Origin of the sequence: Acidovorax sp. GBBC 1281 (assembly GCF_028473645.1) — a bacterium.
Lineage (GTDB): Bacteria > Pseudomonadota > Gammaproteobacteria > Burkholderiales > Burkholderiaceae_C > Paracidovorax.
In genome coordinates this window covers 1459271-1514655 of sequence record NZ_CP097269.1, presented here as the reverse complement: position 1 = coordinate 1514655, position 55385 = coordinate 1459271, and the positions used below count along the sequence as shown (strand labels likewise).

Sequence of the window (55385 nt, the reverse complement as noted above, 5' to 3'; positions counted from 1 at the left end):
GCGTCTCCCACACCTCGGTGGTGAGCGCCCCGCGCACGGCCCGGGCGTTCTCGCGCGCGGCGCGCAGGCACGACAGGATGGACGACGGGTTGTTGCCGTCGCGCACCATGAACTCCAGCACCCCTTCGCGCGTGACCTCGCCGTGCCGCGCGGTGTAGGCGGGGATCAGTTCGCTGATCGACAGCAGGCCCAGCCAGCTCTCCTGCGCCACGTCGGCCGACTGCGGGAGCAGCGAAGTCTCGTAGCTCACGTTGAGCATGCGGGCGGTGTTTTCTGCCCGCTCGGTATAGCGGGACATCCAGAACAAGTGATCGGCAGTGCGGCTCAGCATGCGGCCTCCCCGGGCAGAAAACCCCGCACGCGCTGTGTTGATGAAAGCCCGCCCGCAGCGGTCTTTTCTGCCCGCTCGGTGTAGCGGGACATCCAGAACAAGTGATCGGCAGTGCGGCTCAGCATGCGGTCTCCTCGGGCAGCAAACCCCGCACGCCTTGCGTGCCAAGGCCATGGGATGATGAAAAACGATCGTGGGCCAGCCGCTTCATGCAACGCTCCCTTCTTCTCCCAGCACCCAGGTATCCTTGGTGCCGCCGCCCTGCGATGAATTCACCACGAGCGAGCCCTCCTTGAGCGCGACGCGCGTCAGGCCGCCGGCGGCCATCTGCACCTTCTGGCCGCTCAGCACGAAGGGGCGCAGATCGATGTGGCGCGGGGCGATGCCCGATTCCACGTAGGTCGGGCAGCTGGAGAGCGACAGCGTGGGCTGGGCGATGTAGCCCGAGGGATTGGCCAGCACCGCGGCGCGGAACTCCTCGATCTCGGCTTTCGTCGCGGCCGGGCCGATCAGCATGCCGTAGCCCCCGGCGCCGTGCACTTCCTTCACGACCAGTTCGTGCAGGTGGTCCAGCACGTAGGCCAGGTCGTCGGGCTTGCGGCACACCCAGGTGGGCACGTTGGCGAGGATGGGCTCCTCGCCCAGGTAGAAGCGGATCATGTCGGGCACGTAGGGGTACACCGACTTGTCGTCGGCGATGCCCGTGCCTACGGCGTTGCAGATCGCCACGTTGCCCGCGCGGTAGGCGTTCATGAGGCCCGCGCAGCCCAGGGTGGAGGTGGGCCGGAAGACCTGGGGGTCGAGAAAATCGTCGTCCACGCGGCGGTAGATCACGTCCACCTGCTTGAGGCCGCGCGTGGTGCGCATGTACACGAAGTTGTCCTTGACCACGAGGTCCTGGCCCTCGACCAGTTCCACGCCCATCTGCTGCGCGAGGAAGGCATGCTCGAAGTACGCGCTGTTGTACATGCCGGGCGTGAGCACCACCACCGTCGGCTGCGCCGTGGCGGCGGGGGCGCTCGCCCGCAGGGTGTCCAGCAGCAGGTCGGGATAGTGGGCGACCGGCGCCACGCGGTGCGTGCGGAACAGCTCCGGGAAAAGCCGCATCATCATCTTGCGGTTTTCCAGCATGTACGACACGCCCGAGGGCACGCGCAGGTTGTCTTCCAGCACGTAGTAGATGCCGTTGCCGCTCGCGTCCGGGGCGCGCACGATGTCGATGCCGGCGATGTGCGCGTACAGGTCGCGCGGCACATCCACGCCGGCCATCTCGGGCCGGTACTGGGCGTTCTTGAGGATCAGGTCCGAGGGGATGATGCCGGCGTGCAGGATGTCCTGGCCGTGGTAGACGTCGTGGATGAAGCGGTTGAGCGCCGTGACGCGCTGCACCAGTCCCTGCTGCATGCGCGCCCACTCGTGCGCGGGAATGATGCGGGGGATCAGGTCGAAGGGAATGAGCCGCTCGGTGCCGGCGCCGTCCTCGTCCTTGGCGCCGTACACCGCGAAGGTGATGCCCACCCGGCGGAAGATCATCTCGGCCTCGGCGCGGCGCGCCTGCATGGCCTCGTCTGGCTGGCCCGACAACCATTGGCCGTAGCGCTTGTAGTGGGGGCGCACGTCGCTGCCGTCGAACGGCAGCATCGTGTACATCTCATCGAACTTCTGCATAACTGGTGCCTCCTGTAACCAGCATAGCAAGTTGTGAGCCGGGTTTTGACGACCGGCGGGCACGTGCGCGTTTTACCGCTGGCACGCCGGGGTGATGGCGCGCCGTCCTCACGGCAACGGGGCGGGTGCGTGGTGCCAGTAGCGCCGGCCCGCGTCGCGTTCGCACTGCCATTGGCCGGGCGACTCGGACGCCCAGGTGGCGGCGCCGCAGCGCGGCGAATCGAGCAGCACGGCGCCCCGCTCGCGGTACCGCGACACCACCTCCGGCGCGGGATGGCCGAAGCGGTTGCGGTAGCCGGCCTGCACCAGCGCGGTGCGGGGCCGGGCCGCATCCAGCAGCGCGGGCGTGGAAGACGTCTTGCTGCCGTGGTGCGGCACCAGCAGCACATCGACCGGCGCAATGGCGCCGCGCGCCACCAGGGCGGCCTCCTGCGCCTGCTCGATGTCGCCCACCAGCAGCGCGGACGGCGCGGCGCCCTGCCCCGAGGTGCCTTGCGGCGCCGGGGCGGCCGTGATCCGCAGCACGCAGCTCAGGGTGTTGGGCCGCACGGCAGGCCGGGGCCCGTCGGATGGCAGCGATGCCTGCGCCTCCAGCGGGTGCAGCACCTCGAACAGCACGCCGTCCCAGGCCCACCGCTGGCCCGCCAGGCACGGCGCCGCGGGGCGCAGTTGCTGCAGGGCATGCTCGTTCTCGATCGAACCCATGAGCCCCGCCTGCGGCTGCTGCGCCAGCACGGCGGAGGCCCCGCCGGTGTGGTCGGTGTCGCGGTGGCTCAGCATCAGCAGGTCGATGCGCTCGCCCATGCTGCGCAGCAGCGGCACCAGCACACGGTCGCCCGCATCGCTGTCCAGCCCATAGCGGGGCCCCGCGTCGTACAGCATGGCGTGGCGCGCGGTGCGCACCAGCACGGCCTGGCCCTGCCCCACGTCGGCGGCCAGCAGGTCGAACTGGCCCGGCGGCGGGCGGTGCGGCTGCCACCACAGCACGGGGATCAGCAGCGGCACGCCCAGGGCCCGCAACGGCCAGGGCCAGCGCAAGGCCAGCAGCGTGCCGCCCGCCACCCCGGCCACGCCCGCCCACACCGGAGCGGCGGGCAGCGACACCGCGGCCCACGGCAACGCGGCCAGCCACTGCAGCAGGCCGGCAAACGGCAGCACGCACCACGCGGCGGCCGTCCACAGCGGCGCCCACAGGGTGCCGGCCAAAGCCAGCGGGGTGACCAGCAGCGTGATCCAGGGAATCGCCACCAGGTTGGCCAGCAGGCCGACGACGGACACCTGCCCGAACAGCAGCAGCGTGAGCGGCGTGAGGGCGAGCGTGACCACCCACTGCTCGCGCAGCATGGATGCCAATCGGCCCGATGCCCTAGATTCATTTGCCTCTTTTGCTATTGAATCAGTAGCAAACAGCACTGCCACCGCAACGAAGCTCAGCCAGAAACCCGCCTGCAGCAGCGCCCAGGGATCGGCCAGCACGACCACCGCGCAGGCCAGCAGCCAGACCTGGGGCCAGGGCCAGCGCCGCCCGGATAACCGCAGCAGCGCCACGGTGGCCAGCATGCACACCGTGCGCTGCGCCGGCACGCCCCAGCCGCTGAACACGGCATAGGCCCAGGCCAGCAGCACGCCCCCGGCCAGCGCCGCCGTCGGCGCCGGCAGGGCCAGGCACCAGCGCGGCACGCGGCGCCACAGCGCGCCGACCCCCGCTGCGGCCAACCAGGCGAACAACGTGATGTGCAGGCCCGAGATGCTGACGAGGTGCGCCACGCCCGTGGCCCGGAACACGTCCCAATCGGCCCGGTCGATCGCGCGTTGGTCGCCGGTGACCAGCGCGGCCACCACGCCCGCGGCGCGGGTGCGTGCGGCATTGCCGCCATCGTCCAGGCCCGTGCCGGCATCGACCGGCGCCAGGTGGGCCAGGATGGCATCGCGCACCGCCTGGCGCGCCCGCTGCACCGGGTAGCGCCAGGTCGCCTCCAGCCGCCGGGGCGGTTCGTCCCGCGCGCCGGTGCGCACGTAGCCGGTGGCCTGCACGCCCTGCTCCCACCACGCCAGCTCGGCATCGAAACCGTGCGGGTTGCGCAGGCCGTGGGGTGCCTTCAGGCGCACGGTCATGCGCCAGCGCTCGCCAGCCTGCACCTGGGTGGACAGCCGCCGCACGTCCGCCGCGCCGGCGGCCTCGCCGAAGGTACCCACGTACCAGGCCACATCGATCACCGGCGGCACCGTGACCGCCTGGCCGTCCAGCACTGCCGATTCCACCGCCATGCGCAAGCGCACGCCGGAGTCGCCGGTCTGCGGCATGGCGGCCACCACGCCCACGATGGCGATGTCGCGGCCTTCCAGCGCCGGCGGCAAGGCCCCCTGCAGGAACAGCAGCGCCCGCAGCCCTGTCGCGCCCCCCATGAAGACCAGGCCGCAGGCCAGCATCCACCCGCGCGAGCCGCACCAGGCCGGCCGCCGCCCGCGGCCCGACGGCACCACCGCCGCCACGGCCCCCAGCAGCCCGCCCAGCGCCGCCGCCGCATAGGCGGCCAGCGGCCACAACGCCGCCTGCGTGAGCTGCAGCACCGCACCCGCCAGCACCCCAACCAGCCACCAGGGCCAGCGCCAGGGGCGCGCCATGGCAGGCGTGGCGAGGACGGCAGGGGCGGGAGACGGCTGCGGCATGCGCGGATGCTAATGGCGGTCGACGGCAGCGTTTCCTTTTAGCGACAGCCTGGCGCTTTCCGCCTATTGGCATAGCCCATCTTCATGGCCAACCTAGGGTCGATTCACCTTTACTTTTACAGAATGTTGCTTATCATTTGAACCATATTTATCAAATACCGCGTTTAGGAGTGCCATATGTCGCTGCGAAATCTCACCGTCAGAGCCCAGTTGACGCTTTCTTTCGGGGTGCTGGCCTTGCTGGTGCTGGTGGCCTCCAGCGTGGCGGTTTGGGGGCTCAATGGGGCCAAGGAGAACTTCAGCGACTACGTGAATGGCGTCGCCGCACGCGCCAAGCTATCCGAACAGATCCGCATGGCGGTGGATCGCCGGGCCATCGCGGCCCGCAATCTGGTACTGGTGAAGAGCGATGCCGACGTGGCGGTGGAGAAGGCGGCGGCGATCGAGGCGCACAAGGACGTGCAGGCCAACATGGCCAAGCTGAAAGACATGGTCAGCCACGGCGAGGCCCCCCCGGCCATCAGGACCCTGGTGGGTGAGATCGACAAAGTGGAGCAGGCCTACGGCACCGTGGCCCTGGACATCATCAACCTGGCCGTGTCGGGCCAGCGTGAGCAGGCCACCACCAAGATGAACGCGGAATGCCGCCCCCTGCTGGCCGCGCTGATCGCCAAGACGAACGAATACTCGCTCGCCACGGACCAGCGGGCGAACGCCCTGGTCAAGGAGGCGGAGGCTGAGTTCCGGTGGCAGCGGTCCCTGCTGCTGGGCGCCTGCCTGCTGGCCTTCGCCGCGGCGGCCATCGCCGGCGTGCTGATCACGCGCAGCCTCACCCGCTCGCTGGGTGCCGAGCCTTCCGAGCTGAGCTCCGCGGCCCAGCGCGTGGCGCAGGGCGACCTGTCCGACATGGCCGGCCTGGCCAACGCCCTGCCCGGCAGCGTGCTGGCCTCGCTGGGCACCATGCAGCAGAGCCTGGTGTCCATCGTGGCGGAGGTGCGCAACGCCAGCGACTCCATCGCCACCGGCTCGATGGAAATCTCCACCGGCAACACCGACCTGAGCCAGCGCACCGAAGAGCAGGCCAGCGCGCTGGAGCAGGTGGCATCGACCATGGAACAGTTCAGCACCACGGTGCGCAACAACGCGGACAACGCCAAGCAGGCCGATCAGTTGGCCCAGGACGCGACCACGGTGGCCACCCAGGGCGGCGGCGTGGTGACCCAGGTGGTCAAGACCATGAAGGACATCAACGACAGCTCGCGGCAGATCTCCGACATCATCGGCGTGATCGATGGCATCGCCTTCCAGACCAACATCCTCGCCTTGAACGCCGCCGTGGAAGCCGCCCGCGCCGGCGAACAGGGCCGGGGCTTCGCCGTGGTGGCCTCCGAGGTGCGCAGCCTGGCCGGCCGTTCGGCCGACGCCGCCAAGCAGATCAAGGGCCTGATCGGCACCAGCGTGGAGCGGGTGTCGCAGGGCTCCGAACTGGTGGACGAGGCCGGCCGCACGATGCAGGAAGTGGTCGGCGCGATCCAGCGCGTCACCGAAATGGTGGCGCAGATCCGCGGTGCCAGCGCCGAGCAGAGCGCCGGCGTCGGGCAGATCAGCCAGGCCATCAGCCAGATCGACCAGACCACGCAGCAGAACGCCGCGCTGGTGGAAGAAAGCGCCGCCGCCGCGCAGAGCCTGGAGCAGCAGACGCGCCGGCTGGTGGACGCGGTCGCCATCTTCAAGCTCGATGCCCAGGCCATCCTGTCCGCCTCCGGCCAGCCGGCCCTGCGCAGCCCCGCCAAGGCCGCCCTGCCCCCGGCCTTCCAGCCTCGCCGCCCCGCCCTGGCCTGAGCGAATGGGCGCCGCCGCCGCCCAGGGCGGCCGCGAGGAACGACGAACGCAGAGAACCGCCAGCCGGTTGTGCAACACTTGCGCGCTGCGCCGCAGGCCCCCGGGCTTGCGGCCTTTTTCTGCCTTCTCACTCCTCCCGTTGCCAAGGAACACCATGAGCGTTTACGACAAGCTGAAAGAACTCGACATCACCCTGCCCCCCGTCTCGGTCCCCGCCGCGGCCTACGTGCCCTATGTGCAGACCGGCAACCTGGTGTTCCTGAGCGGGCACATCGCGCGCAAGGACGGCAAGCCCTGGGCCGCGCAGTTCGGCCGCAGCATCACCACCGAAGAAGGCAAGGCGGCCGCGCGGGCCGTGGCCATCGACCTGCTGGGCACGCTGCATGCGGCCACCGGCGGCGACCTGAACCGGGTCAAGCGCATCGTCAAGGTGATGAGCCTGGTCAATTCGACGGGCGAGTTCACCGAACAGCATCTGGTGACCAACGGCGCGAGCGAACTGTTCGGCCAGGTGTTCGGCGACAAGGGCGTGCACGCCCGCAGCGCCTTCGGCGTGGCGCAGATCCCCATGGGCGCCTGCGTGGAAATCGAATTGATCGCCGAACTGGGCTGATCGCGCGCCCTCGTTCGCGCGAGGGGTGGCTGGCGCAGGCCTGGGCCTGGGCCTGGGGCGCCCACCCCGTCGAGACCGGGACCCGCTCGCGCTGCGGGTCACCCCTGCTTTCGACGGCCCCCCTCGCGGTGGCCCCACGGCCGGCAGCCCCCCTGATGCATCGGGGGCTTCGCAGCCGGTGCGTGTCAATGCTTCCCTAGAACGACGTCCAGTCGTCGTCCCCACCGCCCGCCGTCGCGCGCGCGGCGGCTGCGGGCTTCGGGGCGGGCGCGCTGCCCTTCGATGAGGGCGGGCTGGCAGGCGCGGGGCGGCCTCCCGCGGCCGCTGCGCTGACCGGTGCGCCTGCCGCCTGGAGCGCAGGCGCGGGCGTTGGCCTGGGCCCCTGGGTCGGCACTTTGGCCGGCGCCTTCGCCGGTGCGGCAACGGCACGCGGCGCCGGACGCGGTGGCGTGCTCGGTGCCGGACGCGGTGTCAGACGCGCTGTCGGCGCGGCCACCGGGGCCTGCGCCGCCGCGGCGCCCGGCGCAAAACCCGCCCCGTGATCCACCCGGAACACCGACACGGTGCGGGTCAACTGGTCCGCCTGCTCGCGCAGGCTCTGGGCGGCCGCGGCGCTTTCTTCCACCAGCGCCGCGTTCTGCTGGGTCATCTGGTCCAGGTGGCCCACGGCCTGGTTCACCTGCGAGATGCCGGCGCTTTGCTGCGACGTCGCGGCCGTGACCTCGCCGATCATGTCGGTCACGCGCTGCACGGACTGCACGATGTCCGCCATCGTGGCGCCCGCGTCCTGCACCAGGCGCGAGCCCGCATGCACCCGCTCCACGGAGGCGCCGATCAGGCCCTTGATCTCGCGCGCGGCCTCGGCGCTGCGCCCGGCCAGCAGGCGCACCTCGCCCGCCACCACGGCGAAGCCCCGGCCCTGCTCGCCCGCACGCGCCGCCTCCACGGCGGCGTTGAGCGCCAGGATGTTGGTCTGGAAGGCGATGCCGTCGATCACGCCGATGATGTCCTCGATCTTGCGGCTGCTTTGCTGGATCTCCTCCATCGTGGACACCACCTGCGCCACCACCTCGCCGCCACGCCGCGCAACGCCCGAAGCGCCTTCGGCCAGGCCGCTGGCCTCGCGGGCGCTGCCGGCGCTTTGCTGCAGGGTGCTGGAGAACTGCTCCATGGTCGCAGCGGTCTGCTGCAGGTTGCTGGACGTCTGCTCGGTGCGCGCGGACAGGTCCTGGTTGCCCGCGGCGATCTCCGCGCTCGCGATGGCGATGCTGTCGGTGCTGCGGCGCACCTGCTGCACCATGCGGCCCAGCGAGTCGCCCATGGTCTGCAGCGAACGCAGCAGATCGCCCAGCTCGTCGCCGCGCACCGAGGTCTGCGTGGCGCTCAGGTCGCCGCCCGCGATGCGCGCGGCCAGCGCGTTGGCCTCGGCCAGCGGCTGCTGGATGCTGCGGATCAGCACATAAGCACCCGCCACCATGCACGCCACCAGCAGCGCCACGGCCAGGGCACCCACGCGCACGGTCACCAGCCGCTCGGCCGCCACAGCCTGCTGCCCGGCCTGGGCGTTGCGCTGCTGCAGCTGCACGAAGTCGCGCAGGGTCTGCAGGTAGGCGGCCACCGCCGGGCTGTAGCTTTGCTTGACCAGCGCCGTCGCTTCGGCCTGCTGGCCGTCGGCCTTCAATTGCCGCGCCCGCGCACGCAGCTCGGTCATCGTCTTGCGGGCGGCGACGATGGCGGCCATCTGCGCCTTGTCGGCCTCCGAGAGCGGCAAGGCCTCCAGCGATTTCTGCACCTCGGTGATCTGCGCGGAGGTGGCGGCGATCAGGTCCTTGAACTCCGCCTCCATGGCCGGGTCGCTGCTCACGATGATGGCCTGCGTGCGCGCGGCGTTGGTCTCGGTGAGCCCGGCCCAGCGCAGGGCCGCCTCGACCCGCATGGCCATGTCGGCCGTGACCTGCGCGGAGCGCGCCTGCGTGGCGGCCGAGCGATAGGCCGAGGTACCGACCACGGCGGCCAGTGCGATCACGATCGCGACGACGGCCCCCCACAGCTTGTGGGAAATGCGCAGATTTTTCATGGCCGATCTCCGTTCGCTCCAGCAACCACCAGAGAGAGCTCCATGGTGCCAACGGTTGAGCCGCCTTGTGCAGCGCGAAAACCCTTGTGCGCTGCACAAGGCGGCAGGCGGGCGCCGGGGGCCCGCCGCAACAGGTTATTCGACCCGGAACACCGCCGACGGCTTGAAGCCCAGATCGGCGGCCTTGCCCTTGCGCCCGCGCGGCGAGCGGGCGTTGTTCAGCGAGCGGATCTCCAGCGTCTCCTCGCGCTCCTTGCCGCCGCGCCCCAGGCCTTCCAGGCGAATGCTGCGCGTGTACGCCACTGCGCCCGCCAACGTGTCCTTCGGCTCCAGGTCGATCAGCATCAGGCCACGGCCGCCGTTGGCCATGGTCTTGAGTTCGCCGATCTCGAACGTCAGGATGCGCCCGCCCGCCGATGCGCAGGCCACGTGCGTGGCCGGCGCCAGCAGTTGCGCACCACTGGTGCCCCAGGCATGGGACGGGCGGCACACGGTCTCGCCCTCGCCCAGCGAGAGGAAGGCCTTGCCGCCCCGCTGGCGCGCCGTCATGTTCTCGACCGAGGCGAGGAAGCCGTAGCCGCCCGACCCCGCCAGCAGCAGCGTGGCGACCGCCGGCCCGGCGAAGTAATGCAGCAGTTGCGTGCCCGACTCCAGCTCGATGAGCGTGGTGACCGGCTGGCCGTCGCCGCGCGCGCCGGGCAGCAGCGACACCGCCACCGAATACACCCGGCCGTTGCTGCCGAAGGCCAGCAGCGTGTCGACCGTGCGGCATTCGAAGGTGGCATACAGGCCGTCGCCCGCCTTGAAGGCGAAGCTGCCCGGCTCGTGCCCATGGCCGCTGCGCGCGCGCACCCAGCCCTTTTGCGAGACGACCACGGTCACGGGCTCGTCCACCACGCGCACCTCCGCGATGGCCTTCTTCTCGGCCTGGATGAGCGTGCGGCGCGCATCGGCGAAGGTCTTGGCGTCGGCCTCGATCTCCCGGATCATCAGGCGCCGCAGCGAACCAGGGTTGCCCAGGATGTCCTCCAGCTTGCCCTGCTCGGCGCGCAGCTCCTTCAGCTCCTGCTCGATCTTGATGGCCTCCAGCCGCGCCAGCTGGCGCAGGCGGATTTCCAGGATGTCCTCGGCCTGCCGGTCCGACAGCGCGAAGCGCGCGATCAGCGCCGCCTTGGGCTCGTCGCTCGCGCGGATGATGGCGATCACCTCGTCGATGTTGAGCAGCACGATCTGCCGCCCTTCGAGGATGTGGATGCGGTCCAGCACCTTGCCCAGGCGGTGCTGCGAGCGCCGCACGATGGTGCCCTGGCGGAAGGCGATCCATTCCTCCAGCATCTTGCGCAGCGACTTCTGCACCGGCTTGCCGTCCAGCCCCACCATGGTCAGGTTGATGGGCGAGGAGGTCTCCAGGCTGGTGTGCGCCAGCAGCGTGGTGATCAGTTCCTGCTGCGGCACCTTGCCGGTCTTGGGTTCGAACACCAGGCGCACCGGTGCGTCCTTGCTGGACTCGTCGCGCACGGCATCGAGCACGGCCAGCACGCTGCCTTTGAGCTGCACCTGGTCCTGCGACAGGGCCTTCTTGCCGGCCTTGACCTTGGGGTTGGTGATCTCCTCGATCTCCTCCAGCACCTTCTGCGTGCTGACGCCGGGCGGCAGCTCGGTCACGATGAGCTGCCACTGGCCGCGCGCGAGGTCTTCGATCTTCCAGCGCGCGCGCACCTTGAGGCTGCCGCGCCCCGTGCGGTAGGCGTCGGCGATGTCGCCCGCCGTGCTGATGATCTGGCCGCCGCCGGGGTAGTCCGGCCCGGGCACGATGGCCATCAGCTCCGCCTCGGACAGCTGCGGTGCCTTGATGAGCGCCACGCAGGCATCGGCGATCTCGCGCAGGTTGTGGCTCGGGATTTCGGTCGCCAGGCCCACTGCGATGCCGCTGGCGCCGTTGAGCAGCGCGAACGGCAGGCGCGCGGGCAGCTGGCGCGGCTCCTGCGTGCTGCCGTCGTAGTTGGGCATGAAATCGACCGTGCCCTCGTCGATCTCGTCGAGCAGCAGGCTGGTGATGCGCGACAGCCGCGCCTCGGTGTAGCGCATGGCCGCGGCGCCGTCGCCGTCGCGGCTACCGAAGTTGCCCTGCCCGTCGATCAGCGGGTAGCGCTGGTTGAAGTCCTGCGCCAGGCGCACCAGCGCGTCGTAGGCCGACTGGTCGCCGTGGGGGTGGAAACGGCCCAGCACGTCGCCCACCACGCGGGCGCTCTTGACCGGCTTGGCCGCCACGTTGCGGGTCGGGCCCGAATAGCCCAGGCCCATGCGGTCCATGGAATAGAGGATGCGGCGCTGCACGGGCTTGAGGCCGTCGCACACGTCGGGCAGCGCGCGGCCCTTGACCACGGACAGGGCGTATTCCAGGTAGGCGCGCTGGGCGTAGCCGGCCAGGCCCAGGCTGTCGTCCGATTCGGGCGGGGAAAGATCGAGAGGGGTTTGGTCGCTCATTCGGGAAATCGAAGGTCAAGGGGCGCGCGGGGCGCCGACGGTGCGGGCCGGCAGGCCGGCCGCAGCGCTTTGGGAAGGGGTGTCATCGGAACCGGCGCCCAGTTCCATGCGCACCCGGCCCGGCGTGGCCCGGTGGGCCAGCAGCGGTGCCGGGGGCTTGAGCTGGGCATACAGGCCCAGCACGCTTTTCACGTAGTTCTGCGTTTCGCGGTAGGCCGGAATGCGGTTGCCGGCGCGCTGCACCGCGCCCTCGCCCGCGTTGTAGGCGGCCAGCGCCAGATCGGTGCGGCCATCGAAGAGGTCCAGCAGGTGCCGCAGGTAGCGCGTGCCGGCGGACACGTTGATCGCCGGCTCGGTGAGCTTTTGCTCCACCGAGCGGCGCGCCTCGCCCGCCACGCCGAAGCGGGACGCCGTGGCCGGCATGAGCTGCATCAGCCCCACCGCGCCCTTGGGCGATACGGCGCGCGCGTCGAAGCCCGATTCGGTGGCGATCAATGCCTGCAGCAGTTCATAGTCCACGCCGTTCTGGCTGGCCGATGCGCGCAGGTGGTGCTTGACGCGCTTGTAGTCGGGGGAGATGTCGAAGAACGCCAGCAGCCGGGCGCCGGACGGCGTGGCCGCGGTGGCGCCCGCGGATGCCGCGGCAGGGCCGTCGCGGGTGGAGTCGAAATCGTTGCCGCGAAAGAACAGCCCGTAGCGCCCGTCCACCTGCTCGGCCGCGAAGTGGGTCACGCCGCGCTCGTCCACATAGGCCCACAGGTCGGCGCGCGCCGTTTGCTGCAAAAACAATAGCAGCATGCCGGCGCAAACCATGCGCCAGAGGCCAGAAAGGCCCGAACGTCCGAACCGGTCGCGCCAGGCCATGGCTCAGATGTCCACTTCCACGGCGTCGCCGTGCAGTTCCATCAGTTCGCGGCGCGCGGCGGCCTCGCCCTTGCCCATCAGCTTGGTGATGAGGCCCTCGGTGGCGGCGAAGTCCATGTCGCCCAGCTGCACGGGCAGCAGGCGGCGCGTGTCGGGGTTGAGCGTGGTTTCCCACAGCTGCTCGGCGTTCATCTCGCCCAGGCCCTTGAAGCGGCTGATCTGGCACTTCTCGCGCGCCACGCCGTCCTTGGCGCATTTGTCGAGAATGGCCACCAGCTCGCCCTCGTCCAGCGCATACATCTTGGAGGCCGGCTTCTTGCCGCGCGCCGGCACGTCCACGCGAAACAGCGGCGGGCGCGCCACGTAGATGTGCCCGGTCTCGATGAGCTTCGGGAAATGGCGGAAGAACAGGGTGAGCAGCAGCACCTGGATGTGCGATCCGTCCACGTCGGCATCGGACAGGATGCAGACCTTGCCGTAGCGCAGGCCCGAGAGGTCGGGCGAATCGTTGGGGCCGTGCGGGTCCACGCCGATGGCCACGGAAATGTCGTGGATCTCGGTGTTGCCGAAGAGCCGGTCGCGGTCCACCTCCCAGGTGTTGAGCACCTTGCCGCGCAGCGGCAGGATGGCCTGGCTTTCCTTGTCGCGGCCCATCTTGGCGCTGCCGCCGGCCGAGTCGCCCTCGACCAGGAAGACCTCGTTGTGTGCGAGGTCGCGGCTCTCGCAGTCGGTGAGCTTGCCGGGCAGCACGGCAACGCCGGAGCCCTTGCGCTTTTCGACCTTCTGCCCGGCCTTCTGGCGCGTCTGCGCGGCCTTGATGGCCAGCTCGGCGAGCTTCTTGCCATAGTCAACGTGCTGGTTCAGCCACAGCTCGAGCGCCGGGCGCACGAAGCCGCTCACCAGCCGCACCGCGTCGCGGGAATTCAGCCGCTCCTTGATCTGGCCCTGGAACTGCGGGTCCAGCACCTTGGCCGACAGCACGTAGCTGGCGCGGGCGAAGACGTCCTCGGGCAGCAGCTTGACGCCCTTGGGCAGCAGCGAATGCAGCTCGATGAAGCTTTTGACGGCATTGAACAGGCCGTCGCGCAGGCCGCTTTCGTGCGTGCCGCCGGCGCTGGTGGGGATCAGGTTGACGTAGCTCTCGCGCACCGGGTGGCCGTCCTCGGTGAAGGCCACGCACCAGGCGGCGCCCTCGCCTTCGGCGAAGCTCTCGTGGTGCCGGTCGGCGAAGCCTTCGCCTTCGAACAGCGGGATCACCGGGTCGGCGTTCAGCGTCTGGCCGAGATAGTCGCGCAGGCCGCCCTTGTACTGCCAGGTCTGCGTCTCGCGCGTCTTCTCGTTCACGAGGGAGACCGACACGCCGGGCATCAGCACCGCCTTGCTGCGCAGCAGGTGAGTGAGCTCGCCCATGGGCAGCGCGGTCGCCTCGAAGTACTTGCCGTCGGGCCACACGCGCACCGTGGTGCCCTGCTTGCGCTCGCCGGCGGCCAGCGGGCGGGCCACCAGCGGCTCGGTCACGTCGCCGCCTTCGAACACCAGGCGGGCCACCTTGCCCTCTCGGTGGGTGCTGGCCTCCAGACGCAGGGCCAGCGCATTGGTCACCGAGACGCCCACGCCGTGCAGGCCGCCCGAGAAGCTGTAGGCGCCGCCCGAGCCCTTGTCGAACTTGCCGCCCGCATGCAGGCGGGTGAACACGAGTTCGATCACCGGGGCCTTCTCTTCGGGGTGCAGGCCGAACGGGATGCCGCGGCCGTCGTCTTCCACGCTGACCGAGCCGTCGGCGTGCAGCGTGACCTTGATCTTCTTGCCATGGCCGGCGAGCGCCTCGTCGGCCGCGTTGTCCAGCACTTCCTGGATGATGTGCAGCGGGTTGTCGGTGCGGGTGTACATGCCCGGACGCTGCTTGACGGGTTCCAGTCCCTTGAGGACGCGGATCGAGCCTTCGGAGTATTCGCTTGGCGGGGTGGAGGAGGGTTTGGCTGCCATGGGGGCGGATTGTAGTGCCGCAGGTCCGGATGGGCTGGATATAAACCCAGCCTTCTTTTCACCCGCCGCCGATGCCCGCGGTGGAATGGGTCGCGAAGGCGTGCACGCGGATGCGCCGCTTTGGCTACATTTGCCGGATGCCTCAAGACCCCCAGAAATTGTCCATGGCCCAGGTATTGGTGTGCGGCGCCGCCATCGTCACACTGTCCATGGGCATCCGCCACGGCTTCGGGCTGTGGCTGCAGCCCATCATCCAGGACATGGGCTGGACCCGCCAGTCGTTCGCGCTGGCCATCGCGGTGCAGAACCTCGCCTGGGGCTGCTTCGGCATCTTCGCGGGCATGGCGGCCGACCGGTTCGGCGCCTTCCGCGTGCTGATCGGCGGGGCCGTGCTGTACGGCCTGGGCCTGGTCGGCATGGCCCTGTCGCCCACGCCGGCGCTCTTCGCCCTGACCGCGGGCGTGCTGATCGGCGCGGCGCAGGCGGGCACCACCTATGCGGTCATCTACGGCGTGCTGGGCCGGCAGATCGCCCCGGAGAGGCGCTCCTGGGCCATGGGCGTGGCGGCGGCGGCCGGCTCGTTCGGGCAGTTCCTGATGGTGCCGGTGGAGGGCCAACTCATCGTGCGCCTGGGCTGGCAGGAGGCGCTGCTGGTGCTCTCGGCCATGGTGCTGCTGATCGTGCCGCTGGCCTTCGGCCTGCGCGAGCCGGGCTTTCGAAGCCGCACCGCCACCGCGCGCTCGCAGACGGTGGGCCAGGCGATGGGCGAGGCGCTGCGCTACCCGAGCTTCCTGATGCTGACGGCGGGCTACTTCGTCTGCGGCTTCCAGGTGGTGTTCATCGGCGTGCACATGCCCAGCTACCTCAAGGACCACGGCATGTCGCCGCAGGTGGCCAGCTACGCGCTGGCGCTGATCGGTCTGTTCAACGTGTTCGGCACGTACATCGCCGGCACGCTGGGCCAGCGCAATCCCAAGCGCTACATCCTCGCCTTCATCTACCTCGCCCGGGCCGTGGCGATCAGCGTGTTCCTGCTGGTGCCGCTGTCGCCCCTGTCGGTGTACGTGTTCTCGGCGGTGATGGGCGTGCTGTGGCTGTCCACCATCCCGCCCACCAACGCCACGGTGGCGCAGATCTTCGGCGTGCAGCACCTGTCCATGCTGGGCGGGTTCGTGTTTTTCAGCCACCAGATCGGCAGCTTCCTGGGTGTCTGGCTGGGGGGCTATCTGTACGACACCACCGGCAGCTACGACCTGGTCTGGTACCTGGCCATCGGCCTGGGCGTGCTGGCCGGACTGGTGAACCTGCCGGTCAAGGAAAGCCCGATCCCCCGGGCGCCGCAACCGGCCTCGGCCTGAAAGGCGCTGACCATGCCATTGACCTCGCACCCGTCGCATCGCCCGCTGCCGGGCCCTGCCCGCGTCCGCCGGGCGTGGGCCTGGGGCGCCGCCGGCGCGGTGCTGCTGGCCGCCGTGTTCCTCCTGTATGCGGAGCCGGACTTCGTGGTGATGATGGCCGACCAGCTGTGGGCCTGCTTCTGAAAATGGTGCCCAATCGCCCTCATGCCGTTGATTTCATTGCCATGACAGCTATTATTTTCATAGCAAATGCCGGCGCCGCAGGGTCTTGAACCACCTTCGGAGTGGATCCAGCGCTGGGCCCACCTCGTGCCGCCCGGCGCCAGCGTGCTGGACGTGGCCTGCGGCAGCGGCCGGCACCTGCGCTGGCTCCAGGGGCGCGGGCATCCCGTGACCGGCGTGGACCGCGACCCCGACGCGCTGGCCCAATTGCGGGGGCTGGGCGAAATCCTCTGCGCGGACATCGAAGCCGGGCCCTGGCCGTTGGCAGGCTGCACCTTCGGCGCCGTGGTCGTCACCCGGTACCTGTGGCGGCCGCTCCTGCCCACGCTGGTGGCCAGCGTCGCGCCCGGCGGCGTGCTGCTGTACGAAACCTTCGCCGCGGGCAACGAAACCGTCGGCCGCCCGGCCCGGCCGGACTTTCTCTTGCGGGCCGGGGAACTGCTGCAGGCCTGCGCGGGTCTGTGCACGGTGGCCTATGAAGATGGCTTCCTCGATGCACCGGAGCGATTCGTCCAGCGCATCGCCGCGGTCCGGCTGCAAGAGGGGGCCGCACCGGCACGCCACCGGCTTGCACCGCCGCTCTAGTTAGAATGCTCCTTTACCCGTTTTCCACCGCGGACATGACCCCTCCCAGCTCTCTCACCGGAAGCATCGTCGCCCTCGTCACCCCCATGCACGAGGACGGCAGCGTGGACTACCCCACCCTGCGCCAACTGATCGACTGGCACGTCGCCGAAGGCACCGACTGCATCGGCGTGGTGGGAACCACCGGCGAGTCGCCCACGGTGAACGTCGAAGAACACTGCGAAATCATCCGCGTGGCCGTCGAGCAGGCCGCCAAGCGCGTGCCCATCATGGCCGGCTGCGGCGCCAACTCCACGGCCGAGGCCATCGAGCTGGCCCGCTTCGCCAAGAAGGTCGGCGCCGACTCGCAACTGCAGGTCGTGCCCTATTACAACAAGCCCACGCAAGAGGGCCAGTACCAGCACTTCAAGGCGATCGCCGAAGCGGTGGGCGACCTGCCCATCGTGCTGTACAACGTGCCCGGCCGCTCCGTGGCCGATATGCTGCACGACACCGTGCTGCGCCTGGCACAGGTGCCCGGCATCATCGGCATCAAGGAAGCCACCGGCAACATCGAACGCGCGCAGTGGCTGATCCGCGACGTGCCCAAGGGCTTCGCCGTGTACTCCGGCGACGATCCGACGGCCGTGGCGCTCATGCTGTGCGGCGGCCAGGGCAACATCAGCGTGACCGCCAACGTGGCGCCGCGCCTCATGCACGAACTGTGCGTGGCCGCGCTGGCCGGCGATGTGCGCCGCGCCATGGAAATCCAGTTCCAGCTCATGCCCACCCACAAGCAGCTGTTCGTCGAAGCCAACCCGATTCCGGTGAAGTGGGCGATGCACCGCCTGGGCCGGTGCGGCGGCGCGATGCGCCTGCCCATGACCCCGCTGAGCCAAGGCAACGAAGCCGTGGTGGAAGCCGCCCTTCGCGCCAGCGGCCTGCTGTAATTCAGGCCCGCCGCCTTGCCTGCCCCGCTCTCCCCAGACACCAAAGAGGATTTCCGCGTGAACGCTATCAACCGCCTGGGCCTGCTGGGCCTTGCCATGGCCCTGTCCGCCTGCTCCGTCCTGGAGAATGACAAGATCGACTACAAGAGCGCCACCAAGGGCGCGACGCTCGAGGTGCCGCCGGACCTGAGCCAGATCTCGCGCGACTCGCGCTACGCCGTGCCGGGTGGCGTGGTGTCGGCAGCCGCCTTCGAGGCCGGCCAGTCGCAAAAACCCGTGGGCGCCGTGAACGCGGCCACGCGCACCATTGGCGACGTGCGCATCGAACGCGACGGCAACCAGCGCTGGCTGGTCGTGAGCCGCCCCGCCGACGTCCTGTGGGACCCGGTGCGCGACTTCTGGACCGAGAACGGCTTCGTGCTGGTGCAGGACCAGGCCAACCTCGGCATCATGGAAACCGACTGGGCCGAAAACCGCGCCAAGCTGCCGCAGGACATCATCCGCTCCACCATCGGCAAGGTGTTCGACTCGGTCTACTCCACCGGCGAGCGCGACAAGTTCCGCACCCGCCTGGAGCGCGGCCCCAACGGCAGCACCGAGATCTTCATCAGCCACCGCGGCATGGTCGAGGTTTACACCTCCGCCCAGAAGGAAAGCACCGTCTGGCAGCCCCGCCCGGTCGATCCGGAGCTGGAAACCGAATTCCTGCGCCGCCTGATGGTCAAGCTGGGCGTGAGCCAGGAGCAGTCCCGCGCCATCGCGGCCGCGCCCGCACAGCAGGTGCCCACGGCTCGCATGGCACGCCAGGGCAATGTGCCCGTGGTGGAACTGGGCGAGAACTTCGACCGTGCATGGCGCCGCGTGGGCCTGGCGCTCGACCGCACCGGCTTCACGGTGGAAGACCGCGACCGTGCCCAGGGCATCTATTTCGTACGCTACGTCGAGCCCACCGAGAAGAAGGACCCCGGCTTCTTCGGCAAGCTGCTGGGCCGCTCGTCGGATGCCGCGGCACCGGTCAAGTACCGCGTCGTGGTGCGCAGCGTCGAGAACAAGAGCACGGTGTCCATCCTGAATGCTGCCGGTGCGCCCGAGACGTCGGCCAATGCCGAGCGCATCGTGCGCGTGCTGACGGACGACCTGAAGTAATCCGGGCCCGGGACTGCGTGCTGCGTTTCAAGAACCTGGGCAGCGGCAGTTCGGGCAACGCCACGGTGGTGGAGGGGCGCTGCGGCACGCAGGTGCGGCGGCTGCTCATCGACTGCGGGCTGGGACCACGGCAACTGGCATCGCGCCTGGCCGCCGCCGGGCTGTCGATCGATGACCTCGACGCCCTGTTCATCACCCACGAGCATTCAGACCACGTGGGCTGCATGGAGAAGCTGGTGCTCAGGCACCGCATTCCGGTCTGGATGAGCCACGGCACCTACACGGCCATCGGCGCGCCGGGCCTGGATGGGCTGCTGAACATCGCGCAGGACGGCGTGCCCATCGATCTGGGCGCGTTCGAGGCCCTGCCCTTCACCGTGCCCCACGACGCCCGCGAGCCGCTGCAGCTGCGCTGCAGCGACGGCGCGACACACATCGGCCTGCTGACCGACCTGGGCCATGCCACCGACCATGTGCTGGCCCACCTCCAGGGCTGCCATGCGCTGCTGCTGGAATCCAACCACGACCCCGATCTGCTCGCCGTCTCCAGCTACCCGGCGTTCCTGAAGCGCCGTATCAGCGGCCTCTACGGCCACTTGGCCAACACCGTGGCCGCCGACATCCTGCGGGCTATGCAGCACACGGGGCTGAGCCGCGTGGTGGCGGCCCACCTCAGCGCGCAGAACAACCGCCCCGAACTGGCCCAGGCCGCGCTGGCCTCGGCCTTGGAATGGGACACCTCCCGCGTGGACGTGGCCAACCCGGTCACCGGCTCCGACTGGATCGCCTGCGGCTGATCTTTTGGCAGGCCGCGGACTTGGTAACGCCTTGAGGTCCGCAAGGCATCTCGCATCTCGTACCCCTGCGAAACCACTTCAACGGCCCGCCCAATAAAAAAGCCCCGACCTGGTGGTACGGGGCTTTTTGCCGGGCTCCGGCACGGTGTGCCGAAACCGGGTGGAGCGATCGCTTACTTGGCGGTGGAAGCGCCGGCAGCGGCTGCAGCAGCGGCGTCGGCAGCGGCCTTGGCAGCGTCGCCCGCGGGAGCGGAAGCCGCGTCGGAAGCGGGAGCGGTCATGGCAGGGGCTGCGTCGGAAGCAGCAGGCGTCACCACGGGAGCGGGAGCCGGTGCTGGTGCGGGTGCTTCCACAGGAGCGGGAGCCGGTGCAGCGGCTTCTTCCTTCTTGCCGCAAGCGGCGAGAGCGACGGAGGCGACCAGAGCAGCCAGAACGAGAGAGTTCTTCATTTCAGTTTTTCCTATTGGACAGACGGATATTGGAATTGCCGCCATTGGCGCCCTCTTGCAGCGTGCTCTTTGGCGGTGCTTGGCGCTCAGGGGCGCCTTTTTTTACTTCAACCGCAAATTATAGGGAGATTCCGTCAATACAGACTAACACCGACGGGACGTTTTGTTTCTCTTCGGTAAATCGCAAAATGGGGAGCGCATTATTCACAGCCCCAGCGTGGTCGCTGGAAACCCCGGCGAACTCTTGCGCAGCAGCCATTCGTTGAGGGCCTCGCGCGCCAGCAGGCGTCGCTCGGGCTCGCGGCCGGCCACGCCGGCACAGCGCTCGGGGTCCAGCCGTTGCAGCACCCAGGCATCGGACCAGAGCACGCTGGGCAGTTCCAGGCGGTCCGCCGTGGGTGCGCGGCGGCATTCGATCACATGGTCCCACACGCCGCGCCACTGTACGAAGCGCGCATGGCGCCGCACCATTTCGTCGTACGTTCCGGCCAGCACCGTGAGGCGGCGCCCGCGGCGCGCCCAGGACTGCAGCGAATCGATCACCTCGCGCTCGCCAAGCGGCCAGTCGTGAAAGTCGAAGTCGCTCAGCACGATCTCGTTCCAGCCCTCCCGGGCCGCGCAGGCCAGCCCGTCGCGCACCCACTGGCGAAAGTCCTCCCGTCCATTGAAACGCCCGGCGGGCAGTGCAGCGGCCGACTCGGAAGGGCGGGGGAATGCATCGGACATCGGTGGCTCCTCGGGGTGACTGCGCCTTTGCGCGTTCAACGTTCCATCAATCGGGCGGCGACCAGGCGTGCGCCCAACCCGTTTCGCACCAGGACGACAGCAGCTCCAGCGCATCATCGCTGGCGCGCGCGAGATCGCGGGGGCGCAGCACGCGCTCATCGGCCAGCCGGCGCATGAGGGTGGCATCGCGGCCTGCCGCCAGGTAGCTGTCGCCGTTGATGAACACATGGCGCGCGTCATACACCATGCGGGTGCGGCGGTCCAGTTGAACGCCCTCCAGCAGCCCCCCCACCGCCCCGGGCTCGAACCACACGTTGGGCTTGGGCTCGGTCAGGCTCTCGCCCAGGGCGCGCTCCAGGGCCAGCGGCTCGGACAGTGCCCGCTCCAGCGCCTGGCGGGCAAAGGCCTGCAGCGCCGGGGGAATCTCGCCAGTCTGCGCCACCGCGGCCTGCGACGGATCACGGTACAGCTGGGGTGGAGCATCGTCATCGGCGGCATCGTCGGCCAGGCGCGACAGCAGCTCCTGCGCGATCCCGTTGCGGGCGGGGGAGCGGAACCCGATGGAGTAGGTCATGCATTCGCCTTCGGCGATGCCATCGTGCGCATAGCGCGGCGGCAGGTACAGCATGTCCCCGGGCTCGAGCACGAACTCCTGCTCGGGCTCGAACTGCGCCAGCACCTTGAGCGGAATGCCCTCGCGCAGCGTGAGGTCCTTCTGCCGGCCGATGCGCCAGCGCCGGCGCCCCTGGGCCTGGAGCAGGAAGACGTCGTAGCTGTCGAAATGCGGTCCGACGCCGCCGCCATCGGAGGCATAGCTGATCATCAAGTCGTCGAGCCGCGCGCGCGGCACGAAGCAAAACTGCTCCATCAGCGCATGCACCGCGTCGTCATGCAGATCGACGCCCTGCACCAGCAGCGTCCACTCGCGCGTGGTGAGCGGGGGCAGAGAACGGCGCGAGAAAGGGCCGTGGCGCAGCTTCCACGCGCCGGCCTTGTGCTGCACGAGGCGCGATTCAACGCCCTCTTGCGCGGCGAGCGCGAACAATTCGGCACGTTGCACCGGCGGGTCGAACGCGGCAATGGCCTGGCGAACCAGCAAGGGCTTTTTCTGCCAGTGGCGGCGCATGAACTGCGCCGGCGTGAGCCCGCCCAGCAGCGCCAGAGGTTGTTGAACATCCATGGGGAATTGATGCCGCGTGCGCGGACGAGGGTCGAACTGCGACAATTCTCCTATGGAAATCAACCAACAATGTGTGGTCGCTTTGACCTGGATCCTGAAAGACACCCTGGGCGAGGAGCTGGACGTGCTCGATGAGCCGGTCGAATTTCTCGTCGGCGGCGACGATCTGCTCGCGCGCATCGAAGAGGCCCTGCAAGGCCATGCCGCGGGCACGTCGCTGTCGCTGCACCTGGAGCCTGAGGAAGCCTTCGGCGACTACCAGGACCAGCTGCTGTTCCTCGAACCGCGCAACCTCTTTCCCGCCGATCTGGAAGAAGGCATGACGGTCGAAGGCAGCGCGCTGCCGCAGGGCACCAACCCCGCAGCCCCGCGCGACGTGCTGTACACCGTGGCACAGATCTACCCGGAGCACATCGTGCTCGACGGCAACCACCCGCTGGCCGGCATCGCGCTGCGCCTGCACCTCACCGTGCAAAGCGTGCGCGAGGCCACCGAGGAAGAGATCGGCCGCGGCTCGGCCGGCACCGGCTTCTTCCGCATCCAGCCGCCCGCGGCGGACGCACCCACCCTTCACTGACCGATTCATCGACCCATGCAAAACGGGCCCCGAGGGGCCCGTTTTGCATGGGGTGCCTGCCGCGCGTGCGCGGCAGGCAACGAGACCATGGGAGGTCAGATGCGCGAGATCTGGCCGCCATACAGGCGCACGCGGTCGCCGGTGCGCAGGTCGCCTGGCGTGGTCACGTCATAGACGCGCTGGCCGCCCTGATCCAGCTGGATCGTCAGGCGGTAGCCCTCGGCCTGGCCGTCGTTGTTGTTGTTGCCGGTGCGGCCTTCGATCTGGTTACCCACCACACCGCCGCCCACGGCACCCAGCACGGTGGCTGCGGCACGGCCGCTGCCCTTGCCCACCTGGTTGCCCAGAACGCCGCCGGCCACCGCGCCCAGCACGGCACCCGCGCCGCTGGTGCCGCGGTTGCGCGCGTGCAGGGTTTCGATGTTGGAGACCACGCCGAACTCGGTGCCGTTCTGGTTCTGGTTCTGCGCAGCGGGATAGGAGGAATAGCCCGGCTGGGGCTGGGCGGGGTAGTTGTTGGAATAGCGCGGTTGCTGGGCGCAAGCCGAGAGCAGGGTCACCAGGGCGACGGAACCTGCCAGGGTGGCGGAGCGGATGAAACGGGACATGAGAGTTCTCCTTCAGAGCGATGCGCAGGCCTTCAAAGCCTTTGACGTGAAGCGGATTGCACCATGCAGCCCACCCCGGATCCCGACGGGCAATCGCGGCCCGGCAGGCAAGACAGATACCGGCAGCCATGTCGGCGCCGGCCTACAAACGACCGAAATGGAGGGCCTTTCAGACCGATCAGGCCTGGCCCGTCGAGCCGTAGCCGCCTTCGCCGCGCTGCGTGGCGGGAAAGTCGCTGACCACGTTGAACTGCGCCTGCACCACAGGCACGATGACCAGTTGGGCCAGCCGCTCCATGGGCTCCAGGGTGAACGCCGTGTCGCTGCGGTTCCAGGCACTGACCATGAGCTGGCCCTGGTAGTCGCTGTCGATCAGCCCCACCAGATTGCCCAGCACGATGCCATGCTTGTGCCCCAGGCCCGAGCGCGGAAGGATCAGTGCGGCATACCCGGGGTCCTTCAGATAGATGGCGATCCCGGTGGGCACCAGTTGCCAGGCGTTGGGCTGCAGCGTGAGCGGCTCGTCCAGGCAGGCACGCAGGTCGAGGCCGGCGCTGCCCGGCGTGGCGTAGGAAGGCAGTTGCGCTGCCATGCGGGGGTCGAGAATCTTGACGTCGATCTTCACAGGTTCAATTCACTTCTTGGGAAAACGGGAATTCGGGGGCTGGCGCGCCGCGTGGCGCAGCGCCTCGAGCACGGTTTGCAGCGCTGCGGCGCGGTCGGTGCCGGGCGATGATGGCAGGCCGCTGGACAGCAGGCGCCCTGCCGCGCCCAGGCCCCACCACAGCAGGCCGAGCGAGACGACGCCGAACAGTGAACCCCAGGCGAAAGCCAGCCACGCCACCGCTTTCGCCATCACCAGCAGGAGCAGCACCGCCCGTGCCAGGCGCAACAGCCGGAGCCCTTGGGCGCCCGGCATCGCCAGAGAGGCCGGACGCGTCACCGCATCGCGGACGGGCGCCTTCACGGCTGCGCCTTTCGCTGCCGTACCGACGACAGTCGGGCGGGCGCCGTAGTGGCCAGGCTCCTCACCGGGCGCCAACGAATGGGCCGGATGCTGCATGCGGCTGAGCCGCTCGACGTAGCTCGCGAAATCGCCGTTGGGCGGCGTGTCCCATTCGGGGCGCAAGGGATGCTGCACGGGGGATGTCTCGGACGGAATGTCAGGCGGCGCCCGCGATGCGCCGGGCGATCTCGGCCACCAACTGGCGGGCGAGCTCGCGCTTGGAGGCGCGCGGCAGCTCGCGGTGCCCCTGGGCATCGATCAGCAGCAGCGCGTTGTCGTCCTGCCCGAAGGTGGCCGGGCCGATGTTGCCCACCAGCAGCGGCACGCCCTTGCGCTCGCGCTTGGCGCTGGCGTGGCGCAGCAGGTCTTCGCTCTCCGCCGCAAAGCCGACGCAGAACAGTTGCCCCGCACGGGCGCGCTCGGATTTCGCCACCTGGGCCAGGATGTCCGTGTTCTCCACGAACGCCAGCGCAGGCACCTCGCCGGAACCGTCCTTCTTGATCTTGTGGCGGGCCGCCTGCGCGGGGCGCCAGTCGGCCACGGCAGCGGTTGCTACAAAAACAGTAGCATTCGAGGCATATTCCACTACGGCATCGAGCATGTTTTGTGCCGATTGCACGTCCACTCGGCGCACGCCGCGCGGTGTGGGCAGGTGCACCGGCCCCGCCACCAACGTGACTTGCGCGCCGGCCTCTCGCGCGGCGCGGGCGATGGAAAAGCCCATCTTGCCGCTGGAGCGGTTGGTGATGCCGCGCACCGGGTCGATGGCCTCGAACGTGGGGCCCGCCGTCACCAGCACATGCTGGCCGACCAGTACCTTGGGCGCGAAGAACGCCGTCAGTTCTTCCAGCAGTTCGGCCGGCTCCAGCATGCGGCCGTCACCGGTCTCGCCGCAGGCCTGGTCGCCGTTGCCCACGGCCAGCACCACGGCGCCGTCGCGCGCGACCTGCGCCAGGTTGCGCTGCGTGGCCGGGTGCGCCCACATCTCGCGGTTCATGGCGGGGGCGAGCAGCAGCGGCACGCGGTCGATGGGCCGGGCCAGGCAGGTCAGGCTCAGCAGTTCGTCGGACCGCCCCTGCGCCAGACGCGCGATGAAGTCCGCGCTGCACGGCGCAATGACGATCGCGTCGGCCTCGCGGCCCAGGTTGATGTGCGGCATGTTGTTGGGCTCGCGCGCGTCCCACTGCGAGTGGTACACCGTGCGCCCCGTCAGCGCCTGCATCGTGACGGGGGTCATGAACTGCGCGGCCGCCTCGGTCATCACGACCTGCACGGAGGCCCCGGCCTTGATCAGCAATCGGGCGAATTCCGCCGATTTGTAGCAGGCGATGCCGCCGGAGAGTCCCAGGAGAATGTGTTTGCCGGCGAGCTCGTTCATGGCGCGCAATTTAGCAGACGGGGCGCGGGGTCGGAGCGGGCGCCGGCCGGGCGGCCGATGGCCGCCCTCTATAATCCCGATTTCCCACCACCAAAAAAGACATGACCAAATTTGTCTTCGTCACCGGCGGTGTGGTGTCTTCCCTGGGCAAGGGAATCGCCTCAGCCTCCCTTGCCGCGATCCTCGAATCGCGGGGCCTCAAAGTCACCCTCATCAAGCTCGACCCGTACATCAACGTGGACCCGGGCACCATGTCCCCGTTCCAGCACGGCGAGGTCTTCGTCACCGACGACGGCGCCGAAACCGACCTCGATCTCGGCCACTATGAGCGTTTCATCGAAACGCGCATGAAAAAGACCAACAACTTCACCACGGGCCGCATCTACCAGAGCGTGCTGGAGAAGGAACGGCGCGGCGACTACCTCGGCAAGACCGTGCAGGTCATTCCGCACGTCACCAACGAAATCCAGGAATACATCAAGCGCGGCGCCGGCGTGGGCACGGGCGACGCGGTGGACGTGGCCATCGTCGAGATCGGCGGCACGGTGGGCGACATCGAGTCCCTGCCCTTCCTCGAAGCGGTGCGCCAGCTGAGCCTCAAGCTCGGCCCCAACAACGCCGCCTTCGTGCACCTGACCTACCTGCCGTGGATCGCCGCCGCGGGCGAGCTCAAGACCAAGCCGACCCAGCACACCGTGCAGGAGCTGCGCAAGATCGGCATCCAGCCCGACGCACTGCTGTGCCGCGCCGATCGCCGCATTCCCGAGGAAGAGCGCGGCAAGATCTCGCTGTTCACCAACGTGCCCGAGTGGGGCGTGATCAGCATGTGGGACGTGGACACCATCTACAAGGTGCCGCGCATGCTGCACGAGCAGGGCCTGGACGGCCTGATCTGCGACAAGCTGCGCCTGAACACGCCGCCCACCACCCTCAAGCGCTGGGACCAGCTCGTCTACGAGACCGAGCATCCGCAAGGCGAGGTCACCATCGCCATGGTGGGCAAGTACGTGGACCTGTCCGACAGCTACAAGTCGGTGAACGAGGCGCTGCGCCATGCCGGCATGAAGAACCATGTGCGCGTGAAGATCGAACACATCGATTCCGAGACCATCGGCGCGGCCGACGCGGCCGAAAAACTCGCCAAGTACGACGCCATCCTGGTGCCCGGCGGTTTCGGCGCGCGCGGCGTGGAAGGCAAGATCAGCACGGCCCGCTATGCCCGCGAGCACCAGGTGCCCTATCTGGGCATCTGCCTGGGCATGCAGGTCGCCACCATCGAATACGCGCGCCACGTGGCCGGTCTCAAGGACGCCAACAGCACCGAGTTCGAGCCTGCCACGCCCCACCCCGTGATCGCCCTGATCACCGAGTGGAAGGACGCCGACGGCACGATCAAGACGCGCAACGAGAACTCCGACCTGGGCGGCACCATGCGCCTGGGCGCGCAGAGCTCGGACGTGGCGTCCGGCACGCTGGCGCACGAGATCTACGGCAACATCGTCACCGAGCGCCACCGCCACCGCTACGAAGCCAACGTGAACTACCTCGACCAGCTGCGCAAGGCGGGCCTGGTGATCTCGGCGCTCACGCAGCGCGAGCAGCTCACCGAGATCGTCGAGCTGCCCAAGAGCGTGCATCCCTGGTACATCGGCGTGCAGTTCCACCCCGAATTCAAATCGACGCCGTGGAACGGCCACCCGCTCTTCAACGCCTTCATCAAGGCGGCCGTGGAGCGCCAAAAGAGCCAGCAGCCAGCCCTCGCGGCGGCCTGAAAGCCTTCTTCCGAAGCAACGACGAGAAAAGAAAGAACCCCTGCCATGAAACTCTGCGGCTTCGACGTCGGCCTGGAACACCGCTTCTTCCTCATCGCGGGCCCCTGCGTGATCGAGTCCGAGCAACTGCAGATGGACGTGGCCGGCCAGCTCAAGGAGACGGCGGCGGCGCTGGGCATTCCGTTCATCTTCAAGAGCAGCTTCGACAAGGCCAACCGGTCGTCGGGCACCAGCTTTCGCGGCCCCGGCCGCGAGAAGGGCCTGGAGATCCTGGCCAAGATCCGGCGCGACCTGGACGTGCCCGTGCTGACCGACGTGCACACCGAGGACGACATCACCGAGGCCGCCAAGGTGGTCGATGTGCTGCAGACGCCCGCCTTCCTGTGCCGCCAGACCGACTTCATCCGCGCGGTGGCGCAGTCGGGCAAGCCGGTGAACATCAAGAAGGGCCAGTTCCTCGCGCCGCACGACATGAAGAACGTGATCGACAAGGCCCGCGCCGCCGCGCTGGAGGCTGGCCTGCCCGAGGACAGCTTCATGGCCTGCGAGCGGGGTGCGAGCTTCGGCTACAACAACCTCGTGTCCGACATGCGCGGCCTGGCCATCATGCGCGAGACCGGGGCGCCGGTCGTGTTCGACGCCACCCACTCGGTGCAGTTGCCGGGCGGCCAGGGCACGAGCAGCGGCGGCCAGCGTGAGATGGTCCCGGTGCTGGCCCGCGCCGCCGTCGCCGTGGGCGTGGCGGGCCTCTTCATGGAAACGCACCCCGACCCGGCCAAGGCCCTGTCGGACGGCCCCAACGCCGTGCCGCTCAAGCACATGAAGGCGCTGCTGGAAACGCTGGTGGCGCTGGACACCATCACCAAGCGCAACGGATTCCTCGAAAACAACTTTGGAGCCTGAGCCATGAGCAGTGGTTACGTCATCGCATCCGTCACCGTCACCAACCCGACGCAGTACGAGGAGTACAAGAAGTGGAGCACCCACGCCATGCAGGTGCATGGCGCCGAGGTCTGCATCCGCGGCGGCAAGGTCGAGGTGCTCGAAGGCGACTGGAACCCCGGCCGCACCGTGCTGCTGAAGTTCCCGAGCTTCGAGGCGGCCCGCGCGTTCTACGACACGCCCGAGTACCAGAAGGCCAAGGCGGCCCGCGAAGGCGCGGCCGTCATGCGCATGGTGTGCGTGGAAGGCGTGTGAATTGAAGGTCGCGCTTCATCCACCCATGGTGGTCGCTATCGCGAAAGACAATTACCTGACGCCTCAGCACGCTTTTGCTGACAACACCGACATTCCGGCGATGAGCCCGCCACGGTATGGTCAGGACATCACCTCTGGCTGCCGCTTCCGCGCCCCCAGAGGCCAGAGCGTGGGAGACAGTCCCAGCGACCTAGCCCCCAAGATGCTGAAATTGCTAGGTATCTTTGCGGCCGGCGACAAGACGGGCATGGCCAGGCGTTTGTTTGATGATTTCCTGAACACCCGCAGGACCGCTGTCGAGTACTTCGATGACGAGCGACTCAATACGGCAGTGGGCAACCACCCCAATGTCAATTCGTTCTGCAATGCGGTCGTTTCCGCACCCAACTCACCCAACCGGACCACCGGCCAAGTACGCCTTCATCAATCGCTGAAGAACGCGCAGTGGGACATCAAGAAGCTCCACATGCCGACCAACCTGGGCGTTCCCGCCTTGAACTTGGGAAGCAAGGTCTTTTCGACTCGGGATTTCAATAACGGACTGGGATTGATGATCAACGGGGTGCAGTACGTTTATGTCATCGCGACCCACTACCATTACGACAGCAATGCCAAGAAATACTGGCTGACCCTGAATTTCGTTTTCTACGACATCTTTGGCCTGGACGACGATGATCTCAGGGAATATGGAGCGGCTTCAGATTCGATCATCGCTTCGCCGGCGTCGGTCGGCATTACGGCTTGGTGGCAGCTTCAGCATCAGTTCGGCTATTTCCCGTTGGTGACCCGCGCTGCCACCGTCAAAGAATATGAAATCGCTGCCGAATAATTTATTCAAAAACAATAGGGTATCGGCTTTTGCTTGTGCCTGCCTTATTCTCGGTCTTCTGCTGACTCCGGTGGCTTACATCGCCATTGGGAGTCTCAGCGGTTTTTCCGCAGCATTTTCATTGATTGCACTGCCACCACTGGCACTGAGCCTCTCTTTTTTGCTTTTTCGCTTTTTTAAAAAAAATACTGCTACCGAATCAATCAATATCCGCCATGCGATCGAATTGACTTGCTGGCTGCTGGTATTTTTGTTTTTATTCTTTGTCTCCAACTTCACACTGCTGACCACTTCAGAGCGCGTTGGATTGTTTTCCACGCTTTTTCTGGTCTGCACCATTGTTTCAATTCCGTTGCTGGCCATTCGCCCTTCTGCATTGATTCAAAGAGTGAATGCTTGGCCCCAGGCTTTGGTTATCACTGTAGGTTTAGTACTGGGTCTGCCCGCAGTGATTCTGACTGCCGCCTACCTGCTAAGCTCCGTTGCATCGCTTTGAAGATAACGCCATCCATATGAGAAGCACGCCTCCAATGCTGTTGGGGCAGCGCTTTGAACCAGAATTAATCATCAACCGGAGAATCCTGAATGAGTGCCATCGTTGATATCGTAGGTCGCGAAGTGCTGGACAGTCGCGGCAACCCCACCGTCGAATGCGACGTGCTGCTGGAATCGGGCGTGATGGGCCGCGCGGCCGTGCCCTCTGGCGCGTCCACCGGCAGCCGCGAGGCCATCGAGCTGCGCGACGGCGACAAGGGCCGCTACCTGGGCAAGGGCGTGCTCAAGGCCGTGGAGCACATCAACACCGAGATTTCCGAGGCCGTGCTGGGCCTGGACGCCTCCGAGCAGGCCTTTCTGGACAAGACCCTGATCGACCTGGACGGCACCGACAACAAGAGCCGCCTGGGCGCGAACGCCATGCTGGCGGTCTCCATGGCCGTGGCCCGCGCCGCCGCCGAAGAGTCCGGCCTGCCCCTGTACCGCTACCTGGGCGGCATGGGCGGCATCCAGTTGCCCGTGCCGATGATGAACGTCATCAACGGCGGCGCGCATGCCAACAACAGCCTGGATCTGCAGGAATTCATGATCGTCCCCGTGGGTGCGCCGAGCTTCCGCGAAGCCGTGCGCTGGGGCGCCGAGGTGTTCCATGCCCTCAAGAAGATCATCAACGACCGCGGCATGAGCACCGCCGTGGGCGACGAGGGCGGTTTCGCCCCCAGCGTCGAGAACCACGAAGCCGCGATCCAGCTCATCCTGCAGGCCATCGACGCCGCCGGCTACACCGCCGGCGAACAGATCGCCCTGGCCCTGGACTGCGCGGCCAGCGAGTTCTACAAGGACGGCCACTACGTGCTGGAAGGCGAAGGCGGCATCCGCCTGACGGCCCAGCAATGGACCGACATGCTCGCCGCGTGGGTGGACAAGTACCCCATCATCTCCATCGAGGACGGCATGGCCGAAGGCGACTGGGACGGCTGGAAGCACCTGACCGAACGCCTGGGCGAGAAGGTGCAGCTGGTGGGCGACGACCTGTTCGTCACCAACACCAAGATCCTGAAGGAAGGCATCGACAAGCGCATCGCCAACTCGATCCTCATCAAGATCAACCAGATCGGCACGCTGACCGAAACCTTCGCCGCCATCGAGATGGCCAAGCGCGCCGGCTACACGGCCGTGATCTCGCACCGTTCGGGCGAAACCGAGGACAGCACCATCGCCGACATCGCCGTGGGCACCAACGCGGGCCAGATCAAGACGGGCTCGCTGTCGCGCTCGGACCGCATCGCCAAGTACAACCAGCTGCTGCGCATCGAGGAAGACCTGGGCGACATCGCCCACTACCCCGGCCGCGCTGCGTTCTACAACCTGCGCTGACCTGAACCCACCGCCAGGGCACAGTCCTCCCTCCTTCTGTGAGGGCCGTGCCACGGGCGGTGACCGATCCCTTTCCTGCCGCCTGATCTGACCGCCATGAGTCCCCGCATCGTTCCGCTGGTGCTGCTGCTCCTCCTCGTGGGGGTGCAGGCGCAGCTGTGGTCCGGCCGCGGCAGCGTCCACCACGTGCAGGAAATGAAGGAAAAGATCGCCGCGCAAAAGCAGGCCAATGCCGAGGCGCGCCAGGCCAACGAACGCCTCACCTCCGAAGTGCACGACCTGCGCGAAGGCCTGGACATGGTCGAGGAAAAGGCGCGCAACGAACTGGGCATGGTCAAGCCCAACGAGATCTACGTGCAGGTGACCCACCGCTGAGCGGACAGGTCCCTGCAGCGTTCATTCCCACCGCCCCCCGAGTCCCTTGGCCGCCGATCCGGTCCGCATCGCCCTGCTGGGCGCCCCCGGCACCGGGCTGGAGGCTTTGGCGCGCGCGGTGGCACGGCACCTGCAGCCGGGGCATGCCTTGGTCGATGCCTGCCCGGCGCTGCATGCGGCCGTGTCGCGCTGCCTGCAGGCGCCGGTGGGCCCCTTGCAAGATGCGGCGCAGCAGGCGCTGGCAGCGCTGGCGGCGACCCATGCGGCAACGTGCCGAGCCACGCTGCTCGGCGGACTGGACGGCGCGACGCCTTCGAAAGCCTCGGGCCAGACACCGCAGCCCTCCGGGCAGGAGCGGTTCGATGCCTGCCTGCGCGGGGCGCTTTCCGAGGCCGGCGTGTCCTATCGCGTGCTGTACGGCAGCGAGAACGAGCGGCTGCGGGCGGTCCTGGATGCTATTAAAAAAATAGCGCCTAAGGCATATGATCCGCCGGCACCCACAGTTTTTGATCAAGAAGCGCCGGCACGGCCTGCCCGCCTTCGTGCATGGTCGTGCGAGAAGTGCAGCGACCCCGAGTGCGAGCACAAGCTGTTCACGGCGCTGCGCGGCTGATGCGGGACCCGCGGGCCTTGCCGCCGGCGGCTACTGAACGCTGGACGGCCCTGGCAATTGCTTGCCGGGCTCGGTGAAGATCTGCGCCGCATCCACCGCGTCGTAGCGGTACTGCTGGCCGCAGAACTCGCAGGCCACCTCGATGTCGCCGCGCTCGGCGAGGATGCTCTCGGCCTCTTCCACCCCCAGGCTGCGCAGCATGTTGCTGACGCGCTCGCGGCTGCAGGTGCAGGCGAACCGCGGGCCGTCCACGCCCTGCTGGGGCACGAAGCGCAGCAGTTTCTCTTCCCAGAAAAGGCGGCGCAGGATGGTGTCCACGTCCAGGCCCAGCAGTTCGTCGCGCGTCAGGCTGGCCGCCAGGGTGGCGATGCGGTTGTAGTCCTCGTTGTGGCCGATCTGGTCCTCGTTCTCGCGGTGGGTCAGTTCGCCGGCGAGGTTGCCCTCGCCCTTGATCGGCATGCGCTGGATGAGCAGGCCGGCGGCCACCTGGTCGTCGGCGGCCAGCACCAGCGTGGTGTCCAGCTGCTCGGACTGCAGCATGTAGTGCTGCAGCACGTCGCTGAGCTTTTCGATCTTCTCGTGGTGGTCGCCATGCAGCGGCACCACGCCCTGGTAAGGCTGCCGGCCTGGAAGGCGGTCCTTCGGATCGAGCGTGATGGCGCAGCGCCCGCCGCCGCCCACGTTCACCATGTCGCTCAGGCGGGCACCGTCCGGCACTTCGCCGTTCACCGAGGCCGTGGCGCGCAGGCTGAGGTCCGACTGCACCTCGGCCACCGCCAGCTTGACGGGGCCGTCGCCGAAGACCTGCAGCACCAGCGCCCCGTTGAACTTGATGTTGGACTGCATCAGCACGCCGGCCGCGGCCATCTCGCCCAATAGCTCGCGCACGGGCGGCGGATAGGCGCCGGAGGTGGTGTTGCCGGCGCGCCGTGCGAGGATCTCGGTCCAGGCGTCGGTGAGGCGCACGATCATGCCGCGCACGGGCAGGCCATCGAAAAGAAACTTGTGGAGTTCAGACACCCTGGTTTTCCTGAAATGTTGGCGCCGCTCAAGCCAGCTTGCGCAACCCGGCGCGAAAGCGCTGGGCGTTGTCGATGTAGGTCTGCGCATTCCGGCGCAGGCCCTCGATCTGCTCGGGCGAGAGCTGGCGCACCGCCTTCGCGGGACTGCCGATGATCATGGAGCCATCGGGAAACTCCTTGCCCTCCGTCACCAGCGCGCCGGCGCCGACGAGGCAATGCCTGCCGATCTTCGCACCGTTGAGCACCACCGCGCCGATGCCGATGAGCGATTCGTCGCCCACCGTGCAGCCATGCAGCATGACCTTGTGGCCGATCGTCACGCGCTCGCCCAGCACCAGCGGCTGGCCGGGGTCGGAGTGCAGCACGCTGCCATCCTGCACATTGGTGCCGGCGCCGATGGTGATCGGCTCGTTGTCGCCGCGCAGCACGGCCCCGAACCAGATGCTGGACGACTCGCCCAGCACGACGTGGCCGATGACTTCGGCACTGTCCGCCACCCACGCCGACGGCGCGGTGCGGGGAGAAATGCCATCGAGTTCGTAAAGCGCCATCCAGGTCTCCTTTTTTGTCAGCGGGGCCGAATCCTAGAATTGTAGGGATGGACCTTCGCCAACGTGCCCTCGAGGCCCTGTGCCTGACAGACCCCCAGGCCAAAGCCGCCGCCACCCTGGACCTGTACGCGCGTGCGGCCGACCATGGCGTGGCCGCGACCAGCCCGCAGGGCCCCGCCGACCCCGCCACCCTGCCCGGCCGCCCGGAGCGGCCCACCCTGTTGCGCCACACGGAGGTGGCGCGCCGCTCGCCGGCCACGCACGAGGGCCGCGCGGTGCTGATGCACGCCATCGCGCACATCGAATTCAACGCCATCAACCTCGCCCTCGACGCGGTGTGGCGTTTCGACGGCATGCCGCCGGACTTCTACCTCGACTGGCTGCGGGTGGCGGCCGAAGAGGCCAAGCACTTCGGATTGCTGCGCGACCACCTGCGAAGCATGGGGCACGACTACGGCGATTTTCCCGCCCACCAGGGCCTGTGGACCATGTGCGAGAAGACCGCGGGCGACATCGTCGCGCGCATGGCCCTGGTGCCGCGCACGCTCGAGGCCCGCGGCCTGGACGCCACACCGCTGATCCAGCGCAAACTGCGGCAGGTGGGCACCGCCGACGCGCTGGCGGCCGTGGACATCCTGGACATCATCCTGCGCGAGGAGGTCGGGCATGTGGCGATTGGTAACCATTGGTATCGCTTCCTGTGCGATCGGGAAGGGCTGGACCCGATGGCGCACTACGCCCTCCTGGTCCGGCGCTACGAGGCACCACGCCTGAAACCGCCGTTCAACGCCGATGCCCGCCGCGCGGCGGGCTTCAGCGACGCCGAAATGGAGTGGCTGCAGCATGGCTGACCCGGCCGCGTGGGCAGCCGTTCTTTCCTACAATGCGCCCAAGCCCCGCAACCCCTTTGCCGAAGGGACGCGGCCCTTCCACCGATCGCCTTCCGTTCGCCATCCATGCCCCACACGCCTGTCGCCGGCAATTCCCCGTCCATTGCCCCCGAGAGCAGCCCTGCCGGCGCCATGATCGCCCGCCAGGCGATCATGAACGGGCAGCAGGCCGTGGTGGGCTATGAACTCTTCAACCGCTCGCGCTCCGGCCATGGCCACACGGCGGCAACGGACGTGTTCCTGGTGTTCACCGCGCTGTCGCACGCCGGCAGCGAGGAACTGGTGGGCAAGAAGCTCATCTTCGTCAACTGCACGCACGAGAGCCTGTCCGGCGGCCACCTGGAGCTGGTCGATCCCGACAAGGTCGTGCTGGAGATCCCGCCCCTGGGCCACGCGGCCGCCGAAGAGGTGAGTACGCGGCTGCCGATCCTGTCGGGCCTGCGCGAGCGGGGCTTCCACCTGGCCTTCAACCACACGGTGCTGGAATCGGCCTATGCACCATGGCTGCCGCTGGCCGACTACATCAAGCTCGACCTGTCCGTACTGGCGCCGGACCAGCTGGCCGTGCTCATCAAATATGCCGGGCGGCACTCCAAGGCCGAGCTGATCGCCGAGAAGGTGGAGACGGCCAAGCAGTACGACATGGCCTCCAGCAAGGGGGTGCAGCTGTTCCAGGGGTATTGGTTCTCCCGCCCCTCGCTGGTGGAGGCCAAGCTGCTCACCCCCGCGCAAAGCAGCATCATCCAGCTCATCAACCTCGTGCGCCAGCAGGCCAGCACGGACGAGATCGAGGAAGTTCTGAAGAAGGACGCGGGCCTGGCCTTCAACCTGATGCGGCTCATCAATTCGTCGGGTTTCGGGCTCTCCCGCGAGATCACCTCGTTCCGGCAAGCCGTGATGCTCATGGGGCTCAAGAAGCTCTTTCGCTGGGCCGCGCTGCTGCTCACCGCCTCGCGCGGTGGCGGCATCTCCGCCGCCGTCGGCCACACGGCCGTGGTGCGTGGTCGGTTGATGGAGCTGCTGGCTCTGGAGACCATGTCGCAGGAAGACGCCGATCAGGCCTTCGTGGTGGGCATCTTCTCGATGCTCGACCGCATGCTGAGCATGCCGATGGAATCCGCTGTGGGGCTGCTGCACGTGCCCGGCACCGTGTCGGAGGCCCTGCTGCACCGCGCCGGCACGCTGGGCGAACTGCTGCGCCTGGCCGAAGCCTGCGAATCCAGCGACGACGCTGCCTTCGACCAGGCCGCCAGTTCGCTGCAGCTGTCCAGCCAGCAGATCAACATGGCCCATTTGCAGGCCCTGGCCTGGGCAGACCAGTTGACGGAATGAGCCCCAGAGTGGGCGACAGCGTGCGGCTCTGGTGGTAAGGTCACCGAATTCATCCCACTCACTGACGCAGACCCTCCATGTCGAGCAACTCAGACAACGTACCGGCTTTCGAGAACACCGCCCCGCAAGGGGAAGACGAGGACTCGAGCAACCTGGCGATCATTGCGCGCCAGGCGATCGTGGATGAGCAGCGCGCCGTTTTCGGCTACGAGCTGTTCGACCGCTCCACCGCCTCCGATGCCCACACCGCGGCCAGCGATGCCGCCCTGCTCTTCAATGCCCTGTCGTATGCGGGCACCGAGGCCCTCGTGGGCAAGAAGACGGTGTTCATCAACTGCACGCACGAAAGCCTGGCCGGTGGCCACCTCGAACTGATCCACCCAGAGAAGGTGGTGCTGGAAGTGCCGCCCTTGGCCGACGGCGCCACGGCCGAAGAGATCGAAGGGCGCGTGTCCACGCTCGAAGGCCTGCGCACGCGGGGCTTTCGCCTCGCCTTCAACCAGAACGTGCTGCGCCGCACCTATGCCAGCTGGCTGCCGCTGGCGGCCTTCGTCAAGCTGGACATGCAGGCGTTCCGGGCCGAACTGGCCGAGCCCCTGGTGAAGTTCGCGCGCGCCAACTCCAAGGCCACGCTGGTGGCCGAAAAGGTGGAGACCGCCGAGCAGCACGAGCGCATGTCCGCGCTGGGCGTGAAGCTGTTCCAGGGCTATTGGTTCGCCCAGCCCGCGCTGGTGAAGGCCCAGACCATCCGGCCTTCGCAGGCGACGATCATCCAGCTCATCAACCTGGTGCGAAAGCAGGCCAGCACGGCGGAGATCGAGGAACTGCTCAAGAAGGACCCCACGCTGTCCTTCAACCTGCTGCGGTTCATCAACTCGTCGGGCTTCGGGCTGTCGTGCGAGGTCACCTCGTTCCGGCACGCCGTCATGATCCTGGGGCTCAAGAAGCTGTTCCGCTGGGCGGCGCTGCTCATGACCACCTCGCGCGCCGGCGGCTCTCCACCTGCCGTGGGCCAGACCGCCGTGGTGCGCGGCCGCCTCATGGAGCTGCTCGCCGCCGAACTGCTGCCGCCCGAGGAATGCGACAACGCCTTCGTGGTCGGCGTGTTCTCGCTGCTGGACACCATGCTGGGCGTTCCGCTGGAAAAAGCGCTCGACTCCGTCGCCCTGCCCCAGCCCGTGATCGATGCGCTGCTGCACAACACCGGCGTATTCGCGCCGTTCCTCGAACTCACCAAGGCGTGCGAAAGCGGCGACGAGGTGACGTTCGCCCGCTCGGCCGATGCGCTGCACCTGTCCAACCGGCAGGTGAACTGGGCCCACTTGCAGGCGCTGACCTGGGCGGAAAGCCTGGGCGAGTAACGGCCCGGCCGGCTGCGCAGCGCCCCGGCGCGGGCAGGGCACATGGCGTTGTTTTTCCAGGCGCGCAGCGCGCGCCTGACGAAGCGCACCGTGCCCCCTTCGATCAATTCATCTGAATGCCCGCCGCGCGAATGATGCGGGCGTTGTTCTGCGACTCTTCGGCGATCTGCCGGGCGAAGTCGGCCGCCTTGCCCCCTTGGGGCACGTTGTCGGTGGCTTCGAGCCGGGCGCGCAGGTCCGGCAGGGCCAGGGCCCGGTTGATCTCGGCGTTCAGTCGCTCCAGGATCGGAGCCGGCGTGCGGGCCGGCGCGAACACGCCGAACAGCGAACTCACGTTGGCGGCCGGAATGCCCAGTTCGGCCAGGGTGGGCACGTCGGGCAAGGTGTCGAGCCGGGCGGGAGCGCCCACGGCCAGCGCGCGCAGCTTGCCGGCCTGGATGTGCTGCATCACCGCGGGCCCGGCATTGGTGGACAGCACTTCGAACTGCCCGCTGAGCGCATCGTTGAGCTGCTGGCCACCGCCCTTGTAAGGCACATGCGTGATCTTCGCCTGGGTGGACTGCATGATCTGCTCCAGCATGATGTGCCCAAGCGACGCTAGCCCCGAGGTGGCCCAGCGCACCGCTCCTGGCTGCGACTTCGCGGTGGAGAGCAACTGGCGGAAATCCTTGGCCTGGCTGGCGGGCGTGCCCAGCAGCAGCACGGGAGAGACCATCACGCTGGCCACCGGCGCGATGTCCTTGGCCGGATCGAACGGCGATTTGCCCAGGTGCGGGTTCAGCACCAGCGGGCTGATGGACGAAAAGCCCAGCGTGTAGCCGTCCGGCGCCGCCTTGGCCACGGCATCCATGCCGATGGAGCCGCCCGCTCCTGCCTTGTTGTCCACCACCACCGAAGTGCCCAACTGGGCCGACAGCTTGTCGCCCAGGGCCCGAGCGACCACGTCGCTCACCCCGCCGGCGGGATAGGCCACGACGATGCGGATGGGGCGGGACGGCCAGGCGGCTGCCTGCTGGGCGTGGGCAGCGAACGGCAGCGTGGACAGCCAGGAACAGCTGGCGGCCAGCATCCATTGCCGGCGGGAAAGATCGGTCATGCAAAGACTCCGGGTGCGCAAAAAGAAACCGCGATTGTCCGCGCCCCGCGGGGCCTCCACCGGCTCCCGGTGCCGGCCTATCCGCGGGGGTGGTGCTGCGCGTGCAGGGCCTTGAGCCGCTCCCGCGCCACGTGGGTGTAGATGGTGGTGGTGGAGATGTCCGCATGCCCCAGCAGCAGTTGCACCACGCGCAGGTCGGCCCCGTGGTTGAGCAGGTGCGTGGCGAAGGCATGGCGCAGCGTGTGCGGCGACAGCGGCACGGTGATGCCCGCCGCATGCGCCTGCTTTTTCACGATGACCCAGAACATCGCCCGGGTCATGCCCGCGCCGCGCTGCGTCACGAAAAGATCGTCGGTCTGCTGCCCGCCCAGGATGGCCGCGCGCGCCTCGCCCAGGTAGCGCTCCAGCCATGCCGCCGCCTCGTCGCCGAAGGGCACCAGACGCTCCTTGCCGCCCTTGCCCATCACCCGCAGCACGCCTTCGCGCAGGCCCAGCTGGAAGGTCTTGAGCGTGACCAGCTCGGTCACGCGCAACCCGCTGGCGTACATCAGCTCCAGCATGGCGCGGTCCCGCAGCCCCAACGGGTGGCCGGTGTCCGGGGCGCGCAGCAAGGCCTCCACATGGGCTTGCGAGAGCGTCTTCGGCACGCGCAGCGGCTGGCGCGCGGCCTGCAGCCGCACGGTGGGGTCGGCCACGATGCGCCGCTCGCGCAGGGCCCAGTGGAAATAGCGGCGCAGCACGGTCAGGCGCCGATTGGCCGAGGTGGCCTGGGTCTGCGCATGGCGCGCCGCGAAGTAGCCCTGCAGGTGGTGTTCCTGCGTGCCGTCGATGGCCAGCGCAGACGGCTGCTCCGCCAGCCACTGGGCATACAGCGTCATGTCGCGCCGGTAGGCCGCCAGGGTGTTGCGCGAGAGACCGTCCTCCAGCCACAGCGCGTCGATGAAGGTGTCGATGGAGGTCTGGCTTTCGGGCAGCATCGCAAAACCATAGCACGATAAAAAAGGCCCGCGGGCGGTGCCGGCGGGCCTGGTCTGAGCAAGCGAAGACGCGCTGGCTCAGTCGAGCGACAGCTTCTGCTTTTGCACCACGGTCTTGTAGACCTCGAACTCGGCCTTGATCTGCTCGGCGAACTGCTCGGGCGTGTTGCCGATGATGATCGAGCCGGTGTCCTCGATGCGCTTGCGCACGGCCGGATCTTCCAGCGCCTTGCGCACGCCGGCGTTGATCTTGTCCACCACGTCCTTGGGCAGGTTCTTGGGGCCGAGGATGCCGTAGTACGCCATGCGGTTCACCGGCTCCAGGCCCACTTCCTTGAAGGTGGGCACATTGGGCAGCGCGGCCACGCGCTGGGGCGCGGCGACCACGATGGGCACCAGGCGGCCATCCTTGATGAAGGCCAGCGCCGAAGGCAGGTTGTCGAAGATCATCGGCACCTGGCCGGCCACCGTATCGTTCAAGGCCGGGCCCGCGCCGCGGTAGGGAATGTGCGTGACGAAGGTGTCGGTCAGGCTCTTGTACAGCTCCATCTGCAGATGGCCGATGCCGCCCGTGCCGGACGACGAGTACGAATACTTGCCCGGCACCTTCTTGATCTCGGCGGCGAAGCTCTTGTAGTCCTTGGCTGGAAAGCTGGGGTTCACTGCGATGATGTTGGGCGTCGCGGCGATGTTGATGATCGGCGTGAAGTCCGTCAGCGGGTTGTAGGGCGTCTTGGGGTTGATCGCCGGATTGGCCGCCGTGGTGGACACGGTGGCGATGCCCAGGGCATAGCCGTCCGGCGTCGCCTTGGCCGTCTCAGCCGCGCCGACCACGCCACCCCCACCCGCGCGGTTGTCCACGATCACGGGCTGGCCCAGCGCGCGCGACAGCGGATCGGAGATCACGCGGGCGATGATGTCGGTCGTTCCCCCCGGAGCAAAGGGCACCACCAGCCGGATCGGTTTGGTGGGATAGCTCTGGGCCATGGCACTGCCCGTGGCCACGAGGACGGCCAGACCCAGCCAGTTTCGGCGCTGCATAGAAGTCTCCTTGTACTGCTTGAACACGATGAAAACGATGGTGTGCATCCTAATCGCTGACGCACGCCGATCGTGGTCCGCATGGCAGTCCACAGTGAGGGATTTCCCGCACGCGCAAGGGCGGTTCCCGTTGGCAGGGATGGGTTCAGTGCCGTCGTTGAGGGGGTGGCGTTGCTCCTTGCAAGTAAGGGGTAAGGGCCGGGCGGACCGCGGATGGAAGACGGTCCGGCATCACGCCATCGCGTCCCAGATCAGCTTGACGCCGACCAGCATCGTGCCTGCCAGGAACACGGTTTTCATGCGCTCGGGCGACAGCACCCGGGCCACCCAGGCGCCCATCACACCGCCCAGGGCACAGCCGATGAAGAGCGGAATGCCCCACTGGAAATCGACCGCGCCGTGGGTGATGAACGTCGTCACGGACGAACCCACCACGAGCAGGTTGAGGCGCGTCATCACCGAAGCGCTGTCGGAAAACGACAGACCGAAAAAATGCATCAGCGCAAAGATGAGAAAGGTGCCGAAGCCCGCGCCGAAAAAGCCCGAATACACGCACAGCGCGAACACCGTGGCGATGCCGGCCAGCGGCAGACGTGCGGCCGGCGCCGGGGTGGCGGTGCGTGCGGAAAAATCCGTCCGGTAGGTGATCCACAGCACCACGGCCATCATGGCGGCGACGATGATGCGCAGCACCCGGTCATCGACCCCGGTGACGATCAGCGAGCCCATCACGGACCCCGCCACCGCCAGGGGCCACAGCACCCAGGGAATGCGCACCGGGGCCGCGACGGCCCGGCGGTGGGCCAGCGTACCGGTGAAGAACGAGCCCACGAGCGCGAACTTCACGGTGGCGATGGCCGCGGCGGCGGAATGCCCCATCAGCAGCAGCAACGGCACGCCGATGGTGACGCCCCCTCCGACCGTCACGGCCACGCCACCCACAACGAGCCCCATCAGGGCCATTGCGCAGAGCATCACCATGCGAGGGACAACTCGTCGTTGCTGAGCACGTCGATCGCGCGGCGCGACAGCGCATCCGCAGCCAGTCCCCTGGCGCCACCACCGCCACTGCCGCCGCTTCCTCCCCCCTGCGGCTGCGTCATGTAGCGCCGCAGCACGGCCATGCGCAGCGGCACGCCGTATGCGGCCTGCAGGAAATATTTGTTTTGCGGGGTCGGGTCCACGTCGGTGTCCAGCTCGTCCGTGCGGGGCAGGCAATGCATGACCGCCAGCCACGGTGGCGCCTTGGCCAGGAGCGCGCGGTGCACGCGGCATTTGTCCAGCTGGCGCTGGTACAGCGCAGCGTCGCTGAACATCTCGCGCTGCACGCGCACGACGTACAGCAGATCGACATGGCCCAGCATGGCCTGCACCGAATCGTGCAGATGGATGGGGCGCCGCGCCGCAGCGGCGAGGTCGGCCGGCAAAGGGCTGCCGTCGTCGGCTTCGCTGGCAGCATCGACGGCATGCAGTTCGACGTCTCGGAACTGCCCGAGGCCGACCAGCAGCGACTTCACCGCACGCGAGTAGCGCAGGCCGCCCACCAGCCCCACGCGCAGCCCATCGAGGGTGTCGAAATGCTCGCGGGCGGTGTACAGGTCGATCAGGGTCTGGGTAGGGTGCCGCGCGAGGCCTTCGCCGGCATTGATCAAAGGCACGTCGAGGGTGGCCTTGATCTGCTCCATCACGCCATGGTCGGCGTGCCGCGCGACCAGCGCGTCGGAGTAGTAGCCCGCCATGCGGGTGGTGTCGAGCAGGCTTTCGCCCAGGGGTTGGCGGGTGCTGTGCATGTCGCAAACGCTCAGCACGCGTGCACCGAGGCGGTAGGCCGCGGATTCGAAGCTCAGCCGCGTGCGCGTGCTGGGCTGGCAAAACAGGGTGAAGACGATCTTTCCGGCCAGCGCATTTCCGAACTCTCCGGGAAACCGCCGAATGTCGTCGGTATCGGAAAACAGCGACTCGATTTCGCTGCGCGAAAGGTCTTCGATGGATATCAGGTTTTTTGAGGCCATGCGCCATCAATCATTGCAGCCGACAAATACAAGGCGCTATCGGTGCGCCAATGCGCACCGATAGCAGCTTGCTCCTCCCCTCCCGGCTTTTTATTCAAGTCTCTGGAGTTTTTGCACAGGATGAATATTGACGGCATTCAATCCATAAGTGAAGATTTGCCGTCTTATACAAAACATAAGCTAAGCCTATGGAACGCACCTTGGATCTCGATCAATTACGGACCTTCGCGCTGGTGCTGGAATTGGGGAGTTTTTCTGCTGCGGCGCAACGGCTGGGGGTGACCCAGCCCGCGGTAAGCCTGCAGGTGAGAAATCTGGAGCGCCGCCTGTCGGTGCGCCTCATCGAGCGGGTGGGCCGCCGCGTGGGCCCGACCTCCGCCGGCGCGGATCTGCTGGCCCATGTGCCGCATGTGACGGCCGCCGTGGCCAATGCCGTGAGCGCCGCCACCTTCCACTCGGCCGGGGTGACTGGGCGCGTGCGGCTGGGCACGGGCCTGACCTCATGCCTGTACCTGCTGCCGCCCATCCTGCAGGACCTGCGCAAGCACTTTCCGTCGCTGAGCATCCTCGTGAGCACGGGCAACACGGAGGATTACGTGCGCCGCATCGAGGACAACTCGATCGATGCCGCCATCGTGACGCTGCCCATCGTCTCGCGCGCGGTTGCCGTGGTCCCCATCCTGGAGGACGAGCTCATGGCCATCTGCCGCCGCGGCACCTGCCACTGGCCGCGGGCAGTCACCGCGCAGATGATGAACGAGCACCCGCTGGTGAAGTTCGAGACGGGCAGCAGCACGCGCGGGATCGTGGACGACTGGCTGAGCGCCGGCGGCACCTTGCCCACGCCCGCGCCCGTCATGGAGTTCGACAGCGTGGAGGCCATCAAGGCGATGGTGGCGGCGGGTCTGGGCTGCGGCATCCTGCCGCGCATGGCGCTTTCGGGCCACAGCCGCCGCCATGAAGACCTCGAACTGCGGCCGCTGGACCCGCCCCTTTACCGCACCCAGGCCCTCATCACCCGACACGACAAGCCCATGAACCGGGGGCTGCAGAAGGTGATCGAGGCCATCGTCGAGGGCGGCAGGGCCGCGGCGCGGCCCGGTCCCTGACGCGTCACCCGCGCCCGGCCCCGGAGGCCACCGGGGTGGGCCGCGCGGTATCCTGCGGGCCGTGAATTACGCGCAGCTCCTCCTCCCCGACTTTGCCCTCATCCTGTGCGGTTACCTGGTCTGCCGCTACACAGCCCTCAACCGCGCCGTGTGGCAGCCGGTGGAAAGCCTGGTGTACTACCTGCTCTTTCCCATCCTGCTGTTCCAGTCCATCATCAAAAGCCCGATCCAGATCGGCGAGGCCTCGGGGCTGATCGGTGCCGGCGTGGCGACGGGCCTGGTCGGCATCGCACTGGCCTACAGCCTGCCGCGGCTGCCCGGCCTGCGTGGCCGCATCGACCCGCGCGACCACGCGGCGAGCGCGCAGGTGGCGTTCCGCTTCAATTCCTTCATGGGCTTGGCGCTGGCCGAACGGCTGGCGGGCCCGCAGGGCCTGCTGCTCATCGCCGTGCTGATCGGCGTGTGCGTGCCGCTGTTCAACGTGGCCGCGGTGTGGCCCATGGCGCGCGCGGGCCAGCACGGGTTCTTCAAGGAGCTGCTGCGCAACCCGCTGATCGTGGCCACCGGATCGGGGCTGGCGGCCAACCTGCTGGGCTTTCACATCCCCGTGTGGATGGAGCCCACGGTGAGCCGCATCAGCGCGGCGTCGCTCGCGCTCGGGCTCATGGCGGCCGGCGCGGGCATGCAGTTCGGCCTGCTCACGCGCGGAAAGCTGCTGTCGGCATCGGTGCTGGCGATCCGCCATCTGGTGCAGCCGGTGATCGCGTTCGGCATGGCGCGACTGCTGCGGCTGGACGCAGTGCAGACCACGGTGCTGATGGCCTTCTCCGCCCTGCCCACCGCATCCACCTGCTACGTGCTCGCGGCCCGCATGGGCTACAACGGGCCCTACGTGGCCGGGCTGGTGACGCTGTCCACCGTGCTGGGGGTGGTCAGCCTGCCCTTCGCGCTCGCCGTGCTGCGCTGACAAACCCATGCGGCCCACGGGCCGCTCACCACACGCCGGCCCAGTGCAGGAGCGCGGCCATCGCCGGCATGAGCAGCGCCGTGGCGATGCCGTTGAGCGCCATGGCCAGCGCGGCGAACGAGCCGGCGGTGGCGTGGGTCTGCAACTCGCGCGCCGTGCCGATGGCATGCGCCGTCAGCCCCACGGCGAAGCCGCGAACCACCGGGTCGCCATCAAGCCGCAGCGCGCGCAGCAGCGGGCTAGCCATCACCGCGCCGGCGATGCCGGTGACCGCCACGGCCACCGCCGCCAGCGATGCGATGCCGCCCAGCCGCTCGGCCACGGCGGTCGCGATGGGAATGGTGGCCGACTTGGGCGCGAGCGACATCAGCGTCTGCATCGACCCGCCCAGCGCCCACGCCACGAGCACGGCCGATCCGATGGCCGCCACCGATCCGGCGAGCAGCGCGATCGCCACCGGCCGCCAGATCTGCCGGATCCGGCCGAGTTGCCCATACAACGGCACCGCCAGCGCCACCGTGGCCGGGCCGATGAAGAAATGGATCAGTTGCACCCCCTCGAAGTACACCGGGTACGGCACGCCGAGCGCCAAGAGCACGCACACGATGCCCACCACGGCCGTGAGCACGGGCAGCAGGAACGGGTTGTGGCCGCTGCGCCGGTACATCCACAGCGCCGCGAGGTAGGCCAGCAGCGTGAGCGTGAGCCAGGTCAACGGGGAGCGTTCCAGCGCGCTCAGTGCCGCCAGGCCCGCGGTGGAATCCGTCATGCGGGCGCCCTCATGCCGGCGGACCCGCGCGCCGGCTGCGCGCCAGCAGCCAATGCAGGGTGAGCGCCGTCACGGCCATCGTCACCGCCGCACCGACGATGCAGGCGATGAGGAAGGGCTTCCACTCGTCCGCCACCCGGCCGAAGTGCACCATCACGCCGGTCACGGTGGGGATGAACAGCAGCATCATGTGCTGCAGCAGGGAGGACGCGGTCGTGGCCAGCGCTTCGGGCACGCGCCGCCGCCAGGCCAGCCAAGCCAGCCAAGCCAGCAGCCAGAGCATGCCGACCAGGGCGCCCGGCAACGGCCAGCCCGTCAGGCGCACCGTGGCCTCTCCGAGCAACTGGAAGGCGATGAGAAGGCACAGGGCTTGGATCATGGGCAGGCCGGTATTGTCGGCCAGCCGCAGCCCGCCCGCACCCGGGCGTTTTGCCGCAGGCGAATGCTATCTATTTAATAGCACGATGCCCTAGTACTTATTGCGCTGGAGGCCGTTTTTGCTCCAACCCCCAGGCGACGTGCTCCCGCACCAGGGCGCTGGCGTCGGCGGCGCGGGACCGCAGCGCGGCCTCAATGCCGGCGTCGCCCGTGGCATGCAGCGCATTGCCCAGCGCCACGGCCACGTTGCGCAGCCACCGTTCGTGGCCGATGCGGCGGATGGGGCCACCTTCCGTCATGCGCAGGAAGGTGGGCTCGTCCCAGGCGAACAGGTGCGCGAGCTGCTGCCCGCCTAGGCCGGGCCGCGCGTCGAAATCGGGCAGCCCGCTGACCTGCGCGAACTTGTTCCAGGGGCAGATGAGCTGGCAATCGTCGCAGCCGTAGATGCGGTTGCCCATCGGGCGGCGCAGTTCGACGGGAATCGGCCCCGCATGTTCGATGGTGAGGTAAGAGATGCAACGCCGGGCGTCCACTCGGTGCGGCGCGACGATGGCCTGCGTGGGGCACACGTCGATGCACGCCTGGCAACTGCCGCAATGCGCGGTGACGGGCGCGCTGGGCTCGAGCGGCATGTCCACATAGATCTCGCCCAGAAAGAACATGGAGCCCGCCTCGCGGTTGAGCACCAGCGTGTGCTTGCCGCGCCAGCCCTGCCCGCTGCGGCTGGCCAGTTCCGCCTCCAGCACGGGCGCCGAATCGGTGAACACCCGGTGCCCCACCGGCCCCACGGCCTCGCCGATGCGGTCGGCCAGCTTCTGCAGCCGCTGGCGCAGCACCTTGTGGTAGTCGCGCCCCCGGGCGTACACCGACACAATGCCTTCGGACGGGCGCTCCAGCCGCGCGAACTCCACGGCCTGCCAGCCGGGGCCGGCGCCCGGCGCGCCGTGCGCCGGCCCGGCTGGCGTGTCGCGCGGCAGGTAGTCCATGCGGGCGGTGATCACGCTCACGGTGCCGGGCACCAGTTCGGCGGGCCGGGCGCGGCGCAGGCCGTGGGTTTGCATGTAATGCATGTCGCCATGGAACCCTTGCGCCAGCCACTGCATCAACCCCGGTTCTGCGGACGACAAATCCACACCGGCCACGCCGATTTGGGAGAATCCCAATTCGCGGGCCCAGCCTTGCATTTGAGGAACGAGTTGACTGCTGCTGAACATCACCCCCGGATTGTAGAAAGCCCCCCCGCGGACACGCTCGTCGCGCTGCGCTGGGAGAGCGAGGAAGACACCGCCGCCTTCGCCGCCCGGCTGGCCGCCCAAGCCCCGATCGCCAATGCCTTCATCACCTTGCACGGCGATCTGGGCGCCGGCAAGACCACGCTGGTGCGCCACCTGCTGCGTGCGCTCGGCGTGCAGGGCCGCATCAAGAGCCCGACCTATGCCGTGGTGGAGCCGCACGAGGCACCGGGGCTGGCCATCTGGCACTTCGACTTCTACCGCTTCAACGACCCGCGCGAGTGGGAAGACGCGGGCTTTCGCGACATCTTCGCGGGGCCGGGACTCAAGATCGCGGAATGGCCCGAAAAGGCCGCCGCGCTCATCCCCGTTGAAGACCTTGCTATACACATTGAAGCAGGGGATGATGGCGAGCGGCACGTCACCCTGCAGGCCCGCACCGCATCGGGCCGCACCCTTGCACAAGGATCGAAGGCATGAGCGAAGCGCCACCCCCCCATCCACCCAGCCGGCGGTCGCTGCTCCAGGCCGGCACGCTGGTGCTGCTGCTGGGCACGCAGCAGATCGCGCGCGGTGCCAGCATCCTGGCCGTGCGCGTCTGGCCGGCGCAGGACTACTCCCGCGTCACCATCGAATCCGACCGCCAGCTGGTGGCCAAGCAATTTTTCGTGACCACGCCGCCCCGCCTGGCGGTGGACATCGAAGGCATCGACCTGAACCCCGAGCTGCGCGAACTGGTGGCCAAAGTGAAGGCAGACGACCCCAACATCGCCGGCATCCGCGTGGGCCAGAACGCGCCCAACGTGGTGCGGCTGGTGCTGGACCTCAAGCGGCCCGCCCTGCCCCAGGTGTTCACGCTGCCGCCGATCGCGGCCTACCAGCATCGGCTGGTGTTCGACCTGTACCCCGCCGAGCCCGAAGACCCGCTGGAGGCCCTCATCGCCGAGCGCCTGCGCGAAGCGCCGCCGACCGCGCCCCTGCCCAACATCGCCGCCGCCAAGCCTGGAACGGCGGGCGATCCGCTGGGTGAGTTGATCGCCCAGCAGATCCAGCGCCCCGGCGCGCCGCCCCCGCCGGTGGGCCTGCCCGCCCCGGCCGCGCCCGCCGCGCCGCCACCGGCCGTGGCAGCGGCCGCTGACGCCCCCACCCCGCCGCACGCGCCGTCGCCGCCACCGGCCGCGCCCGCCATCGCGAAGGCGACCGACCGGCTCATCATCGTAGCGCTGGACCCCGGCCATGGCGGCGAAGACCCCGGCGCCACCGGCCCCGGCGGCACGCGCGAGAAGGACATCGTGCTCAAGGTGGCGCACCTGCTGCGCGACCGCATCAACGCCACCACGGTCGGCGGCAATCCGATGCGGGCCTTCCTGACCCGCGACGCCGACTATTTCGTGCCGCTGGGCGTGCGGGTGGACAAGGCCCGGCGCGTGCAGGCCGACCTGTTCGTGAGCATCCACGCCGACGCCTTCACCACGCCCGCGGCGCGCGGCGCCAGCGTGTTCGCGCTGAGCCAGGGCGGCGCCTCCAGCTCGGCCGCGCGCTGGCTGGCCAACAAGGAAAACCAGTCCGACCTCATCGGCGGCCTGAACGTCCGCGTGCAGGACCGGCACGTGCAAAGCGCCCTGCTGGACATGAGCACCACGGCGCAGATCAACGACAGCCTGAAGCTCGGCAGCGTGCTGCTGGGCGAGATCGGCAGCATGGCCAAACTGCACAAGCCGCGCGTGGAGCAAGCCGGCTTTGCCGTGCTCAAGGCGCCGGACATTCCCAGCGTGCTCGTGGAAACCGCCTTCATCAGCAACCCCGAGGAAGAGGCCAAGCTGCGCACCGCCGCCTACCAGCAGCAATTGGCCGACGCACTGATGCGCGGCATCACGCGATACTTCGCCAAGAACCCGCCGCTGGCACGCAGCCGGTCCGTCTGAGGGCTCGGCGGGCCTGAGAGCGTGACCTGAAACCACGAGGAGAACCCCATGGCCCTGCACCACGCACGTTCTGGAGAAGTCGTCAGCCTGAGCCCTCTGGGCGACCGGCTGGCGAGCGCCGCCACCACGGCCATCATCAAGGCCGCCCAGCTGGAAGTGATCCGCGTCGTGCTGGCGGCCGGCAAGGATTTGCGCCAGCACGACACGCCGGGCGAAATCACCGTTCAGTGCCTGGAGGGCGAAGCGGAGTTCCACACCGCCGGCGGGGCACGTCTGCTGCGCCCGGGCGACTTCGTGCACCTGCAGCCCCGCGCCGCGCACTCGCTGCGCGCGGTGAGCGATGCGTCGCTTCTCGTGACCATCTGCCTGTCCCCGGGCTGACCCGCAAGCCGCGGTCAGGTGGGGCACCTCCTACAGCACGCGGCCTCGCCTGCCTACACCGCAGTCGCGGCGCCGGGGCGATAGTACAGGCATGGGTTGGGACAGGCAAATGCAGCGGTTTGAATGGATCGCCGCCCTGTCCGGATCCCATGCCCTCACAGATATCAGGAGCCAAGTCATGAACTACCGCCATCTCGTTTCCGCCGCCGCTGTCGCAGCCGCACTCGGCCTCGTCGGCTGCTCTTCCAACCCCACCAATGCACAGATCGGTACCGGCGTAGGCGCCGTCGCCGGTGGCGTGCTGGGCAGTGCCGTCGGTGGTACCACCGCAACCGTGATCGGTGCCGGCGCCGGTGCGCTGGTCGGCCACGAACTCGGCGAAGACCGCGATCAACGCCGCCGCTGATCGCACGGGGATGGTTTAACCCCCCATCCTTTCGATCACAAAACGCCTGCAGGGCCCCAGTGCCCTGCAGGCGTTTTTGCGTGGGTGCCAGGCGGAGCGCCTCTCAAAGCACAGATGCAAAGCGATAAAAAAGCGTCTCGCCACTAACCGATACGGTTTAGTACATTTAAAGCGCGTGGGTGCGGCTAACATTCTTCGCTTGTTCCACTCTGCAGAATGCATTCCATGCGCCCGTCGCCCCTGGCCTCCGCCAACGAACCTCTTTCGCCCGAGCCTGCGCTGAGCCGCCGCCGAGCCGCGCTGCAACTGATGGCCATACCCGCCGCCATCGCGTCGGGCAGTGCCCTGGCGAACGGCACGGCGGATGCAGCGAGCGCTGCATCCAAGAAGCGATTCACCACGTCGCAAGGCTGCCACCTGCACTACCAGGATCGTGGCCGGGGCCCGGTCGTGCTGCTCGGGCACAGCTACCTGTGGGATTCTTCGATGTGGGCGCCCCAGATCCAGGCGTTGTCGCGGCACTTCCGGGTCATCGCGCCCGACCTGTGGGGCCACGGCGCGTCGGGGCCGTTGCCTGCCGACACGCAGGACCTGAAAGGCCTGGCGGCACAGATGCTGGAACTGCTCGACGCCCTGCACGTCCGCGAATGCGCCGTGGTCGGCCTCTCGGTCGGCGGCATGTGGGGGGCGGAGCTGGCGCTGAAGGCGCCGGACCGGGTTCGCAGCCTCGTGATGATGGACACCTACCTCGGGGCCGAGCCCGAGGCCACGCGTCTGCGTTACTTCGGCCTGCTCGATGCGATCGAGGCTGGCGGGCAGATCACCCAGCCGCTGGTGGATGCCATCGTGCCGATCTTCTTTCGGCCCGGCACCGATCCCTCGAGCCCCCGCCCCGCCGCCTTCGGCCGCAGCCTGGCGGCGATGGCGCCTGATCGATTGCGCCAATCGGTGGTGCCGCTGGGCCGCATCATCTTCGGCCGCGCCGATGCGATGGACCGGCTGGCTGCGCTCCGCCCCCAGACCACGCTGCTCATGTGCGGCGACGAGGACATTCCCCGCCCGCCGCACGAGATGCACGCCATGGCCGAGGTGATCGGCTGCGATGCCGTGGTGATCCCCGAGGCTGGCCACATCTCGAACCTGGACAACCCGGAGTTCGTCACCCGCCAGCTGCTGCAGTGGCTGGACCGCACGATGCGCTGACAGCGCATTCGCTTTGGCATCGGGGATGGGGCGCGCGGTGCCCCCGGCTCCCGCTCAGGCCGTTTTCTGGCGGCCGGCGCGCCAGCCGCCGTAGAGCGCGATCAGGCCCGGCACCAGGATCAGCGCCCAGATGATCTTGTCCAGATTGGCCTGCACCCACGGGAAGTTGCCGAAGAAGTAGCCCGCCGTGCAGATGCCCAGCACCCACAGCAGCGCACCGCCCACGTTGAACGCCGTGAACTTCGCCCGGCCCATTTCGGCCACGCCGGCCACGAAGGGCGCGAAGGTGCGGATGAAGGGCATGAAGCGCGCCAGCACGATGGTGACGCCGCCGTAGCGTTCGTAGAAGTCGTGCGCCTGCTGGAACGCGCGCCGGTTGAACCAGCGCGAATCGGGCCACTGGAATACCTTGGGCCCGAAATAGCGCCCGATGGTGTAGTTGCACTGGTCTCCGAGAATGGCCGCCGCGATCAGCACCGCGCAGGCCAGCGGAAAGTTCATGAGCCCCGCACCGCACAGCGCACCGACGATGAACAGCAGCGAATCGCCGGGCAGGAACGGCATCACCACCACACCCGTCTCGACGAAGACGATGAGGAACAGCAACGCATACACCCACGGGCCGTAGGCGCTGACGAAGGCCGCCAGGTGCTTGTCCACGTGCAGGATGAAGTCGATCAGGAACTGGATGATTTCCAAGGGCGGACCTTCTGAGGAAAGTGGGATGGCGGGATTGCCAATGCGGCGCGTACTCTAACCGCACTGCCTAGAATGCCGGGCAATGACCACAGAGCCCACCCTGCGCCGACCGATCCGCGACCTGCCCGACGAACTGATCAGCCAGATCGCGGCCGGCGAGGTGGTCGAACGGCCCGCCTCCGCCGTGCGCGAGCTGGTGGACAACGCGCTCGACTCCGGCGCCACCCAGATCGCCGTGCGCCTGCTGGCCGGCGGCGTGCGGCTGATTTCGGTGGAAGACGACGGCAGCGGCATCCCTCAGGAAGAACTGCCGATCGCCCTGCGGCGCCACGCCACCAGCAAGATCACCAACCTGCACGACCTCGAATCCGTGGCCACCATGGGCTTTCGCGGCGAGGCGCTCGCCGCCATCGCTTCGGTGTCGGAAATGGCCCTGCTGTCGCGCACCGCGGAGCAGGCCAGCGCTTTCCTGCTGGATGCGCGCAGCGGCGAACTGCGGCCCGCCGCACGCAGCCAGGGCACGACGGTGGAAGTGAAGGAACTGTTCTTCGCGACACCGGCGCGGCGCAAATTCCTCAAGACCGACGCAACCGAGCTGGCCCACTGCATCGAGGCCGTGCGCCGCCACGCGCTCGCCCGGCCCGATGTGGGCTTCGCCATCTGGCACGAAGGCAAGCTGGTCGAGCAGTGGCGCGCCACCCTGGCCAGCGGCGACGACTCCGACACGGCGCTGCAGCAGGCGCTCGACCGGCGGCTGGCCGACGTGCTGGGAGAGGACTTCCTCGCGGAATCGGTCGCCGTGCGCCACCGCCACGGCGCCATCACGGTGACCGGCCGCGCCGGCCTGCCGGATGCGGCCCGCTCGCGCGCCGACCAGCAGTTCTGCTACGTGAACGGCCGCTTCGTGCGTGACAAGGTGCTCACGCACGCCGCGCGCGCCGCCTACGAGGACGTGCTGCACGGGCAGAAGCAGCCCGTGTATGCGCTGTACGTGGCCATCGATCCGTTGCGGGTGGATGTGAACGTGCATCCCACCAAGATCGAGGTGCGCTTTCGAGACAGCCGCGAGGTCCACCAGGCCGTGCGCCATGCGGTGGAGAACGCCCTGGCCGTGCCCCGTGCCCAGGCACTCGCCGCGAGCGGCGCCACCGAGACGGCGCCAGGGGAGGCCGCCCCGGCGCCCGCTCCCGGGATGGCGCCCAGCTGGAAAGCGCAGGCGGCGATCCGGTTCGATGAGCCCGTGGTCGGCCACTGGGTGACCGACCTGCAGGCGCTGTGGGGATCGCCGAAGGGGCCCGGCGTCGGCGCACAAGACAGCGCCTTCCCGGCCAGCGTGCAGGAGCCGCGCGCCGAATGGGGCCATGCCGGCGCTGCGACGGCCGGCACCGTTGCCTGGACTCCGCCCCCCTCCCCGCAGACCACCCCCTCTTCAGCGGCCGACGTGGCGCCCGCGCCGCCCACGCCGGACGACGACGCGCCGGCCTGGCCCCTGGGCCGGGCGGTGGCGCAGATCCAGGGCGTCTACATCCTTGCGGAAAACGCCCACGGCCTGGTCATCGTGGACATGCATGCCGCGCACGAACGCATCGTGTACGAGCGGCTCAAGGCGCAGGTGGACGGCAGCGAACGCATCGCCAGCCAGCCGCTGCTGATCCCGGCGACCTTCGCCGCCACGCCGCAGGAAGTGGCCACGGCCGAGGCCCAGGCCGACACGCTGTCGATGCTGGGGCTGGAGATCGCCCCCTTCTCCCCGAAGACGCTGGCCGTGCGCGCCGTGCCCACCTCGCTGGCCCAGGGCAATGCGGTGGAACTGGCACGCAGCGTGCTCGCGGAGTTGTCAGCGCACGACGCCAGCACCGTGGTGCAGCGCGCCCGCAATGAAATTCTGGGTACGATGGCCTGCCACGGCGCGGTGCGCGCCAACCGCCGGCTCACCCTCGACGAAATGAACGCCCTGCTGCGACAGATGGAAGTCACCGACCGGTCCGACCAGTGCAATCACGGCCGCCCCACCTGGCGGCAACTGTCCATGCGCGAGCTGGACGCCCTCTTCCTGCGCGGACGCTGACCCCCCGGCGCCGCAGGCCATACGGATTCCACCCATGCCACTGCGCCGCCACCACCCCCATCACCTTCGCTCCGCCTGCCAGGGCTATGGCGTGGCAGCCCTGGCGACCATCGCCGCCCTCACGCTGCCGGCCCACGCGGGGCGGCCCCTCACGGTCGACGACGCGGGGGTGAACGCCCCTGGCGAAGGGCACGTGGAGGTGTGGTGGGAGGGCGTGCACCGCGACCGCGGCGCCTTCTATGCAGCGCCGGCCTATGCCCCGGCGGCGCTGCCGGGCCTGGAGCTGGGCGCCCTGCTGGCGCGCGATCTGGACGGCCGCGCCACGGTGCAAAGCGTGGTGGCCAAATGGCAGTGGACGCCGCCGCCCGAGCAAGGCTGCCACGCGGCCAGCAGCGTGGGCCTGTGGCACACCCACCGGGAGCCGCGCAGCACGCGGGCCCTCAACCTGCTGGGCACCTGCATCGCCAGTTGGGGGGCCGTGCACGCCAATGCCGGCACGCTGCACACGCCCGACCACCGCTGGCTGCCCACCTGGGGCGCCGCGGTCGAATCCACCTGGGGTGCGGTCACGGCGCACATCGAGGCGTTCGGCCAGCGCGGCGGTCCGCCCACGTTCCAGACCGGCGCGCTGTGGGAATGGACACCGGGCTGGCAACTGGACGGGGTCGTCGGGCGCCGGCAGGGCAGGACCCTGCTGAGCATCGGCGTCAAGCACAGCTTCTGACGCACCCCAAAACGATGGCCCGCCGGCGACCCTGCCGCCGGCAGGCCGTCGACCGAGGGATCAGTCGTCCCGCGCCGCCTTGGCGTGGTCGGGGAAGTCCGCGAACACGCCGTCCACGCCCAGGCGGTAGAACATGCGGTATTCCGCCTTCGGATCGCCCTTGAAGTCGGAAGCCAGGCGGCGCGCCTCGCTGCGGAAGGTGTACGGGTGCACGAAGAGCCCGGCCGCGTGCGCATCGGACACGACGGAGGTCGCGGGCATCATCACGCGGTCGCGCTCGTCGATCTTGCCGTCGCCGTTCAGGTCGTCGGGCTGGCCGTCCTTGTTGTCATCCACCAGCTTCGAGGGGATCAGGTACGGCTTCCAGGGGCCGATGCCGTCCGCATAGGTCTTGACCTCCTTCAAGCCCGCAGGGGTCAGCAGGCTGGCGAAGGTGCGCTGGTCGCCGGCCACGGCGAAGTCGTAGGGCTTGTCGTAGGGCGCGGTCAGGTCCATGCTGCCGTCGGCCTTGATGTCGTTGGCATCCACCAGTTGCACCAGGCGCACCTGGGTCTTGGTGCGCAGGTACTTGAGGTTAGACACTTCGAACGACTGCAGGATGACGGGCGACGCCGCGGTGGTGTAGCCGTACTGCGAGAGCGTGGTGAGCAGCCGGTCCTCGAGCTTGAGGTTCAGGTTGGCGTGGTAGGTGGGGTGCTTGGTTTCGATGTACACGCCCACGGTGCGGCCCACGCGCGTGCCTTCGGACCGGGCGAGGTCCAGCACTTCGGCCAGCGTCGGGATCTGGTACTTGCCGTTGAACGACTGATCGCGCTCGGCCAGGGGCTGGATGGCGCGCAGGGTCTTGATCTCGGCCAGGGTGAAGTCGGAGGCGAACCAGCCTTCTTCTTGAACGCCATCGACCATCTTCTTGGTCTTGCGGCTGGCGAACTCCGGGCGCTGCGACACGTCGGTGGTGCCGGTGATGTTGGGTTCGTGCCGTGCGATCAGCACGCCGTCCTTGGTGGCCACGAGGTCCGGTTCGATGAAGTCCGCGCCCAGCTCGATGCCCTTCTTGTAGCCTTCCAGCGTGTGGTCCGGCAGGT

55 protein-coding genes and 1 pseudogene (2 of these 56 running past the window's edge) are annotated in these 55385 nt (G+C 68.4%); 29 read left to right on the top strand and 27 right to left on the bottom strand.

The features are described from left to right. From M5C96_RS06905 to M5C96_RS06890, 4 genes and pseudogenes are all read right to left on the bottom strand, one after another. Positions 1-331, bottom strand: partial view of an alpha-E domain-containing protein gene (locus M5C96_RS06905; RefSeq protein ID WP_272568093.1) — the beginning only. The gene continues 644 nt to the left of window position 1, outside the view; only the first 331 of its 975 coding nucleotides appear in the window; the start codon lies at positions 329-331; its stop codon lies off the left edge, out of view. A gap of 56 nt (positions 332-387) precedes the next feature. Then, positions 388-456, bottom strand: a pseudogene (locus tag M5C96_RS26900) (alpha-E domain-containing protein); the annotation flags it as partial. Between the two features lie 82 nt (positions 457-538). Then, a complete protein-coding gene (locus tag M5C96_RS06895; RefSeq protein WP_272568087.1) occupies positions 539-1999 on the bottom strand; it encodes a circularly permuted type 2 ATP-grasp protein in 1461 nt (486 codons plus the stop codon). A gap of 108 nt (positions 2000-2107) precedes the next feature. Next, positions 2108-4669, bottom strand: a complete 2562-nt coding sequence (locus M5C96_RS06890) for a DNA internalization-related competence protein ComEC/Rec2 (RefSeq protein ID WP_272568085.1) — start codon at positions 4667-4669, stop codon at positions 2108-2110. A gap of 177 nt (positions 4670-4846) precedes the next feature. On the opposite strand from M5C96_RS06890, the gene M5C96_RS06885 reads away from it, so the two are divergent. Beyond that, positions 4847-6511, top strand: coding sequence for a methyl-accepting chemotaxis protein (locus M5C96_RS06885; protein WP_272568084.1), 1665 nt, complete (start codon positions 4847-4849; stop codon positions 6509-6511). Positions 6512-6665: 154 nt separating this feature from the next. Beyond that, positions 6666-7124, top strand: coding sequence for a RidA family protein (locus tag M5C96_RS06880; RefSeq protein WP_272568083.1), 459 nt, complete (start codon positions 6666-6668; stop codon positions 7122-7124). Between the two features lie 196 nt (positions 7125-7320). Here M5C96_RS06880 and M5C96_RS06875 read toward each other — a convergent pair whose 3' ends face one another. The 4 genes from M5C96_RS06875 to M5C96_RS06860 form a co-directional block, all read right to left on the bottom strand. Next, positions 7321-9201: a methyl-accepting chemotaxis protein gene (locus tag M5C96_RS06875; RefSeq protein ID WP_272568081.1), complete on the bottom strand. Its 1881-nt coding sequence runs from the start codon at positions 9199-9201 to the stop codon at positions 7321-7323. Between the two features lie 135 nt (positions 9202-9336). Further along, positions 9337-11688 carry a DNA topoisomerase IV subunit A gene (parC, locus tag M5C96_RS06870; RefSeq protein ID WP_272568080.1) on the bottom strand — a complete coding sequence of 784 codons (2352 nt, stop codon included), beginning with the start codon at positions 11686-11688 and terminating at the stop codon, positions 9337-9339. Positions 11689-11703: 15 nt separating this feature from the next. Continuing rightward, a complete protein-coding gene (locus M5C96_RS06865) occupies positions 11704-12486 on the bottom strand; it encodes a lytic transglycosylase domain-containing protein (RefSeq protein WP_272568078.1) in 783 nt (260 codons plus the stop codon). Between the two features lie 69 nt (positions 12487-12555). Further along, positions 12556-14538 carry a DNA topoisomerase IV subunit B gene (locus tag M5C96_RS06860; protein WP_272568075.1) on the bottom strand — a complete coding sequence of 661 codons (1983 nt, stop codon included), beginning with the start codon at positions 14536-14538 and terminating at the stop codon, positions 12556-12558. Between the two features lie 137 nt (positions 14539-14675). Between M5C96_RS06860 and M5C96_RS06855 the strand changes: the two genes are divergently transcribed. The 6 genes from M5C96_RS06855 to M5C96_RS06830 all read left to right on the top strand — a co-directional run bounded on the left by M5C96_RS06855 (position 14676) and on the right by M5C96_RS06830 (position 19575). After that, positions 14676-15896, top strand: a complete 1221-nt coding sequence (locus tag M5C96_RS06855) for an MFS transporter (protein WP_272568074.1) — start codon at positions 14676-14678, stop codon at positions 15894-15896. 12 nt (positions 15897-15908) lie between these two features. Continuing rightward, positions 15909-16079: a hypothetical protein gene (locus M5C96_RS06850; RefSeq protein WP_272569878.1), complete on the top strand. Its 171-nt coding sequence runs from the start codon at positions 15909-15911 to the stop codon at positions 16077-16079. A gap of 66 nt (positions 16080-16145) precedes the next feature. Next, entirely contained in the window at positions 16146-16703 is a 558-nt protein-coding gene (locus M5C96_RS06845) for a class I SAM-dependent methyltransferase (protein WP_272568073.1), read from the top strand. Positions 16704-16738: 35 nt separating this feature from the next. Further along, positions 16739-17632 (top strand): 4-hydroxy-tetrahydrodipicolinate synthase, encoded by an 894-nt coding sequence (gene dapA / locus M5C96_RS06840; protein ID WP_272568071.1) that lies wholly within the window; start codon positions 16739-16741, stop codon positions 17630-17632. 57 nt (positions 17633-17689) lie between these two features. Next, positions 17690-18778, top strand: coding sequence for an outer membrane protein assembly factor BamC (gene bamC / locus M5C96_RS06835; protein WP_272568070.1), 1089 nt, complete (start codon positions 17690-17692; stop codon positions 18776-18778). 17 nt (positions 18779-18795) lie between these two features. Continuing rightward, the gene (locus M5C96_RS06830; protein WP_272568068.1) at positions 18796-19575 is read left to right on the top strand and encodes an MBL fold metallo-hydrolase; all 780 of its coding nucleotides are present in this window, start codon (positions 18796-18798) and stop codon (positions 19573-19575) included. 173 nt (positions 19576-19748) lie between these two features. On the opposite strand, the gene M5C96_RS06825 is transcribed toward M5C96_RS06830, so the two are convergent. The 3 genes from M5C96_RS06825 to M5C96_RS06815 form a co-directional block, all read right to left on the bottom strand. Next, the gene (locus M5C96_RS06825; protein WP_272568066.1) at positions 19749-20024 is read right to left on the bottom strand and encodes a hypothetical protein; all 276 of its coding nucleotides are present in this window, start codon (positions 20022-20024) and stop codon (positions 19749-19751) included. Between the two features lie 204 nt (positions 20025-20228). Continuing rightward, positions 20229-20750: a hypothetical protein gene (locus M5C96_RS06820; protein WP_272568065.1), complete on the bottom strand. Its 522-nt coding sequence runs from the start codon at positions 20748-20750 to the stop codon at positions 20229-20231. A 46-nt stretch (positions 20751-20796) separates the two neighbouring features. After that, positions 20797-21930 carry a cupin domain-containing protein gene (locus M5C96_RS06815; protein WP_272568064.1) on the bottom strand — a complete coding sequence of 378 codons (1134 nt, stop codon included), beginning with the start codon at positions 21928-21930 and terminating at the stop codon, positions 20797-20799. Positions 21931-21982: 52 nt separating this feature from the next. Here M5C96_RS06815 and M5C96_RS06810 point away from each other — a divergent pair, with 52 nt between their 5' ends. Continuing rightward, entirely contained in the window at positions 21983-22507 is a 525-nt protein-coding gene (locus M5C96_RS06810) for an FKBP-type peptidyl-prolyl cis-trans isomerase (RefSeq protein ID WP_272568063.1), read from the top strand. Positions 22508-22602: 95 nt separating this feature from the next. On the opposite strand, the gene M5C96_RS06805 is transcribed toward M5C96_RS06810, so the two are convergent. From M5C96_RS06805 to coaBC, 4 genes are all read right to left on the bottom strand, one after another. Then, positions 22603-23115 (bottom strand): glycine zipper 2TM domain-containing protein, encoded by a 513-nt coding sequence (locus tag M5C96_RS06805; RefSeq protein ID WP_272568061.1) that lies wholly within the window; start codon positions 23113-23115, stop codon positions 22603-22605. Between the two features lie 178 nt (positions 23116-23293). Continuing rightward, positions 23294-23740, bottom strand: a complete 447-nt coding sequence (gene dut, locus M5C96_RS06800; RefSeq protein WP_272568060.1) for a dUTP diphosphatase — start codon at positions 23738-23740, stop codon at positions 23294-23296. Positions 23741-23749: 9 nt separating this feature from the next. Beyond that, on the bottom strand, positions 23750-24256 hold the full coding sequence (locus tag M5C96_RS06795) for a hypothetical protein (RefSeq protein ID WP_272568059.1): 507 nt from the start codon (positions 24254-24256) through the stop codon (positions 23750-23752). Between the two features lie 22 nt (positions 24257-24278). Continuing rightward, the gene (gene coaBC, locus M5C96_RS06790; RefSeq protein WP_272568058.1) at positions 24279-25499 is read right to left on the bottom strand and encodes a bifunctional phosphopantothenoylcysteine decarboxylase/phosphopantothenate--cysteine ligase CoaBC; all 1221 of its coding nucleotides are present in this window, start codon (positions 25497-25499) and stop codon (positions 24279-24281) included. Between the two features lie 101 nt (positions 25500-25600). On the opposite strand from coaBC, the gene M5C96_RS06785 reads away from it, so the two are divergent. From M5C96_RS06785 to M5C96_RS06750, 8 genes are all read left to right on the top strand, one after another. Further along, positions 25601-27271: a CTP synthase gene (locus M5C96_RS06785; RefSeq protein WP_272568057.1), complete on the top strand. Its 1671-nt coding sequence runs from the start codon at positions 25601-25603 to the stop codon at positions 27269-27271. Positions 27272-27316: 45 nt separating this feature from the next. Continuing rightward, positions 27317-28174: a 3-deoxy-8-phosphooctulonate synthase gene (gene kdsA / locus M5C96_RS06780; RefSeq protein WP_272568056.1), complete on the top strand. Its 858-nt coding sequence runs from the start codon at positions 27317-27319 to the stop codon at positions 28172-28174. Positions 28175-28177: 3 nt separating this feature from the next. Then, the gene (locus M5C96_RS06775) at positions 28178-28468 is read left to right on the top strand and encodes a DUF1330 domain-containing protein (RefSeq protein ID WP_272568055.1); all 291 of its coding nucleotides are present in this window, start codon (positions 28178-28180) and stop codon (positions 28466-28468) included. A gap of 25 nt (positions 28469-28493) precedes the next feature. Further along, a complete protein-coding gene (locus M5C96_RS06770; protein WP_272568054.1) occupies positions 28494-29297 on the top strand; it encodes a hypothetical protein in 804 nt (267 codons plus the stop codon). Continuing rightward, entirely contained in the window at positions 29278-29793 is a 516-nt protein-coding gene (locus M5C96_RS06765; RefSeq protein ID WP_272568052.1) for a hypothetical protein, read from the top strand. The genes M5C96_RS06770 and M5C96_RS06765 overlap by 20 nt, the downstream gene beginning before the upstream one ends. Positions 29794-29882: 89 nt before the next feature. Further along, entirely contained in the window at positions 29883-31169 is a 1287-nt protein-coding gene (gene eno, locus M5C96_RS06760) for a phosphopyruvate hydratase (protein WP_272568051.1), read from the top strand. Between the two features lie 96 nt (positions 31170-31265). Then, on the top strand, positions 31266-31544 hold the full coding sequence (locus M5C96_RS06755) for a septum formation initiator family protein (protein WP_272551727.1): 279 nt from the start codon (positions 31266-31268) through the stop codon (positions 31542-31544). A gap of 46 nt (positions 31545-31590) precedes the next feature. Next, positions 31591-32157 carry a hypothetical protein gene (locus M5C96_RS06750; RefSeq protein WP_272568049.1) on the top strand — a complete coding sequence of 189 codons (567 nt, stop codon included), beginning with the start codon at positions 31591-31593 and terminating at the stop codon, positions 32155-32157. A 30-nt stretch (positions 32158-32187) separates the two neighbouring features. Here M5C96_RS06750 and hslO read toward each other — a convergent pair whose 3' ends face one another. Next, positions 32188-33177 carry an Hsp33 family molecular chaperone HslO gene (gene hslO, locus M5C96_RS06745; RefSeq protein WP_272568048.1) on the bottom strand — a complete coding sequence of 330 codons (990 nt, stop codon included), beginning with the start codon at positions 33175-33177 and terminating at the stop codon, positions 32188-32190. A 28-nt stretch (positions 33178-33205) separates the two neighbouring features. Further along, positions 33206-33730 carry a gamma carbonic anhydrase family protein gene (locus M5C96_RS06740; protein ID WP_272568047.1) on the bottom strand — a complete coding sequence of 175 codons (525 nt, stop codon included), beginning with the start codon at positions 33728-33730 and terminating at the stop codon, positions 33206-33208. A 47-nt stretch (positions 33731-33777) separates the two neighbouring features. Between M5C96_RS06740 and M5C96_RS06735 the strand changes: the two genes are divergently transcribed. From M5C96_RS06735 to M5C96_RS06725, 3 genes are all read left to right on the top strand, one after another. Continuing rightward, positions 33778-34581 carry a ferritin-like domain-containing protein gene (locus M5C96_RS06735; RefSeq protein WP_272568046.1) on the top strand — a complete coding sequence of 268 codons (804 nt, stop codon included), beginning with the start codon at positions 33778-33780 and terminating at the stop codon, positions 34579-34581. Between the two features lie 105 nt (positions 34582-34686). Next, entirely contained in the window at positions 34687-35952 is a 1266-nt protein-coding gene (locus M5C96_RS06730; protein ID WP_272568045.1) for an EAL and HDOD domain-containing protein, read from the top strand. Between the two features lie 77 nt (positions 35953-36029). After that, entirely contained in the window at positions 36030-37313 is a 1284-nt protein-coding gene (locus M5C96_RS06725; protein WP_272568044.1) for an EAL and HDOD domain-containing protein, read from the top strand. Between the two features lie 103 nt (positions 37314-37416). Here M5C96_RS06725 and M5C96_RS06720 read toward each other — a convergent pair whose 3' ends face one another. The 5 genes from M5C96_RS06720 to pyrB form a co-directional block, all read right to left on the bottom strand. Then, positions 37417-38409 (bottom strand): Bug family tripartite tricarboxylate transporter substrate binding protein, encoded by a 993-nt coding sequence (locus M5C96_RS06720; RefSeq protein WP_272568042.1) that lies wholly within the window; start codon positions 38407-38409, stop codon positions 37417-37419. Positions 38410-38486: 77 nt separating this feature from the next. Further along, on the bottom strand, positions 38487-39386 hold the full coding sequence (xerD, locus tag M5C96_RS06715) for a site-specific tyrosine recombinase XerD (RefSeq protein ID WP_272568040.1): 900 nt from the start codon (positions 39384-39386) through the stop codon (positions 38487-38489). Positions 39387-39464: 78 nt separating this feature from the next. After that, positions 39465-40427 carry a tripartite tricarboxylate transporter substrate binding protein BugE gene (locus M5C96_RS06710; RefSeq protein ID WP_272568039.1) on the bottom strand — a complete coding sequence of 321 codons (963 nt, stop codon included), beginning with the start codon at positions 40425-40427 and terminating at the stop codon, positions 39465-39467. Between the two features lie 231 nt (positions 40428-40658). Continuing rightward, on the bottom strand, positions 40659-41408 hold the full coding sequence (locus tag M5C96_RS06705; RefSeq protein ID WP_272568036.1) for a sulfite exporter TauE/SafE family protein: 750 nt from the start codon (positions 41406-41408) through the stop codon (positions 40659-40661). After that, positions 41402-42439 (bottom strand): aspartate carbamoyltransferase, encoded by a 1038-nt coding sequence (gene pyrB / locus M5C96_RS06700; RefSeq protein ID WP_272568034.1) that lies wholly within the window; start codon positions 42437-42439, stop codon positions 41402-41404. Before pyrB ends, M5C96_RS06705 begins: the two co-directional genes overlap by 7 nt. Positions 42440-42627: 188 nt before the next feature. On the opposite strand from pyrB, the gene M5C96_RS06695 reads away from it, so the two are divergent. Then, on the top strand, positions 42628-43548 hold the full coding sequence (locus tag M5C96_RS06695) for a LysR family transcriptional regulator (RefSeq protein ID WP_272568033.1): 921 nt from the start codon (positions 42628-42630) through the stop codon (positions 43546-43548). 61 nt (positions 43549-43609) lie between these two features. Further along, positions 43610-44515, top strand: a complete 906-nt coding sequence (locus M5C96_RS06690) for an AEC family transporter (RefSeq protein WP_272568032.1) — start codon at positions 43610-43612, stop codon at positions 44513-44515. Between the two features lie 25 nt (positions 44516-44540). On the opposite strand, the gene M5C96_RS06685 is transcribed toward M5C96_RS06690, so the two are convergent. The 3 genes from M5C96_RS06685 to queG all read right to left on the bottom strand — a co-directional run bounded on the left by M5C96_RS06685 (position 44541) and on the right by queG (position 46846). Continuing rightward, positions 44541-45284: an LrgB family protein gene (locus tag M5C96_RS06685; RefSeq protein WP_272568031.1), complete on the bottom strand. Its 744-nt coding sequence runs from the start codon at positions 45282-45284 to the stop codon at positions 44541-44543. 10 nt (positions 45285-45294) lie between these two features. Further along, positions 45295-45663 carry a CidA/LrgA family protein gene (locus M5C96_RS06680; RefSeq protein ID WP_272568030.1) on the bottom strand — a complete coding sequence of 123 codons (369 nt, stop codon included), beginning with the start codon at positions 45661-45663 and terminating at the stop codon, positions 45295-45297. Between the two features lie 97 nt (positions 45664-45760). Further along, the gene (gene queG / locus M5C96_RS06675; RefSeq protein WP_272568028.1) at positions 45761-46846 is read right to left on the bottom strand and encodes a tRNA epoxyqueuosine(34) reductase QueG; all 1086 of its coding nucleotides are present in this window, start codon (positions 46844-46846) and stop codon (positions 45761-45763) included. Between the two features lie 12 nt (positions 46847-46858). Here queG and tsaE point away from each other — a divergent pair, with 12 nt between their 5' ends. From tsaE to M5C96_RS06650, 5 genes are all read left to right on the top strand, one after another. After that, entirely contained in the window at positions 46859-47374 is a 516-nt protein-coding gene (gene tsaE / locus M5C96_RS06670; RefSeq protein WP_272568026.1) for a tRNA (adenosine(37)-N6)-threonylcarbamoyltransferase complex ATPase subunit type 1 TsaE, read from the top strand. Then, entirely contained in the window at positions 47371-48819 is a 1449-nt protein-coding gene (locus M5C96_RS06665; protein ID WP_272568025.1) for an N-acetylmuramoyl-L-alanine amidase, read from the top strand. Before tsaE ends, M5C96_RS06665 begins: the two co-directional genes overlap by 4 nt. Positions 48820-48867: 48 nt before the next feature. Beyond that, positions 48868-49200, top strand: coding sequence for a cupin domain-containing protein (locus M5C96_RS06660; RefSeq protein ID WP_272568023.1), 333 nt, complete (start codon positions 48868-48870; stop codon positions 49198-49200). A gap of 178 nt (positions 49201-49378) precedes the next feature. Continuing rightward, positions 49379-49606, top strand: a complete 228-nt coding sequence (locus tag M5C96_RS06655) for a glycine zipper domain-containing protein (protein ID WP_272551696.1) — start codon at positions 49379-49381, stop codon at positions 49604-49606. 225 nt (positions 49607-49831) lie between these two features. Further along, positions 49832-50809, top strand: coding sequence for an alpha/beta fold hydrolase (locus M5C96_RS06650; protein ID WP_272568022.1), 978 nt, complete (start codon positions 49832-49834; stop codon positions 50807-50809). A 54-nt stretch (positions 50810-50863) separates the two neighbouring features. Here M5C96_RS06650 and M5C96_RS06645 read toward each other — a convergent pair whose 3' ends face one another. Continuing rightward, positions 50864-51508: a DedA family protein gene (locus M5C96_RS06645; protein WP_272568021.1), complete on the bottom strand. Its 645-nt coding sequence runs from the start codon at positions 51506-51508 to the stop codon at positions 50864-50866. Between the two features lie 82 nt (positions 51509-51590). Here M5C96_RS06645 and mutL point away from each other — a divergent pair, with 82 nt between their 5' ends. After that, positions 51591-53576, top strand: a complete 1986-nt coding sequence (gene mutL, locus M5C96_RS06640) for a DNA mismatch repair endonuclease MutL (protein WP_272568020.1) — start codon at positions 51591-51593, stop codon at positions 53574-53576. A gap of 34 nt (positions 53577-53610) precedes the next feature. Continuing rightward, the gene (locus M5C96_RS06635; protein WP_272568019.1) at positions 53611-54300 is read left to right on the top strand and encodes a hypothetical protein; all 690 of its coding nucleotides are present in this window, start codon (positions 53611-53613) and stop codon (positions 54298-54300) included. A 60-nt stretch (positions 54301-54360) separates the two neighbouring features. Here the strand turns inward: M5C96_RS06635 and M5C96_RS06630 are convergent, their stop codons facing one another. Then, positions 54361-55385 carry the 3' portion of a glycerophosphodiester phosphodiesterase gene (locus M5C96_RS06630; RefSeq protein WP_272568018.1) on the bottom strand. It continues 142 nt past the right edge of the window, so the window shows 1025 of its 1167 coding nt (coding positions 143-1167); its start codon lies beyond the right edge, outside the window; it ends in the stop codon at positions 54361-54363.

Excerpts from the sequence above, each read along its gene's own strand:
- M5C96_RS06705 (WP_272568036.1), bottom strand. The coding sequence starts at position 41,408 with ATGGTGATGCTCTGCGCAATGGCCCTGATGGGGCTCGTTGTGGGTGGC.
- xerD (WP_272568040.1), bottom strand. The coding sequence starts at position 39,386 with ATGCTGCCCGAAAGCCAGACCTCCATCGACACCTTCATCGACGCGCTG.
- M5C96_RS06720 (WP_272568042.1), bottom strand. The coding sequence starts at position 38,409 with ATGACCGATCTTTCCCGCCGGCAATGGATGCTGGCCGCCAGCTGTTCC.
- M5C96_RS06650 (WP_272568022.1), top strand. The coding sequence starts at position 49,832 with ATGCGCCCGTCGCCCCTGGCCTCCGCCAACGAACCTCTTTCGCCCGAG.
- M5C96_RS06775 (WP_272568055.1), top strand. The coding sequence starts at position 28,178 with ATGAGCAGTGGTTACGTCATCGCATCCGTCACCGTCACCAACCCGACG.
- M5C96_RS06895 (WP_272568087.1), bottom strand. The coding sequence starts at position 1,999 with ATGCAGAAGTTCGATGAGATGTACACGATGCTGCCGTTCGACGGCAGC.
- M5C96_RS06820 (WP_272568065.1), bottom strand. The coding sequence starts at position 20,750 with ATGTCCGATGCATTCCCCCGCCCTTCCGAGTCGGCCGCTGCACTGCCC.
- M5C96_RS06875 (WP_272568081.1), bottom strand. The coding sequence starts at position 9,201 with ATGAAAAATCTGCGCATTTCCCACAAGCTGTGGGGGGCCGTCGTCGCG.
- M5C96_RS06890 (WP_272568085.1), bottom strand. The coding sequence starts at position 4,669 with ATGCCGCAGCCGTCTCCCGCCCCTGCCGTCCTCGCCACGCCTGCCATG.
- pyrB (WP_272568034.1), bottom strand. The coding sequence starts at position 42,439 with ATGGCCTCAAAAAACCTGATATCCATCGAAGACCTTTCGCGCAGCGAA.
- M5C96_RS06855 (WP_272568074.1), top strand. The coding sequence starts at position 14,676 with ATGCCTCAAGACCCCCAGAAATTGTCCATGGCCCAGGTATTGGTGTGC.
- M5C96_RS06725 (WP_272568044.1), top strand. The coding sequence starts at position 36,030 with ATGTCGAGCAACTCAGACAACGTACCGGCTTTCGAGAACACCGCCCCG.
- queG (WP_272568028.1), bottom strand. The coding sequence starts at position 46,846 with ATGCAAGGCTGGGCCCGCGAATTGGGATTCTCCCAAATCGGCGTGGCC.
- M5C96_RS06655 (WP_272551696.1), top strand. The coding sequence starts at position 49,379 with ATGAACTACCGCCATCTCGTTTCCGCCGCCGCTGTCGCAGCCGCACTC.
- M5C96_RS06860 (WP_272568075.1), bottom strand. The coding sequence starts at position 14,538 with ATGGCAGCCAAACCCTCCTCCACCCCGCCAAGCGAATACTCCGAAGGC.
- M5C96_RS06755 (WP_272551727.1), top strand. The coding sequence starts at position 31,266 with ATGAGTCCCCGCATCGTTCCGCTGGTGCTGCTGCTCCTCCTCGTGGGG.
- M5C96_RS06785 (WP_272568057.1), top strand. The coding sequence starts at position 25,601 with ATGACCAAATTTGTCTTCGTCACCGGCGGTGTGGTGTCTTCCCTGGGC.
- M5C96_RS06770 (WP_272568054.1), top strand. The coding sequence starts at position 28,494 with ATGGTGGTCGCTATCGCGAAAGACAATTACCTGACGCCTCAGCACGCT.
- M5C96_RS06730 (WP_272568045.1), top strand. The coding sequence starts at position 34,687 with ATGCCCCACACGCCTGTCGCCGGCAATTCCCCGTCCATTGCCCCCGAG.
- kdsA (WP_272568056.1), top strand. The coding sequence starts at position 27,317 with ATGAAACTCTGCGGCTTCGACGTCGGCCTGGAACACCGCTTCTTCCTC.
- M5C96_RS06805 (WP_272568061.1), bottom strand. The coding sequence starts at position 23,115 with ATGTCCCGTTTCATCCGCTCCGCCACCCTGGCAGGTTCCGTCGCCCTG.
- parC (WP_272568080.1), bottom strand. The coding sequence starts at position 11,688 with ATGAGCGACCAAACCCCTCTCGATCTTTCCCCGCCCGAATCGGACGAC.
- M5C96_RS06685 (WP_272568031.1), bottom strand. The coding sequence starts at position 45,284 with ATGACGGATTCCACCGCGGGCCTGGCGGCACTGAGCGCGCTGGAACGC.
- M5C96_RS06880 (WP_272568083.1), top strand. The coding sequence starts at position 6,666 with ATGAGCGTTTACGACAAGCTGAAAGAACTCGACATCACCCTGCCCCCC.
- eno (WP_272568051.1), top strand. The coding sequence starts at position 29,883 with ATGAGTGCCATCGTTGATATCGTAGGTCGCGAAGTGCTGGACAGTCGC.
- M5C96_RS06815 (WP_272568064.1), bottom strand. The coding sequence starts at position 21,930 with ATGGATGTTCAACAACCTCTGGCGCTGCTGGGCGGGCTCACGCCGGCG.
- coaBC (WP_272568058.1), bottom strand. The coding sequence starts at position 25,499 with ATGAACGAGCTCGCCGGCAAACACATTCTCCTGGGACTCTCCGGCGGC.
- M5C96_RS06845 (WP_272568073.1), top strand. The coding sequence starts at position 16,146 with ATGCCGGCGCCGCAGGGTCTTGAACCACCTTCGGAGTGGATCCAGCGC.
- M5C96_RS06825 (WP_272568066.1), bottom strand. The coding sequence starts at position 20,024 with ATGAAGAACTCTCTCGTTCTGGCTGCTCTGGTCGCCTCCGTCGCTCTC.
- dapA (WP_272568071.1), top strand. The coding sequence starts at position 16,739 with ATGACCCCTCCCAGCTCTCTCACCGGAAGCATCGTCGCCCTCGTCACC.
- M5C96_RS06765 (WP_272568052.1), top strand. The coding sequence starts at position 29,278 with ATGAAATCGCTGCCGAATAATTTATTCAAAAACAATAGGGTATCGGCT.
- M5C96_RS06635 (WP_272568019.1), top strand. The coding sequence starts at position 53,611 with ATGCCACTGCGCCGCCACCACCCCCATCACCTTCGCTCCGCCTGCCAG.
- M5C96_RS06710 (WP_272568039.1), bottom strand. The coding sequence starts at position 40,427 with ATGCAGCGCCGAAACTGGCTGGGTCTGGCCGTCCTCGTGGCCACGGGC.
- M5C96_RS06660 (WP_272568023.1), top strand. The coding sequence starts at position 48,868 with ATGGCCCTGCACCACGCACGTTCTGGAGAAGTCGTCAGCCTGAGCCCT.
- mutL (WP_272568020.1), top strand. The coding sequence starts at position 51,591 with ATGACCACAGAGCCCACCCTGCGCCGACCGATCCGCGACCTGCCCGAC.
- M5C96_RS06865 (WP_272568078.1), bottom strand. The coding sequence starts at position 12,486 with ATGCTGCTATTGTTTTTGCAGCAAACGGCGCGCGCCGACCTGTGGGCC.
- M5C96_RS06735 (WP_272568046.1), top strand. The coding sequence starts at position 33,778 with ATGGACCTTCGCCAACGTGCCCTCGAGGCCCTGTGCCTGACAGACCCC.
- M5C96_RS06695 (WP_272568033.1), top strand. The coding sequence starts at position 42,628 with ATGGAACGCACCTTGGATCTCGATCAATTACGGACCTTCGCGCTGGTG.
- M5C96_RS06665 (WP_272568025.1), top strand. The coding sequence starts at position 47,371 with ATGAGCGAAGCGCCACCCCCCCATCCACCCAGCCGGCGGTCGCTGCTC.
- M5C96_RS06740 (WP_272568047.1), bottom strand. The coding sequence starts at position 33,730 with ATGGCGCTTTACGAACTCGATGGCATTTCTCCCCGCACCGCGCCGTCG.
- M5C96_RS06680 (WP_272568030.1), bottom strand. The coding sequence starts at position 45,663 with ATGATCCAAGCCCTGTGCCTTCTCATCGCCTTCCAGTTGCTCGGAGAG.
- M5C96_RS06810 (WP_272568063.1), top strand. The coding sequence starts at position 21,983 with ATGGAAATCAACCAACAATGTGTGGTCGCTTTGACCTGGATCCTGAAA.
- M5C96_RS06850 (WP_272569878.1), top strand. The coding sequence starts at position 15,909 with ATGCCATTGACCTCGCACCCGTCGCATCGCCCGCTGCCGGGCCCTGCC.
- M5C96_RS06885 (WP_272568084.1), top strand. The coding sequence starts at position 4,847 with ATGTCGCTGCGAAATCTCACCGTCAGAGCCCAGTTGACGCTTTCTTTC.